Below are 57,671 nucleotides of genomic sequence, written 5' to 3'. Positions count from 1 at the left end.
CTGCGACGAGGTGCTGGGCGAGCTGGGGATCGGCGACGACCCGCAACTGCAGATCGCCAAGCGCCTGGAGCAGATCGCCCTGGAAGACGAATACTTCATCGAGCGCAAGCTCTACCCCAACGTAGACTTCTATTCCGGCATCATTCTCAAGGCCATCGGCATTCCGACCAACATGTTCACCGTTATCTTCGCGATGGCACGAACCGTCGGCTGGATCTCTCACTGGAACGAGATGATCACCAACGGCTATCGTATCAGCCGGCCTCGCCAGCTCTATACCGGCTATGACAAGCGCGATTACCCCAAGAAATAACGCCTGACCCGATCCAGTGCCGGAACGCAAGCCGCCGACTTCTGTCGGCGGCTTTTTTGTGCCTGCCCAGCGGCACAAAAGATTTCCACACTTCCTGTGGATAACCCTGTTCAAAACCCTTCGATAATGTCACGAAACCGCCTTCAGAAGCGCCCTGGCAGCAGATTGACTAAATTTTAATCAAATATAACTTACTGATTTTAATGAGAAAAATCTACATCCACGTATTTTCAGCAAGTTAGCATTGGCGCCAGCAAGCGAGGAACGAACAGTGGAAAAGCTTGCCGATGTCAAGCACTTCGACAGCAAAATTGGAGAGGTTATCAACAGCTGCAGATACCTGGAAAATCCGGTATCGAAGAAGAAATGGAAGGAAGGAAGGAAATAGAGTGGCGTCCCATAGGGGGTTCGAACCCCTGTTACCGCCGTGAAAGGGCGGTGTCCTGGACCACTAGACGAATGGGACGCGGAAAACAGCCTGTCGGCCGGTTCCTTGGTGGAGCCTAGCGGGATCGAACCGCTGACCTCAACACTGCCAGTGTTGCGCTCTCCCAGCTGAGCTAAGGCCCCGTCTCAAGAACGGGGCGAAATATACGGTCATCCCACTGATAAGTCAACGCTTTATTGCCAGAAAAACTCAACGGTTCGATCCGTGCCGGCGTCCTGGCCCGCTATAGCTCCCGATACTGCTTTTCCAGACGCTTGGCCTGCTTCTTGGAAACGCCACCCAGCACCTCGATAGCATGCCGGAGACGGGCCCGTGTCATGTCCGAGCCGAGAATCGCCATCGCATCGAGTACCGATGTCGAATGGGCACTGCCCGTTACCGCGATGAACACGGGGGCCAGAAAGGCTTTCATCTTCAACTCGAAGTGCTCGGCCAGAAGCTTGACCTGGGCCAGCAGCTCCTCCTTTTCCCAGCGCGTCACGGTTTCCAGTCGCCAGACCAGGAACTGCAACAGCGCCACCAAGGTATCGCGCTCGAGGTCGAGATCGGCAAAGCTGTCTTCGCGAACGTCGGGCAGCCCCGCGAAGAAATGTCCGGCCAGCGGCATGGCATCCGACAGCGTCGAGATACGCGGACGGATCTGCGGCAGGATCTGGCCGATATACGCCTCGTTGAACGCCCAGTCGCGCAACGCTTTCAACAGCGCCGCGTCATCGAGGTCTTCTCGAATGTAGACACCATTGAGCCAGGTCAGCTTGTCGAGATCGAATACCGGCCCCCCCAGCGAGACCCGCTGTATGTCGAAATGGGCCATCATGTCGTCGAGGCTGAATTTCTCGCGCTCGTCCGGCATCGACCACCCCATCCGGCCCAGATAGTTGGTCACGGCCTGCGGCAGGAATCCCATGCGCCGATAGTAGTTGATCGAGGTAGGGTTCTTGCGCTTGGACAGCTTCGACTTGTCGGGATTGCGAAGCAGCGGCATATGACACAGCTGCGGCATGGACCAGCCGAAATATTCGTAAAGCAGCTTGTGCTTGGGCGCCGAATTGATCCACTCCTCGCCTCTGAGGACGTGAGTGATTCCCATCAGGTGATCGTCGACCACATTGGCGAGATGGTAGGTCGGCATACCGTCCGATTTCATCAGAATCTGGGCATCTACCTGAGCCCAATCGACCTCGATCCGCCCGCGCAGCATGTCGTCGACTTCGCACACGCCTTCGGAAGGCACGTTCATGCGTATGACATAGGGATAGCCCTCGGCCTCCCGCCGCCGCTGTTCCTCCGGATCCAGCGCGAGATCCTGCGGCTTCAGCGCCAGATGGAGCCCCGCTGCCTTGCGTTCATCGCGCAAGGCATCGAGTTCTTCGCTGGTGCGATAGCATTTGAAGGCGTGTCCGCGCTCCAGCAGCTGTTGGGCATGCTCGGCGTAGATATCACCGCGCTCGCTTTGCCGATAGGGGCCGTGAGGGCCACCGACATCCGGCCCTTCGTCCCAGTCCAGCCCCAGCCAGCGCAGAGAATCGAGAATCATCTGTTCCGACTCAGGCGTAGAACGCTGGCGGTCGGTATCCTCGATGCGCAGAACGAACTGCCCACCATGCTGGCGAGCGAAGCAGAGATTGAAGAGAGCGATGTAAGCCGTGCCGACGTGCGGATCGCCGGTGGGCGAAGGCGCAATACGCGTGCGTACCGTCATGAAATCCATTCCGTTGATGAACGAGCCGCCACATTATACGCCCCCAAGGCGATGGGCTGCAGCGCTCGACTCGTCGTCTTCGGCGCTTTTCGATGGTGGCAATGCCGACGAGGGACTACTATCGGACTGATCGACTGCAATTCCAAGGTGCCGGCTTTCCGTCCTCCCGGCACGCGCAGACGACCGCAAACATGAATCACGATAAGAATTTCCAGAAGGTTTCGGGCGACAAGTTCGTAACCCGAAACATACTTCGGCGGTGAGTGGATATCCTCACTGCATCAATAACGCAGGCGAGATTCATGGATGGACGGGTTAGGACCACGAATCAAACAGCTACGCCTTCAGGCCGGCATGAGCAAGGCCGCGCTCGCAAGACGGGTAGGCGTCTCCGACGTCACGATCTCCTACTGGGAATCAGGCACGATCAAGCAGATCGGCCATGAGCGCCTGGTCGCGCTGACCTCGGCGCTGTGCTGCTCGATCAAACAGCTGCTGGATGATGACTCGTTAAACGCAATGGCGGCCGCCTCTCGTACGTCAGGCGGGACCGTGCTCAGCCTGCAGGCGAACCTTGCTGCACCCTGGGAGCAGCGGGAGGACGAACCGGGAGAGATGTCCACGCTGCAGATGCTGACCCAGGACTGTCACCTGGTAACGCCCGCGGAGAACGAGTCTTTCGATTTTCTGTTCGAAGGAGACCTCGCCGCCATCGCGCCTTGCGACAAGTTCCAGCAGGACGGACTGTATCTGCTGGAGCGCGAGGGTCTGTTGCAGATCCAGTATCTGGAACATCTCGCTTCCGGCAGAATGCGGGTCAGCGGTGAACAGCTTCAAGGCGCGACCGTGGAAAGCGTCCGCCACCCCCCCTTTCGCATCGTAGGCTATATCAGAGCCCGCTGGTGTCGTCAGTAGCAGCCTGGATAGCCGTACCCTGGAATTCAGGCCTGAAATTCCTTGACTGAAATTCGGAGTTTGAAATCTGTAGTCTGGAATTCGCAATGTAGACAAGTGCCGATCCGGCCACGCGGCGATCGCTGAATCACCGCGTGGCCCGGCCCTCTTCAGACAATCCTGTTCAATTGCCTTCGTTCAGCCGTGGCGCTGTTGCTGGCGATAGGCAAAGAAGAACACGACCAGCCCGCCCGCCGCAGTAGCCGCGCCGACATAGCCGGTCACGGTCCATCCGAAACCAGCACCAATGGCCACCCCGCCCAGCCATGGCCCCAGGGCATTCGCGACATTGAAGGCCGCATGGTTGGACGCAGCCGCCAGCGTTTGCGCGTCTGCCGCCACATCCATCAGGCGTGTCTGCAGTGCCGGCGACAGTGAGACCATGGTGCCGATGGCTATGCAAATCAGCAGTATCGACCAGAGCGACTGCGCCGCCAGCGGAAACAGAAGCAGGATGGCAATGCACCAGACCAGCAGCCAGCCGACGCCCTTGAGCTGCATCCGGTCATAGAGCTTCCCGCCGACGATATTGCCGATGATGGCGCCCGCACCGAATGCCGCCTGAGCGACCGGTATCCAGTAGGGCGACACCTGAGTCACGTTGATCAGCACCGGTGCCAGATAGCTGAATACGCAGAACATGCCGGCGAAGCCGATCGCCCCGACACCCAGCGTCAGCCAGACTTGGGAGCGCTTGAGCGCCGTCAGTTCCTGAGCAGGGCTGTTGCGCTTCTCCTGGCGATTCAACGGCAGATAGATGAACACCAGCACCACCGTGAGAATGGCGATGCCGCCGACCATCGCGAAGGCAAGGCGCCAACTCATCATCTGGCTCAACCAGGTGGCGAAGGGATTGCCTACCAGCATGGCGATCGTCAGGCCCGACATGACCCGGCTGACCGCCTGCGCACGCTTGTGCGTCGGAACCAGCGAGGCCGCGACCAGAGACGCCACGCCGAAATAGGCGCCGTGCGGCAATCCCGAGATGAAGCGGAAGATCATCAGGGTGTGATAATTGGGCGCCAGAGCACTGGCGATGTTGCCCAGCGCAAAAAACGCCATCAGCATCAGCAGGAGATGGCGCCGATAGAAATGCGAGCCCATGACGGCGATCAAGGGCGCGCCAACGACCACCCCCAGCGCATAGGCGCTGATGACGTTGCCGACCTGCGGCTCCGAAATGTGCAACGCCTCGGCCACGTTGGGCATCAGCCCCATGATGGTAAATTCGCCGACCCCGATGGCAAAGCCACCTACGGCCAGCGCTAGCTCTATCAACAGAGCAAACCGCCGCGACGGCTTCGCAGCGCCGGTCTCGAATGTGTCAGCCACAAACCACCCCTACTTTGGTCTAAGACGAAAAGGTCTCGATTATTCACGCCTCGCCACGGATTTGAAACCGCTGACGCGTTATCTTTCGATGTTTCCTGCTGACTGAACGACAAGGCGCGACATCATGAAACCCTCTTCAGAGCGGGTGAATCTACAAGATAGCTACCGGGCGCGGGAGTCGCTCGGTCGAACGGGAGCCGGACATACAGGGTTCGTTGCAAAAGCCAAAAGCGTGCCCTGGAAAGCCGCCATCATGAACTCGCCTCTGTTTTCAACCTGAATTTCTGCCACCGAGGAACTTTTCCGTCAGTGGGTGCTCTCACTAGGCAAGAGATTCGACAGCAGTTGCTATGCGGTTTCTCGAGCTTACTGTAACGATCGTTATCGCCGCGCCATGCGCGGCGATTTTTTGTCGGTACGATCGCACCCCGCTCGCTTTTTTCTCCCGTCTTTTACCGTCTCGCCGTTCGCCGCCAGCCAGCTCCCGCCAAAGGGCAATAGCGAATGCCTGCCCAATCCGTTACTGTCTCGCGGTCGCTCCACAACCCCACAACAAGCGCGACCTGAATAACGATATTGATATTTCGCTGAAGACACCGTACGGACTCATACTCATGCGCTCCCCCACCCCCTCTGCTTCCAGAATCACGGCTTCTCCAACCAATTTCTTCAAGCTTGCGTGCCGAACGCTGCCCCTGCTGGCGGTGATGCTCGCTGCTCCCGTTCACGCCGCTCCGCAAGGCAAGGTCGACTGTATCGCGCCTGCCCAGCCGGGCGGGGGATGGGACTTCACCTGTCGCTCGGTAGCCAGAGCGCTCCAAGAGCTCTCGCTAATCCCGGCGGCCATGCAGACGCTCAACGTTCCCGGCGCGAGCGGCGGCGTGGCTTTTAGCCATGTACAGGCGAAACGTTCCAGCGATGACGATCTGATCGTGGCGGCGTCGACCGCTACGACCACGCAACTGGCGCTGGGCAATTACCCTAACGGCAACGCCGATCAGGTTCGCTGGGTGGCGACGCTTGGCGCCGACTACGGCGTGATCGCCGTGGCGGCCGACTCGCCCTACCACTCGCTTCCCGAGCTTCTCGACGATCTCAAGGCAGATGCCGGCAGCGTGACGTTCTCCGGCGGTGACGTTGCCGGTGGTTTCGATCACATCAAGGTACTGATGGCAGCCCGCAAGGCCGGTATCAAGTCCATTCGCGACATCAAGTATCTGGCCTTCGATTCCGGCTCGGTGGCAATCAGCCAGTTGCTCGGCGGACACATCGACGCCTTCACCGGCGACCTCAGTGAAGCCAAGAGTTTCGTCGACAGCGGCGATCTTCGCATTCTGGCGGTCTTCGCCGAGGACCGCTTGCCCGGCGAGCTGGGCGATATGCCTACGGCAAGAGAGCAAGGCATCGATGTGGTCGCCCCCAACTGGCGCGGATTCTATACCCCCGCAGGTGCATCCGAAGCGAGCTACACGTGGTGGAAGCAGACGCTGAACGATCTTTACGCCTCTCCCCAATGGAAGCAGATCATGACCCAGAATGGCCTGCTGCCGTTCCACAAGTCGGGCGACGAGCTGAACCGCTTCGTCGATCAACAGATTACCGACATCCGGGAGATCGGCGGCGAGCTGGGCATGATCCGCTAACGGTCGTGTCTGCGTTCGTTTGGAGGCTGCGGCAACCAGCGTGGTAAACTGCGCCGGTTGTCGCGCACCGGGAGCGTCTCCATGTCACTCTTTCTCGTGGTTTTCGCCGTCTGTCTGCTGGTCAGTGTGGCCACCGTGACGGCGCTGATGCTGTCTCGCACGCCCCGCTACCGCACCCAGGCGCAGGATATGCTCGATCTCTTCGATGCAGTGCTGGATAACCGCGCCAGCGAAGCACGCTGGCATACCCTGATCGGCTATCCGATCCGCCACGATGCCTATCTGGAAAACCTGCGCCGGCGAAGCCAGCATCTGATGGAAACCCACGGGCGCCCCTGGCAAGCTGCCCAGGGCGGGTCGCTGTTTTCCCGCAGCGGACGTGAAGAGCTGGTGGCGCTGCGCGATCATCTGGCCGCCCACCAGGCGCTTCAGGGAGGCGAGTATCGTGCCTGATCCGGCTCTCTTGCGGCAGACATCATGACCGATACGATTCGCCTGGCACCGCTCGACAACGCCATTCAGCATCATCATCACGACTATCACCAGATCGTGATCGGGCTGTCCGGCTACGCGGAATTCGAGATTGCCGGCCAGGGCGGTGTCGTGGCGCCGCTTTCCGGTTGCCTGGTGCCGGCCAATATCGAGCATTATTACGAAGGAATTGGCGACAACCGTCAGTTGATCATCGATCTGCCGGACGACGCCACTTCCCTGACCGGCATGCACCGCCAGTTGAGAAGCCTGTTCGACCGTCCGGGCTACTTCTCGCTGGACGAGTCGCTGCAGCATTATCTCCAGTTCCTGATTCAGGAGATGACCCATGCCAGCCATGCGCCGGCGGATCTGCTGGTCACGACGCTACTGAGTTCGCTGCATGCCCGTCTCGGCGCAGCGCTCTGCTCTCCGCCGCTGACCAGGCGAGCCAGCCGGTCGCTGGACATTCAACGACTCGAGCAGTTCGTGCTGGAACGGCTGGACCAGCGCCTGAGCGTATCCGATCTGGCCAATCTCGCCTGCCTCAGCGAGGCGCACTTCTCCGAACGCTTTCGCGAACAGACAGGCATTACACCGTATCAGTTCGTGATGCGGTTGCGGCTGACCCGGGTTCGCGAGCTGACGACATTGACCGATATGCCACTGGCCGACATCGCGGAACGCACCGGATTCGCCAGCCAGAGCGCTCTGAGCCATGCCTTTCGCCGTCGCTACGGCCACTCCCCCATGCAACTGCGTCGCCCCTCTGCCAATGGATAACCCGGGCTTTTTCGCAAATCTCCCCGGATAATTGGCAAGAACCCTTCCCCCGTTTCACGCTAGAGTCAGCCACCACGCCTTTCCATTATTACCGGCCACCGCCTGCTTGCCGGGAGTGATCGCCGAGGCTAACGCCGATTCCTGTGGTCCATACTGCCGTGGTCCATACTGCTATAGGGGGCTTCAACAATGCTAAAAGCCGATCAAATGCTGGACACTGCCACCTGGCAGACTTCGCTCGACGAGCTGTTTGCCAGAATCAGCGACCATTACATCGTCGACGAAGACGCCTATCTGACCGAGCTGTGTACGCTGCTGGGGGCGGGTGAAGCCGATTTCGCACGTATCGGCGACAAGACGGCACAACTGGTACGTGATGTCCGGGCCATGGATACCGCCGTCGACTCCATCGATGAGCTGCTTCAGCAGTACAGCCTCGACACGCAGGAAGGCGTATTGCTGATGTGCCTGGCCGAAGCGTTGCTGCGCATTCCCGACAAGGCCACCGCCGACGCGCTGATCGAGGACAAACTGGGGGTCGCCGACTGGAAGCGTTATCTGGGCCAGAGTGAATCCTGGTTCGTCAATGCCTCGACCTGGGGCCTGCTGATGACCGGCAACGTGATCCAGATGGACAAGCCGCGAGAAGGCAAGCCGGCCAACTTCATCAACAAGATGGTCAATCGCATGGGCGAGCCGGTCATTCGCAGTGCGATGTATCAGGCGATGAAGATCATGGGGCAGCAGTTCGTGCTGGGCCGCACGATCGACGAAGCGCTCAAGCGCTCCCGGCCGCTCTTCAACAAGGGCTACACCTACTCCTACGACATGCTGGGCGAAGCCGCCCGTACCCGTCAGGATGCCAAGCGCTATTTCGACGATTACGCCGCGGCGATTCTCGAGGTGGGCAAGACCAGCCTCAAGCTGGACGCCAGGACACCGGCGCCGTCCGTCTCGATCAAGCTGTCGGCGCTGCATCCGCGCTATGAGTTCGGCCGCCGCACCCAGGTACTCGAAGAGCTCGTCGGTACGGTCAAGCAGCTCGTCGAACTGGCTCGCGAGCGTCACGTCGCGCTGACCATCGATGCCGAGGAAGTGGATCGCCTCGAACTGTCGCTCGAGGTCTTCCGCGCTGTCTTCGAAAGCGATGTCTGCCGTGGCTGGGGTCATTTCGGTTTGGTGGTTCAGGCCTACTCCAAGCGTGCATTGCCGGTCCTTCACTACATTAATCGCCTGGCCGATCGACAGGGCGACGAGATCCCGCTGCGTCTGGTCAAGGGCGCATACTGGGACACTGAGATCAAGGAATCGCAGAAGCTCGGCGTCGATGGTTATCCCGTCTATACCCGCAAGGCGTGTACCGATGTCGCCTATCTCGCCTGCGCCCAGTTCCTGCTATCCGAGAACACTCGCGGCCGCCTTTTCCCCCAGTTTGCGACCCATAACGCGCACACCATCACCAACATTCTCGAACGGGCCAACCATGCCGATCGCGCATTCGAATTCCAGCGCCTGCACGGCATGGGTGAAGCCCTCTACGATGCCGCGCTGACCCGGGCGCCCGAAGGCACCTACTGCCGCATCTACGCCCCGGTGGGAGCGCACAAGGATCTACTGCCCTACCTGGTCCGGCGCCTGCTGGAAAATGGCGCCAACTCGTCGTTCGTCCACCAGTTGGTCGACCCCCGCGTTCCAGTGGAATCGCTCTGCGTTCACCCGATCGCCACGCTCAAGCAGTACCCGACCTTCGCCAATACCAAGATTCCGTTGCCGCGCCAGATCTATGGTCCTGCACGCAAAAATTCCAGGGGCGTCAACTTGAACATCAATAGCGAATATCAGCCGCTCATCGATCGCATGGCGAAGTTCATGGAGCGTGAGCATCACGTCAAGCCGCTGCTCGGAATCGATGTCGCCGACGACGAAACCCAACGCCAGCGGGTCACCAGCCCCTATGACCGCCGTCAGTCCGTAGGCAGTGTGCAGTGGGCGACGCGCGAGCAGGCCGAAAAGGCCGTCGGTATCGCCTGGCAGGCCTTCCCCCGCTGGAGCGAAACGCCAGTCGAGGAGCGTGCGGCCATCCTCGAACGTCATGCCGACCTGATGGAGACGCATCTCGCGGAACTGATGACGCTCTGCTCCCGCGAGGGCGGCAAACTGCTCACCGATGGTGTCGACGAGATTCGCGAAGCGGTGGATTTCTGTCGCTACTACGCGGCGCGCGCACGCGAACTGTTCGCCGAGCCGACCGTATTGCCAGGGCCGACCGGCGAATCCAACGAGCTGGTGATGCAGGGCAAAGGGGTCTTCGCCGCGATCAGCCCCTGGAACTTCCCCGTCGCCATCTTTACCGGCCAACTGGTCGCCGCCGCGGTGGCCGGCAACACCGTACTGGCCAAGCCTGCAGAGCAGACCTCGCTGGTCGCCAACCGCGTGATCGAATTGCTGTACGAGGCCGGCATGCCCCGTGACGTGGTGCAGTTGCTGCCCGGCGACGGCCCCACCGTGGGTAGCGTCCTGAGTAGCGATCCGCGCATCACCGGCGTGGTCTTCACCGGGTCGACCGATACCGCGCAGATCATCAACCGGGCCCTGGCCGCCAGGGAAAATGCCGCGCTTCCCACGCTGATCGCCGAGACCGGTGGCATGAACGCAATGATCGTCGATTCGACCGCCCTGCCCGAGCAGGTCGTGGCCGATGTCGTCCACTCCGCATTCCAGAGTGCCGGGCAGCGCTGTTCCGCGCTACGCGTTCTTTATCTCCAGGAAGATATCGCCGACCGTGTGATCGAGATCCTGCGCGGGGCCATGGATGAATTGCGCATCGGTGACCCGCGTGACCTGGGCACCGATGTCGGCCCGGTCATCGATGAAGACGCCCGCCAGGGTCTGCTCAAGCATGTCGAGACCATGAAGGCCGAAGGCCGCTTGATCGCCGAAGCGAAGCTCGATCCGGCCCAGACCGGCAACGGCACCTTCGTTGCGCCGATGGCATTCAATATCGACGGCATCGAGTCGATGGAAACCGAACAGTTCGGCCCCCTGCTGCACATCGCCCGCTACCGCGCCGATCAACTGGAAGCGGTCATCGACTCCATCAATGCCAAGGGCTATGGGCTGACGTTCGGCGTTCATAGTCGCAACGAGAACTTCACCAACCATGTCGCCAGCCGCATCCGCGTCGGCAACGTCTATGTCAACCGCGATATCATCGGCGCGGTCGTCGGCGTACAGCCGTTCGGCGGGCAAGGATTCTCCGGTACCGGACCCAAGGCGGGCGGCCCCCATTATCTGTTACGCTTCGTCACCGAAAAGACGCGCACCATCAATACGGCCGCGCTGGGTGGGAACGCTTCACTGCTTGCCATGGGAGACGAGTGATCGCCACGTCCGGCCTAACAATTAAGAAACAGGAGACGTTTTTATGGCTATTGGTGTCTGGATAAGCCTTTTTGCCTACTTTGCGCTCATGATCGCCATCGGCCTCTACGCCATGCGCACATCCACTTCCACGTCCGAAGACTACATGCTGGGCGGCCGGACGCTCAGCCCGCAGGTGGCGGCGCTGTCGGCCGGCGCCTCGGACATGAGCGGCTGGCTGCTGCTGGGGTTGCCCGGGGCGATGTTCGTCTCCGGCCTGGGCTCGGCCTGGATCGGTATCGGCCTGTTCGTGGGGGCATTCTTCAACTGGCTCCTGGTCGCACCGCGCCTTCGTGAACAGACGGTTCACTATGGCAACGCAATCACCATCCCGGCCTTCCTGGCAAACCGGTTTCCCACCCGGGCGATGTCGCTGCGAACAGTATCCGCTATCGTCATCGTCGTCTTCTTCGCGGTCTACACGGCGTCCGGCCTGGTGGCAGGTGGCAAGCTGTTCGAAAGCGCCTTTGCCGACGTCATCAACATCGGTAGCCTGAGCGACTATGCGGCGGGTGTGATCATCACGCTGGGCGTGGTACTGGCGTATACGGTCGTCGGCGGCTTCCTGGCCGTGAGCATGACCGACTTCGTGCAGGGCTGCATCATGATGCTGGCGCTGGTGATCATGCCGGCGGTGGTCATCTTCGGTGACGGTGGCGGCGGTTTTTCCCAGGCCTCGCAGACCTTGAATGAAGTCGATCCCACGCTGCTATCGTGGACGGATGGCCTGACCTTCATTGGTTGGCTGTCTGCGGTGACCTGGGGGCTGGGTTATTTCGGGCAGCCGCACATCATCGTGCGTTTCATGGCCATCCGATCGCTGAAGGATGTACCCGTCGCCCGCAATATCGGCATGAGCTGGATGCTCATCTCTCTCGTCGGGGCGATCTCTCTGGGTATATTCGGCCGTGCCTATGCGATCCGCAACGGTCTGGAGATCCAGGATCCGGAAACGATCTTCATCATCCTGGCGAATCTGCTGTTCCATCCGCTGATCACCGGTTTCCTCTACGCGGCACTGCTTGCGGCGATCATGAGCACGATCTCCAGCCAGCTGCTGGTGGCCTCTTCGTCACTGACCGAGGACTTCTACCGTCTGTTCCTGCGCAAGGAAGCAACGGAAAAGGAAACCGTGGCCGTCGGCCGAATTAGTGTCGTGCTGGTTGGTCTGGTGGCCGCCGTCATTGCCTCCGACCCGGACTCTCAGGTGCTGGGGCTGGTGAGCAACGCCTGGGCCGGCTTTGGTGCGGCATTCGGCCCGCTGATCCTCCTCTCGCTGATGTGGTCTCGCACCAACGGCGCCGGCGCCATCGCGGGCATGGTGGTGGGTGCCGCCACCGTCATGATCTGGATTTCGCTAGGCTGGAACGGCGAGTTCATGGGCGGTCCCGGCGTCTACGAGATCATTCCCGGCTTCATCGCCTCCTTCATTGCCATCCTGGTGGTGAGCAGCGTGACCAGCGATGCCGGGGAGTACAAGCAGATCTCGCGTTAGCAACGCGCGCATGACGCACTCGGGGCCTCCAAGGGCTCCTACGGAAGAGGGCTCCTACGGGAGCCCTTTTTCATGCTCCGCCGATGCACGACCAGCATGCTCGCCTACGTCCCGCATACTCAGCGACTTTCCATCCGAGCCCTAGACATGGTGTTCGCGGAACGCCCACAGCCGCGAACCGACGTAGGTGATCAACGGCACAGTCAACGTAGCAATGACGATGGCCCAGAATCCCGCGATCCTGGTGGACGCCAGCAGCGCCGCCAGCACCCCGTTATTGAGTACGAATCCCAGCACCGCCAGGGTAAAAAATCGTTTTGCCCGTCCGCGGCGCCGGAACGTCAGCCGCCGATGGCCGACGAGGGAGATCTGGAAGGCAACCAGAAACCCGCACAGGTTGACGATAAATTCCGACAGCGTCGGCCATAGCGCGCTCAGGACAGCCGCAACCGACAGATGGGCCGCCGTCGCCACCGTGCCTACCAGGCCGAAACGTGCGGCGGTCTTGGCTTCGCGCTTGAGTCGACGTTTCATGAGGTGCGGGAGGCCTCATCGACCAGACCCGCTTTGGCCTCCAGGCTATCTTTGGCCTCCAGGCTAATCTTACCCTCCAGGCTATCTTCGGCGATCAGGTAGAGCGGCCGCTGCTTGGCCTCGATGAACAGGCGTCCCACGTATTCGCCCAGAATCCCGACGGACAGCAGCTGCATGCCACCGAAGAACAGGATCGCCGTCATCAAGGACGCATAGCCGGGGACATCGCTACCCACCACGATCACACGCCCCACGAGAAGCAGAATGTAGAGAAACGCGAGCCCCGCGATGACCGCACCGAAATACATCCAGATGCGCAGCGGCCAGGTCGAGAAGCTGACGAAGCCGTCGATGGCGAAGTTCCAGAGTTTCCAGAAGTTGAACTTGCTCTCTCCGCTCTCTCTCGCCGGCCGGTTGTAATAGACGCCGGTGCAGCGGTATCCGGGCCAGTTGAACAGTCCTTTCATGAACCGGTTACGCTCCGGCAATCGCTTGATCGCCTCGACGACACGGCGATCCATCAGCCGGAAATCCCCCGCGTTACTGGGGATGGGCGTCTCCGCCAGCCGGTTGAAGAAGCGATAGAAAAGCCCGGCGGAGGTCCGTTTCGCCTGGGTATCTTCATCCCGCGATCCCCGAATGCCGTAGACCATGTCGTAGCCATGCTCCCGCCACAGACGAATGAATTCCAGAATCACCTCCGGCGGGTCCTGCAGATCGACATCCATCGGCACCACGGCATCACCGCGCGCATGGTCGAGACCGGCGGTCATGGCAGCTTCCTTGCCGAAATTGCGCGTCAGCGATATCACCCGAGTGCGAGGATCCAGCGCTGCCCGCTCTCGCAACGTGACAAGCGTCGCATCGGTGGAGCCGTCGTCGACGAACAGAATTTCCAGTCGCGGCACCGCATCGCCCAGCGTGCGATCCACGGCTTCCAGGAAACGCGCGATGGCCGCTTCCTCGTTCATTACCGGCACCACGATCGACAACATCCAGTCTCTCTGACGACGCTCCACGAGCACTCCTTGCGCGATGTGCTGCCACCTCATCTCGTATTGGCAGCTTGAGTCATTCGCTACTACGGTAATCCTAGCCGGTAGCAGCGGATGGCGCACAAACAGGCGTAACGCCTACTGAGCCGTAAAAAAACGCTGTTTCAAAATTTTACTGGACATAAAAAACACTGTTTCCTATCATGGCGACGTTGTCTCATAGAATGTGAAGGCCGGTAACACGGCTTCATGATGAAAGGAAGGGAGTACTTATCATGACCAAGACCAAACTGTTTTCTGCAATGGTGGTTGCCGGCGCTTGCGCATTCGGAACCCAAGCCGCTTTCGCTTATGGCGCCGGCGACTTCTATGGCCGTCTGGGCGTTGCCAAGACCGACGTTGACACCGGTTATACCGATGACAACGACAAGGGCGCCTACCTGGGCCTGGGTTACATGGTTCACGACAAGATCGGTGTCGAGCTGAGCTCCATGACCGAAACCAAGGTTCACGCTGAAGGCGGCAACTTCAAGCAGGTTCCGATCAACCTGATGGCTCAGTACTACCCGCTCGGCGGCATGGACTCTGCTGTCCAGCCCTATGCTGGTGTCGGCGTCAACTACACCACGTTCTCCGACGAAAGCGGTGTCGGTAGCGTTGACGACTCCTGGGGCGCAGCCGGCCAGTTGGGCGTCGACCTGAACGTCACCGAAAACTTCGGCTTCAACGCTTTCGCGCAGTACACCGATGTCAGCGCCGACATCAGTGGCGGCCGCGATATCGATCTCGATCCGGTCACCGTCGGTGCCGGTGTCACCGCTCGCTTCTAAGCGATCGGCGATCGATAGCAAAACCGGGCCTCAGGCCCGGTTTTTTGTGTCCGCGATTCAGAAAGCGAACGACCACACTCGCTGTGACCGCTCACGCCTGGGTGACGATGCGGTCGACGACGGCGAGTTCACGGATCACCGGCTCTCTCCTCGAGGCCGGTTCGTCCTTGAGCCACACCTCCATTGCCGGCGCGACCGCACAGCTCTCCGGCAATGTCGCACGGGCGTCGATCAGTGCCTGCAGGCGGGCGATAAAGACGTACCGCAGCCACTGCGGCAGCGACATGGTATCGACACAGAATGGCTGCCGGCTTTCGAACGCCGAAGCGTCCGGCCGGGATTCCTCCCAGAAGCCGGCTTCCATCAGGGCCGTTTCCAATTCACGCAAGGCACTGGCCAATTCATCGTGTGGACTCATTCTCTCTCCTGTTGCTGTCTGGAGCTGTCTGGATATGGCGCCTTCAGGGTTGCTCACAGAAACCCTGAAAGAGCCTGTGGATAAACTTGGGACACCTTGATCGGAGCGCCGCAAGGCATGAGCTGGCGGAAACTGTTCAATTTTTGGCCACCCCCTATCCAGCGCCGTCACCGCAAGTTACAGTGCGCGCCTCGATGAACATGACGACCGTCTACCATGCAAACGCTGAGCGATTTTTTCGCCCATAGCGGCGCGGAGCTTGCGCTGTCGACCCTGGGTCGACGTGTGGCGCCAATGCGTCAGGACACTTTCGCTGCCTTCGAACAGGAGCGCGAACCATGGCCGCTACCCTGGAACGGTCATGCGCAGGTCGCCTGCGCCCTGCGCTGGCCGGCGACCTATCAGGATCCGGCGATCTGGTTTCTGTCGTTGCCGCTGGATGAACAGGGCATGCTGGTTCCTGCCGCGCGCGACGAATTTCTCGATCGCCTGCTTCAGACTCTGGGCACCCAGCCTGCCGATCCGACGCAGAACGGGCTCGCACAAGGCAAGCTGGAGCCGACCAATCTGATGCAGGACAACCCCCTGGCATTCGAGCCGGAGCTGCACCAGCGCGCGCTGCTGCATGCTCGCCTGTCTCGCCATTTCGGGCAACCGTCGTCATCGCATTCGGACATGGTGCGTCGCTACCTCATCGGTGACGACGCTCTCAACTGGCAAATGCTCGGCCTCCAGGGCCTGGCCGATCAGGTGGTCGACAGTGATCCTGCCGTCATCGAGGCATTGACGCTGCGCCTGAACGCGCTGCCCCGCGAGGTGATTCTGCCGCTGTGCTACCTGATGGAGCATGGCGATACGCCGGCCGAGCTGCTGCCCACTCTCTGGCACGCACTCGCCACCACCCGCGAAGCGCAGGATATAGAAACGTTCTGCGCCCTGCTGAGAGCGCTGCTGGGCAGCGACGACCCCCGGGTCGGAGAATGGCTCGATCGTATTCTCGACGACGACGACCTCATGGCCGCCGATTGTCTTGCCGCCATTGCCGCCCGCGGCTGGCAGCACCTCGAACATGAAACCCGGCTCATGCGGTTTCTGGAACGTCTGGCAAGCTGCAGGAATGCCAACTTTCGCCGCGTCGTCCGTGATTTGGCATTGATCCCCCGCCTGCGGCTGCCCATATTGATGATGCTGCGTCAGGCGCCGGCGCACTCTCCCGTGGGCCGGCTCGTCAGAGAATGGAATGCTTGAACCCATGAAAGCACTACCCTACCAGGCCAAGGCGGTCATCGGCCGGCGTGAAATGGTCACGCTACCGGATCTGCACATGACACTCTGCTGCAAGGCGGACACCGGCGCGAGAACATCGGCCCTGCATGCGGAGCGGATCGAACCCTACGAGGAGAACGGCCATCCGTGGGTTCGATTCATCACTCGCTCGAGTGGTCAGCAGAGCACGCACCATGAATGTCAGCTGCCACTGCACGATCGCCGCCGGGTGAGGAGTTCCAACGGCCAGCAGGAATGGCGCTACGTCATTCGTACGCGTCTTCTGCTCGGCGGCCTGGATTTTCCCATCGAGCTGACCCTGACCGATCGCAGCAACATGCGCCACCCCATGCTACTGGGAAGGCGCGCCATGCGGCGGCTTCTGGTTGCCCCTGGTGCCGCGTTCCTGCACGGCGAACCCTGACGGCCCGCTTCACCTCATCTGTCCTTCCATTCACGCATCGGAGTCCCAAGCGCATGCATATCGGCATTCTGTCACGCAATCGTAATCTCTACTCGACGCGGCGCCTGGTCGAGGCCGCCGAGCAGCGTGGCCATACCGTCAGAGTCGTCGATACGCTGCGCTGTTACATGAGCATCGCCTCGCATCGCCCTTCGATCCATTACAAGGGCGCAGAGCTCGAGCCCTTCGATGCGATCGTCCCGCGCATCGGCGCGTCGGTCACGTTCTATGGCTGCGCCGTGCTGAGGCAGTTCGAGATGATGAACACCTACGTGCTCAACGACTCGGTCGCGATCACCCGCTCGCGCGATAAACTGCGCTCGCTGCAACTGCTTTCTCGCAAGGGATTGGGACTACCGGTCACCGGCTTTGCCCATTCGCCCGACGACATCCCCGACCTGATCACCATGGCCAAGGGCGCCCCGCTGGTGATCAAGCTGCTGGAAGGCACCCAAGGTATCGGCGTGGTCCTGGCGGAAACCAACCAGGCCGCCGAGTCGGTCATCCAGGCTTTCATGGGCATGAAGGCAAACATCATGGTTCAGGAGTACATCAAGGAAGCCAAGGGCGCCGATATTCGCTGCCTCGTGATCGGCGACAAGGTCGTGGCATCGATGAAGCGCCAGGCTGCCGAGGGTGAATTCCGTTCCAACCTCCACCGCGGCGGCACCGCCAGCGTCATCCGCATCACGCCGGAAGAGCGCTCCACCGCGATTCGCGCAGCCAAGGCCATGGGGCTCGGCGTGGCGGGCGTCGACCTGCTGCGCTCCAACCACGGCCCGGTGATCATGGAGGTCAACTCCTCCCCCGGCCTGCAAGGCATCGAAACCGCGACCGGCAAGGACATCGCGGGTCTAATCGTCGAGCATCTGGAGAAAAATGCCAGTACGCCGCGGAAAGCGCCGCCGAAACCCAAGGGCTGATGGGAGAGCGATCGAACAAATAGCCGAAAATCCTAAATTTTTCTGCGCCCGGGGGTGGCAAAACAGTGTTTCCGGCCGCACAATTTGTGTCACCTCAGGAGGTGGCCGCACATGTTTCTCGACAATCGCCAAGTGGCGATGGACAGCGTACTCGAAGCGCTGGCCGACAGTCTCGACTATTTTCAGGACAATCTCGATCGCCTGCGACCGGCGCTGCGTAATGCCCTGAAACCCCATTACGAGGAACGTGGGGCCGCCATGCGCGAACTGCAGCAGCTGGTTCGCGAACATCTCGATATCCTGCCCCGCGATGCCGATGTCGAACGCGACGATTACCTCTGGCTCTGGAGCCGTATCAAGAGCTTCGTCGGCAACGACAGTGCCGTGCTGCTCGGAGAGCTGCTCGAGCAGGAGCGCGTCTTGATGCAGGCGCTGGGCACGGCGTTCACGCATCCTCTGCCGGAAGCCCTGGAGCCCGCGCTGGAACGCTGCTGGAAGAACTGCCGTGCATTGATCCGGGAGATCAACAAGCTGCAGCAACGCCAACGCTGAGAAGCGGTTCCTGGGGGCACGCTACCTTGCTGGCAACGCCTCAGGCTTGGAAGCGTGTCATGGCGACTACAGCTGAATCGGCTCCAAAGGCCCCAGGAAGTAAGGCTTTCGCCCCCAGATGTAAAGATCGCCAAAGGTGGCGGCACGGGCAAGCCATTCGCGTAGACGCAGCCGCCATTCTCCCTCGACGCCATCATCGGGCACCGCACAGCCGGTAGCCTCGATCCCCAGCGCATCGGCAATGAACAGGGCCCGCGGCAAGTGCCAGCCCTGTGAAATCAGCATCAGTCGATCCGCGCCAAACACCTCCTTGGCGCGAACCACGCTATCGAACGTACTGAAGCCGGCATAATCGAGCGTCATGTGCCTATCGCTGATATTGCGATGCCGCAAGGAGCGCCACATGCTGATCGGCTCGTTGTAGTATCGCGTACGGTTGTCGCCGGAAAGCAGCAGATGCTGGACACGATGAAGCCTCAGCAGTTCTGCCGAGGTCTCCATTCTGGCCTGATAGTAGGGATTCGCGCCCCCTTCCCGCAGCCACTGTGCGGTACCGAAGACCAGCCCGACCGGCTGCATGGCGCATAGAGGCACCTCGTGTTCGACTCGGGCGTGGGTCTTCTGGAGTATCCAGAGATTAATCACCACGACACCGATCACCAGCATCAACAGGCCGGCAAGCAGCGCCTTGAGCAATCCCTTCAGCAGCTCGAGCATAAGTGAACGACACAGAAACGGTGAGGGAAAAACGATCGTCGGGCACCCCGGCCGGGAGTCGAATGGCGATGAGAAATGTCGATCAACATGTCGCGTTCATTGTCCTGCCAGAAACCGGCTCGCGCAGCCCGAGGAGCGTGGCTTCATGCAGCGTGCCCAGGATCCGTCGACGCTAGAACATTCCCAGCTCCAGGCGCGCCTCTTCGCTCATCATCTCACGGCTCCAGGGCGGATCGAAAACGATTTCCACATGAACCTTGGAGAACTGCGGCGCCCCGAGAATCTTGCGCCGCGCGTCCTCGGCGATCACATCGCCCATGCCGCAACCGGGCGCCGTCAGCGTCATGCGAATGGTCACCATGCGTTCGCCGGTGAGCAGGCGCTCGATACGACAGCCGTAAACCAGCCCGAGATCGACGATGTTGACCGGTATCTCCGGGTCGAAGCATGTCCGCAGTTGCTCCCAGACGAAAGCTTCCATTTCGGCTTCCGTCGCATCGGGATTCAGCGTCGGCCGCTCGAGTGCCTTCAGCCCCAGCGCGTCGAGATCATGACCTTCGATCAGATAGAGACGACCTTCGTAGCTGACGCTGATCGAGTTGCCTTTGGCCTGCATCACCACTACGGTGCTGTCCTCGGCCAGCGTGATGGTCTTGCCGAACGGAATCGAAATGACATCGACATCCCGCTGCAGCGGCATTTCCTGACCCTTGTAGACCTCGTTTAACGGATCCATCATTGCTCCTGACAGAATTGCCGGCCCGGACACGCCGGACGCCGGAACCGGCTCAGCGCAGCATGCCCAGCACGCGCTGCAAGGCCTCGACGAACGCATCGACCTCTTCCGGCGTGTTGTAGACCGCCAGCGAGGCACGACAGGTCGCCTCGACACCGAAATGACTCAATACCGGCTGGGCGCAGTGATGCCCGGTGCGAATCGCCACACCCAACTGATCGATCAACAGACCGATATCCTGGGCATGCGCACCGTCGACGAGAAACGAAATCACGCCCGCCTTCTGCGGTGCCGTGCCGATGATTCTCAGCCCGTCGATCTGTTCGAGCTTCTGGGTTGCATGATCCAGCAGCCACTGCTCCCAGGCCGACAGCCGCTCGATGCCAAGCGCGTTGACCCAGTCCAGTCCCGCTCCCATGGCGATGACATCGGCCACCGAAGGCGTTCCCGCCTCGAACCGGTGCGGAACGGCCGCGAATTCGGTACCACGATCGAAGGAGACTCGCGAGATCATCTCCCCGCCGCCCTGCCACGGCGGCATGGAATCGAGGAGGGAAGCCTTGGCATACAGCGCCCCGGCCCCCATCGGCCCATAGACCTTGTGACCCGAGAACACATAGAAGTCGGCATCCAGCGCCTGCACGTCCACTGCCTGATGCGGCACAGCCTGGGCGCCATCGACCAGAATGAGCGCACCGCAGGCATGGGCATCGCGCGCCATCTCGGCAATGGGATTGATCGTGCCCAGCGCATTGGAGACATGGTTGACGCAGACCAGCCTGGTCCGCTCGCCCAGCATCTCGCGATAGGTCTCCTGATCGAGTACGCCTCGAGCATCGACGGGGATGACCTTGATCACGATCCCCAGTTCACGCTCGAGCAACTGCCAGGGCACGATGTTGGAGTGATGCTCCATCAACGAGATCACCACCTCGTCGCCCGCCTTCAGGTTGGCCCGGCCCCAGCTGTTGGCGACCAGATTGATCGCCTCGGTGGCCCCCCGCGTGAACACGATCTCGCGCGGCTCGAACGCATTGAGGTGGCGCTGAACCGTAGTGCGCACGCCTTCGAAGGCCGCCGTCGCCTCGTCGGCCAGCGTATGCAGCCCGCGATGGATATTGGCGTTGTAACGACGGTAGTAGTCGCTGAGGCTGTCGATGACCGCCACCGGCGTCTGACTGGTGGCGGCGTTGTCGAGGTAGATCAGCGGTCGACCGTGAACCTCACGATCGAGAATCGGAAAATCCCGACGTACGGCCGCCAGGTCCAGCGTCAGATCGGTAATCGCGGTCATCTCAAGCCTCCTGAATCGCCTCGGCGGTTTCCACCAGGTCGGCCAGGTTGAAGCGCTCCGGCAGACGACCCGCGACGGCTCTTTCGACGCGCTCGGCGATGACGTTGAGACGCACCTTGTCCATGACTTCGCCGACGAAGGCCAATGTCAGCAGCGCCCGAGCCATCGGCTCATCGATGCCGCGGCTACGCAGCGCATAGACGGCTTCCTCGTCCAGCTGGCCTGTGGTAGCGCCGTGGGAACATTTGACGTCGTCGGCGTAGATCACCAGCTCCGGCTTGGTGTCGATCTCGGCACGGTCGGACAGCAGCAGGTTGGCGTTGTTCTGGTACGCCTCGATCTGCTGCGCGTCCTTCTTGACGAAGACCTTGCCGTTGAACACGCCGCGAGAACGGTCATCTAGCACACCCTTGTAGTTCTCGTTGGAGAACGTGCGCGGCGCGTTGTGATTGACCAGCGTGTGGTTGTCGACGTGCTGACGCCCCTGGACGAAGAACAACCCGTTATAGGCCGCTTCGGCGCCTTCGGCATTGAGATCCGTCACCAGATCGGTACGTACCAGCGCCCCGCCAAGGTTCAGGTTGTACGAGTTGAAGCGGCTGTCGCGCCCCTGATCGACGTGGATGCTGGCCACGTGCAGATCCGTCAGCGCCGCTTCCTGCAACTTGTAGTGATCGACGATGGCACCGCGATCGAGCAGCACTTCGGTCACCACGTTGGTGAAATTGGCGGCGTCGGGCTCGCCCGAATAATGCTCGACGATCGTCGCCTCGGCGCGCGCGCCCGCTTCGATCAGTACCCGCGGATGGCTCATCACCGGCCGTTCGTTGGCCCGCGACAGCAGCAGCACGTAGATCGGCTTGTCGACCACCGTACCGGGTGCCAGACGCACGATGACGCCCTCTTCGGCGAAGGCGGTATTGAGCGCCGTGAACGGCGAGAAATCGACACCCGCCAGACGGCCGAGCGAACCGCCTACTGCCTCGTGGTTGGCAGCCATCGCCCTGGATAGCGGTTCGAGGGAAACGCCGGCCGGCAGGCCGTCGAGCCGGGACAGCTCGGCACTGAACACGCCGTCGACCAGCACCAGCCGATAGGCGTCGATATCCAGGCGCTGCTCGTCGAAGCGGGCAGTGTCGAACGCGGCGTCCGTCGCCAGAGCGAAATCGCCCTCGGCAATACGGCGCACGTCGGTATATTTCCACTCTTCGTCACGTCGCGTGGGAAAACCCAAGGCCTCGAAGCGCGCCGCGCCGGCCTGGCGCCGTGCCGCGACCCAGCTGGGGTCTTCGGCGCGGCGTGCGGTCAGACGCTCGAGAAAGCGTTCCGGTGCACTCATGCGGCAGATCCCTCCAGCACCCAATCGTAACCGCGGGCTTCGAGTTCCAGCGCCAGGTCCTTGTCGCCGCTCTTGACGATACGACCATCGACCAGCACATGAACATGATCCGGCTCGATGTGATTGAGCAGGCGCTGATAGTGCGTCACCAGCAGAATGGCGCGATTGGCGTCACGCAGCGAGTTGACGCCGTCGGCGACGACCTTCATGGCGTCGATATCGAGACCGGAGTCGATCTCGTCGAGCATCGCCAGCTTCGGCTGCAGCACCAGCATCTGCAGGATCTCGTTGCGCTTCTTCTCGCCGCCGGAGAATCCTTCGTTGACCGCTCGCTGCAGGAAGCTCGGGTCCATCTTCATCTCGGCGCTCTTTTCGCGCACCAGCTTCATGAACTCCGGCGCCGGGATCTCCCCTTCACCGCGCGCGGCGCGCTGGGCATTGAGCGCCGCCTTGAGCAGGTAGATATTCTTGACCCCGGGAATCTCGACCGGGTACTGGAATCCCAGCAACAGACCGGCGCGAGCACGCTCTTCGATTTCCATTTCGAGCACGTCCTGACCTTCGAACAGGATCGTGCCCTGCGTCACCTCGTAACCGTCCTTGCCGGCGATCACCGCCGACAGCGTCGACTTGCCCGCGCCATTCGGCCCCATGATGGCATGGACCTCACCGGCGTTGATGGTCAGATTGAGGCCCTTGAGGATCGCTTTGTCCTCGACCGTAACGTGAAGATCTTTGACTTCGAGCATGTGAAACCCTTGAAACGAGAGAGACCGCCGACGCAGCCTCCCGAATTGGCATATGAATTCGACAGTGGCGGCGAATCAGCCCACCGAACCTTCCAGCGTGACGTTGAGCAGCGCCTCGGCCTCGACCGCAAACTCCATCGGCAGCTCCTGGAAGACATCCTTGCAGAAGCCGTTGACGATCATACTTACCGCGTCCTCTTCGTCGATCCCGCGCGCGCGGCAGTAGAACAGCTGATCGTCGGCAATCTTGGACGTAGTGGCCTCGTGCTCGACGGTGGCGGTGCTGTTGCCGATCTCCTGATAGGGGAACGTGTGGGCGCCGCACTGGTCGCCGATCAGCAGCGAATCACACTGGGTATAGTTGCGTGCGCCCTTGGCCCGCGGCCCTATCTTGACCAGACCGCGGTAGGCCTGGTCGCTGCGACCGGCGGCGATCCCCTTGGCGACGATCGTCGAGCGGGTATTCTCGCCGATATGGATCATCTTGGTGCCGGTGTCGGCCTGCTGGCGACCGTTGGTCACCGCGACCGAATAGAACTCGCCGATGCTCTCCTTGCCACGCAGCATGCAGGAGGGGTACTTCCAGGTGATGGCGGAGCCGGTCTCGACCTGCGTCCAGCTGATGCGGGAGCGATCGCCACGACAGTCGCCACGCTTGGTGACGAAGTTGTAGATACCGCCCTTGCCTTCCTCGTCGCCCGGATACCAGTTCTGCACCGTGGAGTACTTGATGTAGGCGTCTTCCAGCGCGACCAGCTCGACCACCGCCGCGTGGAGCTGGTTCTCGTCACGCATCGGCGCGGTACAGCCTTCGAGGTAGGAAACCTGCGCCTGCTTGTCGCAGATGATCAGCGTACGCTCGAACTGGCCGGTATTGGCGGCGTTGATCCGGAAGTAGGTCGACAGCTCCATCGGGCACTTGACGCCTTCCGGTACGTAGACGAACGAGCCATCGGTGAAGACCGCGGAGTTGAGCGCGGCGAAATAGTTGTCGGCCTGCGGCACTACCGTCCCCAGATACTGGCGCACCAGTTCCGGGTACTCGCGAATCGCCTCGGAGATGGAGCAGAAGATGACCCCGGCCTCGTGGAGCTTCTCCTTGAACGTCGTGGTCACCGATACCGAATCGAACACGGCATCGACGGCCACCCCCGCCAGCGCCGCCCGCTCGTGCAGCGGAATACCCAGCTTTTCGTAAGTTTCCAGCAGCTTGGGGTCGACCTCGTCCAGGCTCTGAGGGCGGTCTTCCGGCTTCTTCGGCGCACTGAAATAGGAGATTGCCTGATAGTCGATGGGGGGATATTCGAGATGCGCCCAGGACGGCGGCGTCATCTTGAGCCACTGGTGATAGGCTTCGAGACGCCACTCGAGCATCCATTGCGGCTCTTCTTTCTTCTGGGAAATGAAGGCGATCGTGCTTTCATCCAGGCCCGGCGGCACGGTATCGCTTTCGATGTCGGTCACGAATCCCTGCTTGTATTCGCGACGGACCAACTGCTCCATCTCTTCGCTAGCCATGGTCTTCTCTCCTCTCCACCGAGAGTCTTATGACGAAGACGCAGTCCCGAACAGACACGAGAAGCGGCAAGACCCTCACCGCGACTGCACCTGCCATTGCCACGTCTTCTTAATGTTCGCGCACTGCCCCGGTCGTCGAGGGCAACGTCACGCTTTGGATCGGTAACTGTACCGGCAACTTGAGCGGGCCGGACTGAGCGAGATGCGCCAACGTGACACAGTCGAGCAGTGTCCGTATCGCCTGTGACACCCGCTGCCAATTGTCGGCGACGCCGCAGGTATCCATCAGCTCGCAGTCTCCGTCGGCATGGCTGCACTCGGTCATGCCGATCGGCCCCTCGATGGCGGCAATGATGTCGCTGGCGGTGATCTCCGCCGGCGACCGGGAAAGCACATAACCCCCATGCGAACCGCGACGCGACTCGAGCAACCCGCTCTTGGAAAGCATCTTTAGCGTCTTTCCTACCGTGGGATGAGGCAGGCTCACGCGTACCGCCAGTTCGGCTGCCGTATGCGCCTGCTCGGGATCCCGTGCGATCTGCGCCATGATCACTGCCGCATAATCCGTCAATTTCGATAGTTTCAGCATGCCTTGATGCCCTCTCGATCCTGACAGCCGCTATATAGGACCATTTTAGTCCTCTTTAACCACGCTGTGAACCCTTGGTCTCGCCAGCGAATCGCGGCCCCACCTGCCTGGCAAGCGCCCCGGCGCCGATCGGAACGGGGAACCCGTTCACAGGCAAGCGATGTCGTTGAATTACGCAACATCAAAAGAACACAAAAAGAAAAACTCGGAAAACTAAGATTCTCAATCACACCTTTAGTAACTAGAAGTTACCAAAACCGCTTCAGGACGCCTTTTTGGCGTCTCCAACTCGAGACAAGGGATGTCGTCATAAAGTCACACGCTGTGCAATAGAACGACACTAAAGCCGCATTCTCGTTTACATGAGCTTTTTCTTAATTGGAACGAAAGGCACTTTGACACTAACGTTGTCCCTGTATTTCGGAAACACTGTTTGTCATTAGCTGTAAAGAGGCGAGGTCCTAAAGGCCTGTAGAATCAATCACTTGACATCCTAATAAAAACTAGCCTCGCGATATGGCCGGCTTTTGTAATTCCTGTCGCCGCCATTACGCGATGCTTTGCAGAACGTAAGTCTTTACAGCAAATGACAGTTTGCCGTGTTCAACACCAATGAATGAATGCCAGTGATTGGCAGATCGAGTGGCCGACGCCACGGGACAGCTCGTGAATGTCGGACACATAACGATACGAATCAGCAAGGAGAGCCATCATGCGGATTACCATTTTTGGAACGGGTTATGTAGGTCTCGTTACCGGAACCTGTCTCGCCGATGCCGGCCATGAAGTCATGTGCATGGATGTCGACAGCGACAAGATCGCCGGTCTCGAGAACGGCATCGTCCCTATCTATGAGCCCGGTCTGGAAGCATTGATCAAACAGAACGTGGCCGAAGAACGCCTGCTGTTCACCACCGACCCTGCGGTGGCGGCCAATTTCGGCACCCTGCAGTTCATCGCCGTGGGTACGCCGCCGGACGAAGATGGCAGCGCCGACCTGAAATACGTCCTCAGCGTGGCAGATACCATTGCTACCCACATGCAGGAGTACAAGCTGGTCATCGACAAGTCCACCGTGCCCGTAGGGACGGCAGACCGTGTCACTGACGCCATTTCCCGCCGGCTGCAGCAGCGCGACGTGGACATCCCCTTCGACGTCTGTTCGAACCCCGAGTTCCTCAAGGAAGGTTCTGCCGTCGAAGATTTCTCGCAGGGCGCACGCATCATCATCGGCTGCGACTCTCCTCGCGTCGAACCGCTGATGCGCGAGTGCTACGCCCCCTACAACCGGCGCCAGGAAAAGCTGATGTTCATGGACATCCGCAGCGCCGAACTGACCAAGTACGCCGCCAACGCCATGCTGGCGACCAAGATCAGCTTCATGAACGAAGTGTCGAATCTGGCCGAGCGGCTCGGCGCCGATGTCGAAAACGTGCGCCGGGGTATCGGCAGCGACCCGCGCATCGGCTACAGCTTCATCTATCCCGGCTGCGGCTATGGCGGCTCCTGCTTTCCGAAGGACGTCCAGGCGCTCGCTCGCACCGCCAGCGGCGTCGGCTACGAGGCGGAACTGCTCAACGCGGTCGAGGCGGTCAACTACCGTCAGAAGGCGAGTCTTTTCACCAAGCTGTCCCAAGCGCTCGACGGTGACCTGCAAGGCAAGACCATCGCCGTCTGGGGGCTGGCGTTCAAACCCAACACCGACGACATGCGCGAGGCCCCGAGTCGCGAGCTGATGGAAGCGGTATGGGCAGCCGGCGGCAAGGTTCGTGCCTACGATCCGGAAGCCATGAAGGAGTGTCAGCGAATTTACGGCGAGCGGGACGACCTGGTGCTGACGAAACGTCGTGACGACACCCTCGAAGGCGCCGATGCGCTGGTCATCTGCACCGAGTGGAAAGCCTTCCGCACCGTCGACTTCCGCCGCCTGCGCGAGCAACTGACCACGCCAGCGATCATCGATGGCCGCAACCTGTTCAACCCGGAAAGCGTGCGTGCCGCCGGCCTGCTCTACTTCGCGGTCGGTCGCGCCGACTCGCTTCGCATCTCCCAGCCCACCGAGGCCCCCGCGCCGTTGGCGTCACAGACCGAGCGCAGCGGCCCGGGCATCGCCTACACGCTATAACGCGCGATGCCGTCGGCGGCGGCAATGACCGCCGCCGCCCCGATTTCCGTCACGGTCCAGGCCAGTGCCATTGCACGGGCCTACAGGAAATCAAGCGCTGTCTGAAAAATCGACGAGCGATAGCCAGACAAGGCGCAACGACCGTAGGGAGCAACAGCCGAAGGCTGGCCCGAAGGGTAAGCGTAGCGAATCAAGATCGGCGAAAAAGGACCGGGCTGGCGTCCCAGTTTACGCGGAGTAAATGAGCATTTTGAGCCGATTTTTAACGCCGTATGGGTGAACGCTGACATTTTTCAGACAAAGCGTAGCGTCTGCTCGGCGGGTTCGGCAGACCCGCAAGGGACGACGTCAAAGAACGACTCCAAGGACACCCCGATGAGCCATATCAACTACACCCGAGCCAGGCCCAGCAAAGCCTCAGTGGCGACCGAAGCAACGGTCATCCTGCTGCTGGCGGCGCTGACCCTGCTGCTGGTGACCCATCTGCCGGGCGAAGTCTTTCACCCCGGCTCGAAGAGCTTCATCTTCGCCGTGGGCCTGATAGGGGCCTGGCGTTACTCGTGGTGGTTCGTGCAGGCGGTACGCTCCGTCTGGTACAACCGCCGCATGTTTCCTCGGCTGCGGGCCGAGGCTGATGCCGTCGGCGCCAGAGAGACGCCGGACGCGCTCTATATCCTGTGCACCTCGTTTCGGATCGACACCGAGGTCACCTTTGCCGTCTACGACGCGCTGATTCGCGATGCCGCGGACTACGGCGTGCCGACGACGCTGTTCGCCGCCATCGCCGACCGCAGCGATGTCGACATCATCGACCAGGTGATGGAAGAACATGGCTGGCCCGACAACGTCAGTGTCCGCTATATGTTCCAGAAAGGTGACGGCAAACGCTCGGCCATGGCCGAGGTACTGCGCGCCATCTCCCGCTGCATGCCGACACACCGCTCGCTGCTGGTCAGCATGGACGGTGACATCCGCATCGAACCCGGCACGCTGGAACGTTCGCTATCGTTCTTTCTGGCCAAGGATGACCTGGGGGCGATCACCACCAACAACAACGCGGTGGTCATCGGCAACGATGTGACCAAGGAGTGGTACGACCTGCGCTACGCCCAGCGCCATCTGGTCATGAGCTCGACCTCGGTATCCGAGCGACTGCTCGTCCTGACCGGCCGCTACAGCGCGTTTCGTGCCGATCTCGCCACGGAGCCCGAATTCATCGAGCTGGTCGAGAACGACCACGTCGAGCACTGGCGTTTCGGCAACTTCAAGTTCCTCTCCGGCGATGACAAGTCGACCTGGTTCTGGCTGCTCAAGCATCGCTGGAAGATGCTTTATCTCCCGGATGTCTACGTCACCGGCTTCGAGGAGCTGCCCGAGCGTCGCCGATTCTTCAAGTCGACGCTGGATCTGATGCGCCGCTGGTTCGGCAACATGCTGCGTACCAATGGCCGTGCCATCGCGCTGGGGCCAAGCCGCATGGGCTGGTTCACCTGGTGGAGCCTCGTCGACCAGCGGCTTTCCATGTGGACCACGCTGATCGGCCCGACCATCGCTATCATGCTGACGCTGTTCGTGCGCCCGTCGTTCATCTTCGCCTACCTGCTGTGGATCCTGATGACCCGCGGCCTGACCAGCCTGGTACTGGCCTGGCAGCGCGGACGCTGGAGCGCACTGTGGGTGCCGATGCTCTACTACAACCAGCTCAGCGGCGCGATCCTGAAGACCTACGTCAGCTTTCGCTTCAACCGTCAGAAATGGTCACGTCAGGGCATTTCCGCCGGCGAGCCCGACGATCCTCGCGCAGCCCGTCGTCAGCGACTGGGTGGCCATTTCATCCACGCCCTCTACCTGGGCGGGCTGATATTCGTGCTGGCCGTCTTCGGCGGCATCATGGCCCCGGCCGACCGCCTGTCGATCGCGGCGATGACCGGCGCCCAGCCGGAGACGCTCGAGGAAGACGCCGCCGACAATCGCTGGCTCGCATTGACGCTGGCCGACGCCCCGGAGGGCGGCAGCGTTCATCTGCCCGCCGGCCACTACCGGATCGATGCCCGATTCAACGACCAGGTCGCCTCGCTGGACAGGATTCGCGGCACCAGCCTTCACGGCTATGGCGACCCGGACGATCCGACCACGCTGGAAGTCGGCACCGGACTCGCCTCGCAGATCCGCTCCGGCGACACCACGCTCGCCAGCGCTGGCAAGTTCGACTGTGACGCCCAGCAGCCCTGTCAGATTCAGCTTGCCGGTCACGCTATCCAGCTGACGGCGCTATCGCTGTCGCTCGAAGGCAGCCACATGGAAGACAACGCGCTGGCACAGAACCGCCAGTAGCCAGGGAATTTCAAGGAGACTTCACCATGTCAGATCACGATCGCCAGTCAGGCCATGACAACGAGACACGCCGGGATCCGGATCAGCTGCGCCATGAACGCCGCGACGAGCGCCGCCATGTCCGCGTCGAAATGCCCTTCAACGTTCGTCTGGGGGATGATCGGGTCGTCAAGGGCCACGATCTCTCGATGGGAGGCTTTTCCGCCGAGACCTCGATGCATTTGGAGCGCCACCGCGAGATCCCCGTTGCGCTAATGCTGACCGCCAGCGGTGTCGAGCTGGCCCTGCCCGCGATGGCGCGCCCACTGCGCGAGATCGGCGACGCGCGCCAACAGCGCGTCGCGTTCGAGTTCACCCAGATGGAACCCCGCCAGCGCGATATTCTGCGCCGGGTGATTCGCGCCCAGATGAGCGGACGCCACGTCAGTCTCGATGGCCTGGTCGACCCGCAGGATGCCCAGACACCCCGCAAGCGCCGTGGCAACGTCGCGACACCGGCCACCAAGCCCAAGCGTCGCGTTCCCATGTTCCGCTACCTGGCACTGCTCGTCGCCGCGGGCGTCTTGACGGCGGCAGTGGCCGCGACCGTCTATCGCAACGTCTTTCTGATCGAGCCGAGCTTCGCCGCGGTAACGGCGCCGCGGACGGATATCCTGGCGCCCGGCGCCGGCCAGTTGAAAGACCTGGAACTCAACGCCGGCGACAAGGTCAAGCGCGACCAGCCGCTGATCCGGGTCAATAACGCCGAACTCCAGAACGATCTGCTGCTGTCCCAGGCCTCGTTCGACTACAACAAGCGCCTGATCGACAACCTCCAGGACAGCCTCGACGATGCTGGAAACCACAAGGTCAGCGTGGCGACATCCTCCAACCCCGCAGACGGCGAGCTGGGTTACGAGACCCTGTCGCCGGAAATCGCGAGGACACGGGTAGAGCAGTTCGAGACGGCCCGCGACTACGAAAGTTCGCGTATCGATGCCTACAAGGCACGGGTATCGGCCAATACCATCTACAGCCCGTGTGACTGCGAAGTGGCCTGGGCACTCAGCGCTGCCGGCGGCACCTACGTCAACGAAGGGGACCGTGTCATGACGCTGGTCAGCACCCACAACAACGACGTCATGGTCGAGGCGCTGGTGCACATGGACGATATCGGCGATATCGAGAACCACCAGCAGGCCTATATCGCCCTGCCCAATGCCTCGGAGCCGATTCCCGCGCGTGTGCGTAGCGTCGCACTCGATGTCGAACGCCAGCCGCGTGCCGGCTTCCCGGACTGGGTGCGCCAGCAGCAGAACGTGGCGAGCGTGCTGCTGGTACCGGAAGAGACATTGCCGGCCAGCGCCGTGGGTACGCCGGTCGATGTCCGCTTCACCGAAGCGCCGATGCTCGACACGGCCGCCGAGTGGACCTACCAGGCGGGCCGCGCCATGTATCAAGGCGTTCAATCGTTGTGGACGAGTGCCGCCGACGGAATGAAAAGCGCCATGAACTGAGCCTTCGACTGGCCGTCGCGTGAAGCGACCGTGAAGCGCTACCGAAACCCATCGCAAACGAACTTGCCGAGGAAATGACCATGACGCGATCCCAGCTCGACAATGCCAACCGCCGCTCATTGCGCCTTTCGGGCACGGCGGCACTGCTCGCCGGCGCGTTGACTGTCGTCTCCCTGCCCGCGCAGGCCGCCAGTGACGGTGATCTCACCCGGCCCCAGGTGTCGGCCTGCTCGACACGCTACGCCCCGGTACACGCCCCGGGCATGAACATCCCGGCCAATGCGGATCCCAAGGCCTGGGTCAAGAGCGGGCTCGATGCCGAGCGACGCTGGGGCGAACAGAACCTGCAGGTGCTGAGCAACGAGGAGAGCGGACTCGACGCGCCCGCCCTGCGTGTCAGCTACCCGCAAGGCAGCTCGTCGCCCAGCGATGCCAAAGAAGGCGGCGCCGGTTTCGTGATGCCGGTGCCGGCGCTGCGTCAGGCCGATCGCGCCTGCCTGCGTTACCAGGTGCGTTTCCAGCCCGGCTTCGACTTCGTCAAGGGTGGCAAGTTGCCCGGCCTCTACGGCGGCGACGGCCCCACCGGCGGCGACGAGGTCACCGGCAAGAACGGCTTCTCGATGCGTTTCATGTGGCGCAAGCAGGGTCAGGGCGAGCTCTACGAGTACGTCGCCAATAAAGACGCCGACTACGGCGAATCGGTCGGCCGTGGCCGATGGCGCTTCACCCCGGGACAGTGGGTCAGCGTGGAGCAGGAGATCGTGCTCAACGATCCCGACCGCGACAACGGCATTGCGCGAGTCTGGATCGACGGCCAGCCGATTCTCGAGCAGCAGGGCATCGTCTATCGCACCACTGAAGACGTGCATATCGACGGCCTGATGTTCTCGACCTTCTTTGGCGGTCACGGCAGCGACTGGCGCACGCCGCGTCACCAGGTCGTCGATTTCGCCGACTTCACCCTGATGACCCCCAGGGCGTGATCCATCCTTTCGACAGGGAGTCGATTTTCATGAAACGGACGTCACTCGCAGGCCGTGTGGGCCTGCGTCTCACTCTCACGATGCTATTGGGCGTAACCGCCTTGGGGCTGACGCTTTCGGCCCAGGCGATGAGCTACGAACAGCGCCAGAAACTGGATCTGTCGGAATATACGGTCACCGATCCCGATGCCTCCTATTTCGACGTCAAGGCACGCATGGCCTTGCTGCAGCAGACGGACAACGATCTGCTGCAGTACAACAGTGATCAGCTCGAGCCCGGTCCCAGCTGTCAACAGGAGCTGTCCAAGCCGGCGCTGGACAGTGTCATCCGGATTCCCGGCTACTATCCGCAGCCCCAGGCCTGGAAGCTGGCTTCCGAGCCACTATTCGATTTCGAGGACACCGTCTCCAATCTGGCTGGCGCCTACGTCGCCTCCGGGGATGACTACTACGCCGACTGCCTGGTGCGGTTTCTCGACAAATGGGCGACTCAAGACGCCTTGAGCCAGTTCTATTACGACCGTCTCGAACCCCAGGGCTGGTACTCGACCGAGTCGATGATGTTTGCCGCCGCCATGGCCTACTCCATCGTGCGTCCGGTCGTGGCGGACAAGCGTCCCGAGGCGATCGAACGCATCAATCACTGGCTCAACACGCTGGCCCACCAGCACTCGTCCATTCGTGGCGGAGACCCGAGCTGCTGCAACAACCACTTCTACCGTCGAGCGCTCTACGCCAGCATGATCGGCGTACTGACGGACGACGACGAGCTTTTCCAGTTCGGTGTCAGCGCCGTCTACTCGGCGCTCAGCGACATGACCCCGCGCGGGGCCTTGCCCCACGAAATGGCTCGTGGACGACGCGCCAGCCACTACCAGAACTATGCCCTGCTGTACCTCGTCAACATCATGCAGGTGGCCTACCGCCAAGGCTACGACCTGTTCGACTTCGAGTACGACGGCCATACCGTCGACGATGCGGTCCAGTTTGCGCTGGACACCTTCGACGACCCGGCAGCGCTGGGTGACCTGGCGACCCACTCCCAGTACTACGGCTTTCTGGACGACGAGCAGTACCTGGCCTGGATGGAGGTCTATCTCCAGCACCGAGAGGATCCGAGAATCTCCCACTACGTCAGCCAGAAGCGACCCATCGACAACCGCAGTGCCGGGGGCTACGTCACCCTCTACTTCATGGATCCGAAAGCCCAGCCTCGCGCGCTGCCGGAACCCGAAGAGCAGCAACTCGCCACGTTCGAACCCGATACCTGATTTCGCGCCCGACGCCTGATTTCGCCCCGAGGCTCGAGTTCGAGCCCTGCCACGGCCTCGGGATCCGACGATTCACTGTTCAGGACCGTTCCAGGGACGGAACGGCTCCGACCCAAAGGAGACTCGCATGACGATATCCACTCGCACTGACCTGCTGCCCCTGTCACGCCGGCCCACTAGCCGATTCATACCGGGCCTGGCTTCGGCCCTGGTTTCGGCCATCATGCTGACCGCCTGCGCCGGCCAGGGTACCCAGGACATGCAAACCGTCGCCGCCCAGGATCGGGCGCTGTTTGCCCATCGCTACGTCGAGTCGATGCCTTCGACCGACTGGAACCGCATGGAATACATCCGCAATCTGCAGGCCGAGGGCCAGAGCCTGAAGGCCATCGAACTGCTCAAGCCCATGGCACGGACGCACCCCGAAGCCCTTTACGAGCTGGCGCGAATCTACGATGACGGCGCCGGCGTCCCCCGCAATCCCGAACTGGCCGTTCACTACTATCGCCAGGCCGTTCCCTATGAATTCAGCGGGCTCGACAACGCCTCGCTGAAATTGGGACGACTCTATCTCGCCGGGGACGGCGTCAAGCGGGACCCCGCCCTGGCCTGGAATCTGTTCCAGCAGGCCATCGACCACGACGGCAACCCCAGCGCTCGCATCGAGGTCGCCGAGATGCAGCTGGCAGGCGAAGGCGTGCCGCGTGATGTCGATGCCGCCCGCGAACAGCTGGAAAAGGCAGCGGCCCAGAACGAGCCGCGCGCCCTCGAGAAACTGGCCGAAAACTATGCCGCCGGCGGTGCTTTCGGCAACGACCCGAGCCGGGCACGGGCCTATGCCGAGCGTTATGCGCAGGCAATGACCTCGCGCGCCGAGAGCGGCGATGTCGATGCCATGCTCGCGCTGTCGCGACTCTACGCCGAAGATGGCCTGCTGCCCCAACCCGAGCGTCAGCAGCAGTGGTTGAACCGGGCAGCCGAAAGCGGCGACCCGCAAGCGCTGGCCGCCGCCGGCCATCTGCTGCTCGACCGGCAGGATCCCTCCGAAGGCCTGAGCATGCTCGAACGCGCAGCGCAAACCGGCAACGTGGATGCCGCCTACTGGCTGGGTCAGGCTTATCTGGGCGAAGGCCAGGTCGAAGCCGATCCGGCGCTCGCCGAAAAGTGGCTGACCAAAGCCTCGGAGCAGGGCCAGCTCGACGCCACGCGCAGCCTGGGGCAAGCCCATTTCGACGGCGTGGTGTTATCCGAAGATCCCCAGCGAGGCATTCAACTGCTGGAGCAAGCCGCACAGCACAACGATGCCTACGCCCTCGCCCTGCTGGGCAACATCTATCTCGATAGCGACAAGGTCCAGGCACAGCCGCAGCGTGGCGTCGAATATCTCAAGCGCGCCAATCGGCTCGGCCACCCTTACGCCACCGCTCGCCTGGGCGAGGCTTATCTCAAGGGAGAAGGCATGCCCGCCGATCCGGTTCAGGGCGTTGCGTTGCTCACGGATGCGGCCAACCAGAAACAGAGCGGCGCCGCGCGTACTCTGGGTATCGCATATATGGATGGCACCGGCCTGCAGCGCGATCCGGCCAAGGCGCAACGGTGGCTGAACCTGGCCGTCGAACAGGATCCCACCGACACCACGTCGAAGACACGGCTCGGCCAGGGTTACCTGGAGGGCAAGCTTCCCGGCGCCAGCCACCAGGGCGTGAAACTGCTCGAAGAAGCCGCTGACCAAGGTGACGCCTACGCCATGGTGGTGCTCGGTCGCGCCTACCGCGAGGGGGTCGGTGTATCGCCGAACCTGAACCGCTCGGAACTGTGGCTCCAGCGGGCTGAGCGTGCGGGCCACCCATCGGCACGACAGGCGCTGGCTCGTACCTACCGCGCCAGCGGCGAGCAAGGCAATATCGACGACCTGATCCGCGCGGCCAATATGGGCGAAGTCCCGGCCATGGCGGATCTGGGCCGGGCCTATCTGCGCGGCCAGGGCGTCCGCGCCAGCTACGCCAGCGCACGCAAATGGCTGTCGAAAGCCGCCGATGCGGGTCACCCCGGCGCGACGGCCTCGCTCGGTCAGATGTATGCGGAAGGATTGGGTGTCGGCGTCAACAAGAGACGCGCCGCAGGCTATTTCGAACGAGCGATCGCCGCCGGCCATGTCGGAGCCCAGGCCGATCTCGGTCAAATGCTGCTGACCGGCGACGGCATCCCCGCCGACCCGCAACGTGGCGTCAGATTGCTGACCCGCGCGGCCAACGCCGGGCATGGTTCCGCGGGCGTAACGCTCGGCGAAGCCTATCTCAACGGCACCGGCGTCGCCGCTGACCCGGAGCGTGGCGTGCGCTATCTCTCCCAGGCAGCGGAACGCGGTGACGACAACGCCCAGCGCGTACTGGGGCTGGCCTACCTCGAAGGCAACGGCGTCGACGCGGACGCCGACGAAGCCGTGAGCTGGCTTTCCCGTTCGGCGAGCAATGGCAATGCCTCCGCGCAAGCGGCGCTGGGCTCGGCCTATCTCGAAGGCCAGGGTGGCGTCACCCAGGACATCGACAAGGGCAAGCAGTTGCTGACCGCCGCCGCCGAGACTGGCCATGCCGGCGCCGAGGCCGCACTCGGACGCGCCTATCTCAGCGGAGAAGTTCTGCCGCGGGACCCCCACAAGGGCGCGGAACTGCTGGTCGATGCCGCACGTCAGGGGCACCGCTCCGCTCGCATCTCGCTGGCTCAGGCCTTTCTGCAAACGCGTGGCGTCGAGTTCGTCAATCAGCAACAGGCGATGATCTGGCTCGACGGTGTCATGGAAGGCGACAGCGAAACCGCGATCGATACCCTCCAGGATCTGCTGGAGAATCCCGAGGCGGCTACCGCTGCCGGGGATGCATCCTCCACATGATTCGATATCGCCAAAGACAAGCGCTGGCACTGGTACTCGCCGCGCTGGCGCTCCCGACCCTGGCGCCGGTGGCAACAGCCGGAACCACGATCCCCGAGGCCGCGACGGACATCGCGGCTTCGGCCGTGATCGACCGGGCCGAGAGCGAACGCCGGAAACCGCTCTACAGCGTGGTGAACAAAACCCGGCTGCCGGCCAGCGAAGACGCCCACGACTACTTCAGCTTTGCACCCTACTGGTGGCCGGACCCGGACAGTGACGATGGCCTGCCCTACGTGCGGCGTGATGGTGAATACAATGAAGCGACGCTCGGCGATGCAACCGACAAGCAGCGCCTGATCGATTTCATCGACACCGTCAACGTGCTCTCCTGGAGTTACCGCCTCACCGGTGACGAGCGCTATGCCCAACGCGCCGTCGCGCAACTTCGCCACTGGTTCGTCACGCCCGAGACACGGATGGCCCCCAACCTGCGCTACGCCCAGGCCATACCGGGACGGGTCGAAGGGCGCGGCATCGGCATCATCGAAAGTCGGCTGCTGATCGGCCTATCCGAATCGATCCGGCAACTGGCGCCCTCCCCCGCGCTGACCGACGAAACGCTCGGCCCGCTGAAGCAGTGGTACGGCGACTATCTGGACTGGATGCTGACGAGCGAGAACGGCCGGAAGGAGCATTCCAAGCGCAACAATCACGGCACCTGGTATGACGCGCAGGTCGTGGCCTTTGCCCGCTTCGTCGGTCGCCCGGCCCTGGCCAAGCGCCAGTTGCATGAAGCGCTTGACCGACTGGAAGCGCAGTTCGAGCCCGACGGGCGTCAACCGCTGGAGCTGAAACGAACCCGGCCATGGCACTATGCCAATTTCAATCTGGCAGCCTGGTCGGTGATGCTCCGCGAAGCTTCGGCGCTGGGGCTGACCTGGCCGGAAGAGGAAGCGGATCGGACGCGTCTGGCGGCCGCCTATCGCTGGGTCGCCGATCATGCGGCCAACCCCGATGACTGGTCGTATCAGGAACTTCACGGTTTCGATCCCGCCATTGCGCTCCCCAATCTGGTGACAGCGGCGCGTCATCGTCTGCTGCGAGACGACAGCCTGCTGCAAGACAGTGGCCGTATCGGACCGCTCTTCCAGCGCTGGGTACAGGACCCTGATCGTGACTCGGCCATGGCGGCAACGGCGTTGCTATCCTTGGCGAAGGCGCCCACTGCCCTCCCTTGAACGAAGATGGCCCGCTGCCAGGGCAGCGGGCCATCTTCTGTCATCTATCGACTTCTCTATCGATAGACTGCTTTATCGATCGATTGCTTCACCGTCCGATTGCTTCACCGTCCGATTGCTTCGCCGAGTGACTCGGCGCGAGCGATCAATCAAACGGATTGCGCAGCACGATCGTCTCGTTACGGTCGGGGCCGGTAGAGATGATATCGATCGGCGTACCGACTTCTTCTTCCAGGAAGGCGATATACGCGCGCGCGTTCGCCGGCAAATCCTCGACGCTACGCACCCCGATGGTGGATTCGTTCCAGCCCGGCAGATCGTGATAGAGCGGCTCGATCACTTCGTACCCTTCGGAATCGACCGGATTGTCGATGGTTTCGCCATCCTTGCTGCGATAGCCGACGCAGACGCGGATGTTCTCGAGCCCGTCGAGCACATCGAGCTTGGTCAGGCAGATGCCGGAGACCGAGTTGATCTGCACCGCGTGACGCAGCGCCACGGCGTCGAACCAGCCACAGCGGCGCGCACGACCGGTGGTTGCCCCGAACTCATGCCCTTTCTCGGCCAGGTGCCGGCCGAATTCGTCGAACAGCTCGGTGGGAAACGGGCCGGAGCCGACGCGCGTGGTGTAGGCCTTGGTGATGCCCAGCACGTAGTCGAGGTAAAGCGGGCCGACCCCGGAGCCGGTCGCCGTGCCGCCAGCGGTCGTGTTGGAGCTGGTGACGTAGGGATAGGTGCCGTGGTCGATATCCAGCAACGAGCCCTGAGCGCCCTCGAACAGGATGTTTTCGCCGGACTTGCGGATATCGTGGACCAGGGAGACCGTGTCGCAGACCATGGGGCGCAGTTCTTCGGCAAAGCCCATCGCCTGATCCAGCACTTCCTGGAAATCGACGGCCGGTTCACCGTGATAACGGGTCAACACGAAGTTGTGGTAATCGAGCACCTCGCCCAGCTTGGAGGCGAAACGCTCGCGATGCAGGATGTCACCCAGGCGCAGGCCGCGACGCGCGACCTTGTCTTCGTAGGCCGGTCCGATACCGCGTCCGGTCGTACCGATCTTGGCAATGCCGCGAGCCTTTTCACGCGCCTGGTCGAGGCGCACATGGTAAGGCAGGATCAGCGGACAGGCCGGCGACAGACGCAGGCGCTCGCGCACCGGCACGCCCTTGGCCTCCAGCTCCTTGATCTCCTCCATCAACGCTTCCGGCGACAGCACGACACCATTGCCGATCACGCAGATCTTGTCGTCGCGCAACACGCCGGAAGGAATCAGATGCAGAACCGTCTTCTGGCCGTCGATCACCAGCGTATGGCCGGCATTGTGCCCGCCCTGGAATCGCACCACGGCACTGGCGGACTCGGTCAACAGGTCGACGACCTTGCCCTTGCCCTCATCGCCCCACTGAGTACCCAATACGACTACGTTCTTGCCCATTGCTCTCGTCTCTTGATCAACCCGTCGCGATCCGGTCGTTCGTCGCGATCCATTTGCTGTATCCACGCTGGCGTCTGTGAACAGGTTCTGACAGCGTTGGCTCAATTCAGCGGCTCGATACGCCACTCGCCATCCTGAAGCACCAGATGACGATTGCAGCGGTGTGACTCGGGACCGGTCCGCTGGTCGGGCAGCGCCTGGATCACGCGCTCCCCCTGCGCCCGTAGCCGATTGATGGTCTCATTGAGCGCGGCGTCCGTCTGGTTCGGTGCCCAGATGCCATTGGTTGGCGGCTCTCGTTCGGCCAAGGTCGCCAGCTGCTTGAGATCCATGGAAAATCCGGTGGCCGGGCGGGCACGGCCAAAGGCCTGGCCGGTATCGTCGTAGCGTCCGCCCTTGCTCAGGGCCTGGCCGTATCCCGGCACGTAGGCGGCGAATACCATTCCGGTGTGGTACTGGTAGCCGCGCAGCTCGGCCAGGTCGAAGTAGAACGACACATCGGGATGCTCGGCGACGACGCCGCGATGCAGCCGCATCAACTGATCGAGCGCGTCCAGAACGGCGCTCGGGGCCTCGGCCAATACCTGCTGGGCATGCTCCAGAATCTCCGCCCCGCCATGCAGCCGCGGAAGTTCGCTGAGCATCCGCGCGAGCCCGGAATCCCGAACATTGGCGGCCACCAGTTCGTCGATGACGATATAAGCCTTGCGTTCGATGGCATCGAACAGCGCCCGTTCGACGTCGTCGCTCCAGTCGACGGCACGCACCAGTTCGCGGTAGATCGCGGTGTGGCTCAGTGCCAGGTGAATCTCCTTGGCGCCGGCCGCCTCGAGGCTGGACAGCGCCAGCCTCAATACTTCGATATCGGCATCCAGCCCGGCGTGACCGAAGAGCTCGACGCCAACCTGCATGGGGCTGCGGCCGCCCTGATGCTTGTCGGCCTTGGCCCGCAGTACCGTCGTGCAATAGCACAGGCGCACGGGACCCTGACGCTTCAGCGAATGGGCGTCCATGCGCGCGACCTGAGGCGTCACGTCGGCACTGGCACCCATCATCCTGCCGGTCAACTGATCGGTCAGCTTGAACGTCTGCAGATCCAGATCGGTGCCGGTGCCGGTCAGCAGCGAGTCGAGAAATTCGACCGGCGGCGGCATGACCAGGTCGTAGCCCCAGCGGTCGTACAGGTCGAGCAGCGTCCGACGCAACTCCTCCATCCGGGTTGCCTGCGGCGGCAATACTTCATCCATGCCGTCGGGTAGCAACCAGCGGTCAGCGATCGTCATGAGCTTTTCCTGCCCAGCGGTAAGTCGGTAAAGATCGGAGGCAAAGGCCAGCTTCGCCATCCCGTGACAGTTGCAGCCGGAGCGCTGCGAGGCGGGTGCATTGCGCAAAGACTTGATCGTATGAAGACGTGAATGCGCAAAAACAGGCCGCACAAAAAAGCCGGGCTAAACCCGGCTAGGCAATAGTACCACGAAACGCCCGCGGGGAAATCCCGCGGGCGTTCGTTTTCCTAGATGATGCCGTTCGTCCGCCCGCCCCTCATGGCGCCGAAGCCTCGGCAGGCGTCGGGTCTTTGAGATAGCGGAAGAAGTCGCTGTCGTCCGGACTCAATACCAGCAGATCCTTGCCCTTGCCGTTGAAGCTGTCGCGATAGGCTTGCAGCGAACGATAGAACGAGAAGAAATCCGGTGCCTGCTGATAGGCGCTGGCATAGATCTGCGCCGCCTGGGCATCACCCTCGCCACGTGTGGTCTCCGCCTCCTGGCGACCGTTGGCGAGAATTTCCTGACGCTGACGATCGGCGTCGGCACGAATCGCCTCGGCCTGCTGGGAACCTTCCGCGCGATAGGTTCTCGCCGCCTGCTCCCGCTCCGAATTCATGCGTTCGTAAACCGCCTGAGTCACCTCGGGTGGCAGCTCGATTCGCTTGACGCGAATATCGAGGATATGGACACCCAGCTCGTCGCGCATCGCCTGGTCAAGCTGCTGTACCGGCTCGACCATCAGCTCTTCCCGCGCCCCTTCGACGGTGTCGGCGCCCTTGTCTTCACCCACCAGTTCCTGATTGTCGCTCTCTGCTGCGATTCTCTCCTGGATGATCGAGGACATCTCGGTCTGGCCGAACTTGTTGCGCAATGCTTCGTCGGTCCGTGGCGCGATCAGGTTCTCGGCGACCTGGATGTTGCCACGCGTAGCCTCGTAGAACTGCTGTGGGTCGGCAATCTTCCACTTCACGAAGGAGTCGACGATCACCGCCTTGGAGTCCGCCGTCAGGTACCGCGTCGCGCTGGAGTCGACCGTCTGCACGCGTACGTCGAAGATTCGCACGGTGTTGAATATCGGCAGCTTGAAGTGCAGACCGGGGCCAATGTTGTTTTCGATCACCTCGCCGAAACGCAGCTTGATGGCCCGTTCTGTCTCGTTGACGACGTAGAAACTGGCACTGGCAAACCAGGCCAGCAACGCCAGGATGATGACGCCAAACAGGGCGCGATTATTAAACATTAGCGACCCTCCCGCAGGCTGGAACTACGTGTCGGCTGCTGCGAGCCACTGTTCATCTGATCGATCACCTGCCGTGAAATCTGTTCGAGCTGTTGCATGCTCATCGGCGACGAGTCGCTCTGGCTGCTGTTACCGCCAGCCTGCATCTGATTGAGCGGCAGCACGGTCACGGCATTGCCGTCACCCAGATCGACGAGCGCCTTGGGCGTCTTGCTCAGCACATCGCTCATGGTCTCGAGATAGAGACGCTGACGCGTCACGTCCGGCGCCTGCCGATATTCGCTCAGCAGCGAATTGAATCGGTTGGTCTGACCGATGGCATCGGATACCGAAGCAGCCTTGTAGCCATTGGCTTCCTCGATGAGACGCTGCTTCTGACCCTTGGCCTCGAGAACGACGGCCTGGCTATAGGCATTGGCCTGGTTGATCGAGCGCTGACGCTCCTCCCGGGCACGGATGACGTCGTCGAAGGCGTCCTGGACCTGATCCGGCGGCGCGGTCGATTCGACGTTGACCGTCTGCAGACGCAGCCCGGTACCGTAAGCTTCCATATAGGCCGTCAACCGCTCGAAAACCCGCTGCCCCAGCCGATCACGACCGGTGGTCAGGATTTCCTGCAGGTGCATGTTGCCCACTTCCTGGCGCAAGGCCGAGTCCATGGCGTTCTGCAGCGTCATCTCAGGCTCGTTGACGTTGACCAGAAACGCATGCGAATCGCTCACCACATACTGCGCCGAGACGCTGACGCGAACGATGTTCTCGTCGCTGGTCAGCATCGAATCCGTCTGCGTCGCAGAGCGGATGCTGGTCACGTTGACGCTGTCCACGCGATCGATGATCGGCGGATTCCAGTGCAGACCGGGATTCAAGGTTTCGGTGTACTTGCCGAGTCGGAACACCACGCCGCGCTCGGACTGATCGATCAGATGGAAACCGGATCCGGCCCAGATCACGGCCGCCACGATCAGCACCAGGATCGGCAGCAAAAACGGGTTGCGCTTGCCACCGCCACCATTGCTGCCGCCGGAACCATCGCCGCCAGGACCGGAACGCTTGCCGCGGCCGCCCAGCAGACGGTTGATCTTGTCTTGAAACTTTTTCAGCGCTTCATCGAGATCCGGTGGCCCCTGATTGCCACCGCCGTTGTTGCCACCATTACCACTCGGGCGTCGGCCCCCTCCGCCGCCCCAGGGGTCCTGCTGGTTGTTGCCACCACCAGGCTCATTCCAAGCCATACCTAGTCTCCAATGATGCAGTCAAAGCGTTGCGTCAGGCCAAAGCATTACGCATGGCATCGGGAGCATGAGCCGCCGTGGCGTTGCACTGACGTGCAAAGGGCTGGTTCGGCCGGATGCCGAATCCCCTGTCACCCTGCATCGCTCGGATCTGCTCGCCAGACCACGAAGCTCCCTGCGTCGTTTTTCTCACCTCAAACCCGTTCCCAATCGGCAACCGGCGTTTTTTCCGAGGTGGGCAAATAATCGTCGGCGCGTTCGCCCAAGCGAGCCATCATCTGCATAAACTCCCGCCGGGGCAAGCGAATCTCCAGATTCGAGCGACCGCGCTCGTCGAACGTTTCGTTCTGCACGGCCTGCAACTCGTGCAGCGCCGCTCGTAGTCGACCCTGCTCGGGCGTCAGCGTCAAGCGGATATCGAGGATATCCTCGGCCAGCCATTCCCCGAGCGCTTCGCGCAACAGTTCCAGGCCTTCGCCGTCGCGTGCCGACAGCCACACGACCTGCGGGAAGCCCTGTTCGTCACGTTCGATCCGCGGCGACGTTCCCAGCAGGTCGATCTTGTTCATCACCAGCAGCCGGGGCACGTCGTCGGCATCGATCTCGGCCAGCACACTATCGACCTGAGCCACGTTGAGTTCGCGGTCCGGATCGGCAGCGTCGATCACATGGACGATCAGGCTGGCCTCGGTCGCTTCCTGCAGCGTGGCCCGGAAGGCCTCGACCAGCTTGTGCGGCAGATGCCGGATGAAGCCGACCGTATCCGCCAGCACGATCTCGCCGACATCCGGCACGTCGAGGCGACGCAAGGTCGGATCGAGCGTGGCGAAGAGCTGATCGGCGGCGTACACCTCGGACGAGGTGATCGCATTGAACAGGGTCGATTTGCCGGCGTTGGTGTAGCCCACCAGCGAGACGCTCGGAATTTCCGCCCGCGCTCTGGCGCGCCGATTCTGGTCGCGCTGCTTGCGGACCTTCTCGAGACGCTTGTGAATCGACTTGATGCGCTCACGCAGCAGACGCCGGTCGGTCTCGAGCTGGGTTTCCCCCGGGCCACGCAGACCGATACCGCCTTTCTGGCGCTCGAGGTGGGTCCAGCCGCGCACCAGTCGGGTAGACATGTACTCGAGCTGAGCCAGTTCGACCTGGAGTTTGCCTTCGTGAGTCCGCGCGCGTTGCGCGAAGATATCGAGAATCAGCCCCGTTCGATCGAGCACACGGCACTTGAGCGCACGTTCGAGGTTGCGTTCCTGGGAAGGAGACAGGGCATGATTGAAAATGACGAGTTCGGCGCCGTGGGTCTCGAGTGCGGCCTTGACCTCCTCGAGCTTGCCACTGCCGATGAAAGAACGAGGGTCGGGGCGACGCCGACTACCCTGAATCAGGGTAGCCGACTCCGCCCCGGCAGAGCGCACCAGCTCCAGGAGTTCACCCGGATCTTCGCGCTCCTGCTCGTCCTGAAAGTCCACATGGACCAGAATCGCCGTTTCGCCGGCGTCGGGACGTTCGAAAAACAATCACTACCTCTCGATTAGCTATCGAGTCCGGATGCAGCGGTAGGATCCTGCGGCGGCAACCGGACGTTACGGGACGGAACGACCGTCGAAATGGCATGCTTGTAGACCATCTGACTGACGGTGTTGCGCAACAGGATGACGAACTGATCGAACGACTCGATCTGTCCCTGCAGCTTGATGCCGTTGACCAGAAAAATGGAAACCGGGATGCGCTCCTTGCGCAGAATGTTCAGGTACGGATCCTGAAGGGACTGTCCTTTGGACATGTTGCTCTCCCTAATACTGTTATGAATGGTGCTGTTTTAGTTGGGCGGCGATTCGTTCTGACTCGGCATCACACCGGCGGCATCGCAACGCCGCAAGTATAGGTCTGGACGAAGCCCGCCATTTTACGCTAACTGCCGTGGTCACGCACGATTTTCGCAATCCGCTCGCCCACATCCGGCGCGCAGCTATCGACCCAATGAAGATCGGGCCAGCGCCGCAGCCAGGTCAACTGGCGCTTGGCCAACTGGCGCGTGGCGGCAATACCGCGTTCACGCAGTTCACCGCGATCGCAGGCCCCATCGAGGTACTCCCATGCCTGCCGATAACCGACGCTCTTCATCGACGGCAGATCCGCATGAAGGTCACCGCGCTGTTTCAATGTAGCCACTTCTGACACGAATCCTCCAGCGAGCATGGCATCGAAGCGCCGGGCGATACGCGCATGCAGGACATGACGCTCGGCAGGCGCGAGAGCTATGGACAACAATCGCCACGGAAAGTTTTCACGCTGCTGGTGCTGCCAGTGCTCGGAGAGGGGTACACCGCTCAGCCGATAGACTTCTAGCGCACGGATCAGGCGCTGACGATTGCGCGGATGGATGGCAGCGGCGGCCTGCGGATCGACCTCGACGAGCTCCGCATGCAGCGCCTCGAAGCCCTCGCGCTCGCCGCGCTGACGGAGCTGTTCGCGCATGACCGGGTCCGCCCCGGGCATGGTCGCGACGCCTTCGACCAGGCGCTTGGCGTACATCATCGTGCCACCCACCAGCAGCGGCGTTTTGCCGCAGGCCGTGATCGCCTTCATTTCACGCAGCGCATCGAGACGAAAGTCCGCGGCGGTATAGACCTCGGCCGGATCGCGAATGTCGATCAGACGATGCGGCGCCGCTGCCAGTTCTTCCCGGGACGGCTTGGCCGTGCCGATATCCATGCCGCGATAGACCATCGCCGAGTCGACACTGATCATTTCCGCGTCGAAGCGCCGATGCAGCGCAATCGCGCTGTCGGTCTTGCCGGCGGCCGTCGGTCCGAGCAGCAGGATCGCCAGCGGACGATCATCCCGCCTCGCGCCACCGTGCTCTCTCGGACCAAAAGATTCGTCGTGCATGCGACCATCGTTTTCGTTCACAGACATCCTCGTTCACTGGCCGCGAAGGAACAGCTTGTCGAGCTGCGCCATCGACATTTCGGTCCAGGTGGGGCGCCCGTGATTGCACTGCCCGCTACGCTCGGTACGTTCCATGTCGCGCAGCAGCGCATTCATCTCGGGCAGCGTCAGCAGGCGATTGGCGCGCACGCTGCCGTGGCAGGCCATGGTGCTGAGCAGCTCGTTGATCCGGGTCTCGAGACGGTCCGAACGCCCGAAGCGCTCGAGATCGCCGAGCATGTCCCGTATCAGCGGCTCGATATCCGCATCCGCCAGCAGTGCCGGTACCTGGCGGATCAGCAGCGTCTCGGGGCCGGCGGCGTCGAGCACCACACCCAGCCGGGCGAAGGCCTCCCGCTCCTGATCGGCGATCTCGGCTTCGCCGGCGCTGACCGCCATGGAGACCGGCACCAGCAGCGGCTGCGCATCGAGCGCGCCGGCATGAATCTGCTGCTTCATGCGTTCATAGACGATCCGTTCGTGAGCGGCATGCATGTCGACGATGACCATCCCGCTCTCGGTCTGGGCCAGAATGTAGACGCCGTGCAGCTGCGCCACGGCATAGCCCAACGGTGGCGCCTGGGTATCGTCCTGGGTTTTGATATCAGTGGTGAGCGGCATCGCCGGACGCTCCCGAAGCGCCACATCGGCCGCCTCGCCCCCCGGGGCATCAGCGCGACCATCACGCGGCGTCAGCAGCGACGACTCGTGTTCCGGATGCAGCGCATGATAGCCCGCCATGAACTCACGAATCCGCTGGGCCGCGGGACGACTCTGTGCCGACGACTCTCCGCCTGACGCATGCTGCCCGGCCAGCGGCATGCGCTGCTGCTGCCAGCCGGGCGCATCGTAGGCCGTGGAGGGACGAGCCTGCCCTTCGGGCGATTGCCGAGCTGGCGCGCCGGTCTCCTCGTCGACTGCATCGCCCGACAGTTCCGCGTTCTTTCCTGCCGTCACTGCCCCGTTGGGTTTCACCGATGCCAGTGCGCGATGCAGGCTCGAGAACAGAAAATCGTGGACCAGGCGGCCGTCGCGAAAGCGCACTTCATGCTTGGTCGGATGCACGTTGACGTCCACCACCCGCGGATCGAGCTCGAGATAGAGCACGAACACCGGATGCCGGCCATGGAACATCACGTCGCGATAGGCCTGGCGAATGGCATGGGCGACCAGACGATCCCTGACGATGCGGCCATTGACGAAGAAATACTGCTGATCGGCCTGCGCACGAGAGTAGGTCGGCTCGCCGACCCAGCCCCACAAGCGGAGCCCCGTGGCCTCCAGATCGACGTGCAGAGCCTCGTTCAGGAAGCGCTTGCCCAGCATCGCGCCAATGCGCCGCTCCCGACCGGCCTGCTCCGCAGCCACGCCGGGCAACTGATGCACGGCCTTCTGGTTGTGACGCAACAGCCAGGTGATATCGAAACGGGACAACGCCAGGCGCCGAAAGGCCTCCTCGACGTGGCCGAATTCGGTCTTTTCGGTGCGCAGGAACTTGCGCCGCGCTGGCGTGTTGAAGAACAGATCGCGAACCAGCACCGAAGTGCCACGAGGATGCGGCGCTGGCGTGACCCGCGGCTCCATCTGGCGCCCTTCGGCAACCACTCGCCAGCCGCCGGCGGGATCTTCGTTGGCGTTGGAGATCAGCTCGAGGCGCGACACCGAGCTGATCGACGCCAGCGCCTCGCCGCGGAAGCCCAAGCTGGAGACGTCCTCGAGATCGTCGAGCGAGGCGATCTTGCTGGTGGCGTGCCGGGATAGCGCCAACGGAAGGTCGTCTTCGCCGATGCCGATGCCATCGTCACGCACACGGATCAATCGCGCCCCCCCCGCCTCGAGCTCGACCTCGATACGCTGGCTGCCGGCGTCGATGGCGTTCTCGACGATCTCCTTGACCACCGAGGCCGGCCGCTCGACCACCTCCCCTGCGGCGATCTGGTTGGCCAGACGGGGATCGAGTATGCGGATGCGTGACGGTTCACTCATCGCAGGATCTCCTCAACGTTCAACGCAGTCGTCCGAAACTCATCCGCTCTGTCTGAAAAATCGACGAGCGACGGTCAGACAAGGCAAAAATCGGCGAAAAAGCGGAGCTTACGAGGTTGTAAATGAGCATTTTAAGCCGATTTTTAACGCCGTATGGCCGAGCGCAGACATTTTTCAGGCAAAGCGTCGTCATGGAATGGTCAACACCTGCCCTACCCGCAAGATGTCACTGTCCAGCCCATTGGCCTGCTTCAGCGCCTTCATGCTGATGTTATGGCTGGCCGCTACCTGGGACAACGAATCGCCTCTCTGGACGCGATACTCGTTGCCGGCGCTGCCGCGTCCCTGATCACGCTGCCAGGCCAGCAGGCTCGAGGGCGGCGGATGCTGGCGGAAATGGGCCACGATGCCGTCGTAGATCGCCTGGGCCAGCTTGGCCTGGTGTGCCGACGACTTTAGCTGCGCCTCTTCGCGCGGGTTGGAGATGAAGCCGGTCTCGACCAGCAGCGACGGGATGTCCGGTGATTTCAGCACCACGAAGCCCGCCTGCTCGACGCTCGACTTGTGCAGCTTGTTGATCCGCCCCAGTCGATCGAGCACCTGCCCGCCAGTCGCCAGCGAATCGTTCATCGTCGCGGTCATCGTCAGATCGAGCAGCACGCCGCGCAGCACTTCATCCTTGTCGTCGAGGCTCAAGTTGCCGTCGACGCCCCCGATCAGGTCGGACTGGTTCTCGCTCGCCGCCAGCCAGCGTGCGGTTTCCGACGTCGCCCCGCCCTGGGATAGCGCGTAGACCGAACTACCATAGGGCTGGCTACTGCGAACCGCATCGGCATGGACCGAGACGAAGAAGTCCGCCTTCTGCTGTCGGGCGATCAGGGTGCGCTGACGCAAGCCGACGTAATAGTCGCCATCGCGGGTCAGGAACGCCTTGAACCCCGGCGTCTGGTCGAAACGCTGCTTCACCTTGCGCGCGATCTGGAGCACGACATCCTTTTCTTGAGTATTGTGAGGACCGGTTGCTCCCGGATCTTCACCACCGTGACCGGCATCGACGGCGATGATGATGTCCCGCTTGGGATGCGGCTGCGCCTCGACGGCGGAAGCCACCGTTTCGGCTTCCTGCGGCTTGCCTTCGGCGACGGCTTCGGTTTGTGCTCGTTGCGCAGCGATCTCCTGATCGCGAATCATTGCCTCGATAGGATCGATGGGATCCTTGACCGCACTGGCGCCGGGATAGTCGAGATCCACCACCAGACGGTCGCTGTACTGTTCATTGGGCGGCAGCGTGAAGCTCTTGGGCACGACAGAGCGATTGACGTCGAGCACGACGCGCAATCCGCCGCTTTCCCGCACCCCGGTACGCACTTTGGAAATGGCGCTGTCGTCCAGATCGAGCTTGTCGATATCGAAATCCAGCTCGGTACTGTCGAGGTCGATCACGACGCGATCAGGGCCTTCCAGAGTGAAGATGTTGGCGTTGACCGGCCCCGACATGTCGAACACCAGCCTGACGTGATCCGGTGCCGACCACAGCCGCATGTTGTCCACTTCGACGGCTTGTGCCTGCGCGGCAGCCCCAAGGCAGAAAAGGGAGATCAAACCGGCCAACCAACGATGCTTGGCCCCCTTGCGCTTGGCCGGCCAGGCGCGCACGCCTCTCCCCAACAGCAAGAACGCGGCATGACTCAGGATGACGACGAGATTCCATAACGACTCAAGACCGGATTGGACATCATGACGCGTCTCTTGCACTTCTTTCAGCATTCATCTTCCTTGTGACTCACTGGTTCCTCACCGCTCATCGAATCGCGCAGCCCCGTCGGCAACTTTTCCATGACGGCACGTCCCTGTTCGCTGTGTGCGATGCCCCAGGCGATCCGCCCCGCGGAATGAACCCGAAGATGGATCTCGAGATCGGGCGTGGGTAGCCAGCCGACGCCGCGGCTCGGCCATTCGATCAGGCAGAGCGCGTCGTCGCCAAGCATGTCACGGGCGCCGATGAACTCGAGCTCCTCGGGATCGCCCAGGCGGTAGAGGTCGAAATGAAAAATCCGGGCCGCGGTGGTCTCGTAGGGCTCGACCAGCGTGTAGGTCGGGCTCTTGACGGCGCCAACATGGCCATAGGCGCGCAGGATGCCCCGGGCCAGCGTGGTCTTGCCGGCGCCAAGATCGCCGATCAGGTGGACCTGACCGCGTCCGGCCAGCGCTCGGCCCAGGGATTCGCCAAAGGCCACCTGGGCGGCTTCATCGCTAAGTGTGATCGGCATGACTCGAGACAGGTTGAGGGTTGGCCAAAGTTCGCGCATAGGATGCCAGATCAGTCGCCAGCAAACCACGCTCGCCGGCATCCAGCGCTGCAGCATCCGCTGCCAGGGCGTGGAGCAGCACGCCGATTCTCGCTGCCTCGCCGAGCGACTCGAGCTGTCCGGCGAGCCCCGCGATGATGCCGGTCAACGCATCGCCCATGCCGCCGCTGGCCATGCCCGGATTGCCGAACGGGCAGAGTGTGAGCCGCTCGCCGTCGTAGACCAGCGTGCCCGCCCCCTTGAGCACGATGGTACCGCCCCAGCGCCGATGCAGGGCGATGACGACGTCGCGTCGGTCCCGCTGGACGTCGGCGGTGGAAATGCCCAGCAGGCGCCCCGCTTCGCCGGGGTGCGGCGTCAGTATCCAGTCGTCCCGACGGCGCGCCCGTTCGTCGCGCGCCAGCAGGTTGAGGCCATCGGCATCGATGATGCAGGGCTTGCCGGCATCGAGCGCGCGCTGCAACGCGGCCTGCCCCCAGGCACCGGTGCCGATCCCCGGCCCCACGGCCACGACATCGGCCGCCTCGACCATCGGCTCGAGATCCGGCGCACCACGCACGCCTCGCGCCATGATCTCGGGAAAACGGGTCAGGCTGGCCGAGACATGAGCGGCATCGGTGGCAAGGCTCACCTTGCCGGCGCCAACGCGCGCCACCATCTCGCTGGTCATCAGCGCCGCCCCGCCCATGCCCGGCGCGCCGGCGACCACCAGCACGTGGCCATGGGCACCCTTGTGGCTGTTGGGCGTTCGCGGCGGCAGCGCCATCGCCAGATCCTCGCGCGCCTGGCGCCAGGCCACCGGCACGATATCGCCATGCCGTAACGGATCGACGCCGAGCGAGGCATAGACGATATCCCCCACCACATCGAGCGCCGCTCCGGTATGCAGACCGAACTTGTCGCCGATGAAGGTGACCGTCAGCATGGCCTTGATCGCCTCGGCCTCGACATGGCCGGTATCGACATCGACCCCGGAGGGCACGTCGACGGCCATGACCGGACGGCCGCTGGCATTGACCTCGGCGATGGCAGCGGCATAAGGCGCACGAGGCGCGCCCTTGGCGCCGGTACCCAGCATCGCATCGACCATCAGCTCGCCATCCAGGGTCAGTTCATCGTTCCAGTCGACCGCTTCGACACCTGCCTCAGCCGCCATTGCCGCCGCCCGGCGCGCGTCACCCTCGAGTTCGGTGACCGGCTTGAGCGCGACCAGGTCCACCACCAGGCCCTCGGCGGCAGCCAGCGCCGCGATGACGTAACCGTCGCCACCATTGTTGCCGCCACCGCACAGCACGCAGAGACGACGCACCTGTGGCCAGCGGGCACGCAGCGTGTCATAGGCCGACTCGCCGGCACGCCACATCAACGCGAAGCTGTCGCCCTCGGCCTCGATGGTTCGGCGATCCAGCTCTCGCACCTGTTCGGCCAGATAGAGCGGCCGCTGAAAAGAAGAGGCGGTCATCGTGACTCCTGTCATCTTCCGATAGAGGATTTGCCGATGAGTGGCGCCAGATGGCGTCCCATCTACCATTCGACTGACGCTCGGCTCATTAGTGGTGTAGGGTAGCGCACCCGACACTTCTATCTCCGTTGGCTTCTCTGCGGTATGTCACAGCCATCCAGCATCGACTTCGACGAACTCGCCTCGTGCATCAAGCAGTGGGGACGAGAACTCGGCTTCCAGGCGATCGGTATCACGGATACCGATCTGCAGACCCATGAGCGCTATCTGCAGCGCTGGCTGGACGCCGGACATCATGGCGAAATGCACTACATGGCCAAGCATGGGAGCAAACGCACCCGGCCGCAGGAACTCGTCCCCGGAACACTGCGGGTGATCAGCGCGCGCATGGACTACCTGCCGCCCGAGGTCGAGACCACCAGGATACTGGGACAACCGCAGAAGGCGTACGTTTCACGCTACGCGCTGGGCCGCGACTATCACAAACTGATTCGCAAGCGCCTCGATCAGTTGGCCCGCCGGATCGAGGACGAAGTCGGCCCGATCGGCTATCGCGCCTTCGTCGACTCCGCACCGGTGATGGAGCGCGCCCTGGCCCAGAAAGCCGGACTGGGCTGGTTCGGCAAGAACGCCATGCTGCTCAACCCGCAGGCCGGCTCGCTGTTTTTCCTCGGCGAACTCTATACCGACCTGCCACTGCCGGTGGACCCGCCCTTCGAGCGCGAGCACTGCGGCTCCTGCTCCAGCTGTCAGACCGCCTGCCCGACGGACGCCATCATCGACGACAAGGTGATCGACGCGCGGCGCTGCATCTCGTACCTGACCATCGAACTCCACGGCAGCATTCCCCTCGAGTTCCGCCGGGCCATGGGCAATCGCGTCTACGGCTGCGACGACTGCCAGCTGTTCTGCCCTTTCACCCGCTTCACTCGCGCCAGTGCAGAGCCGGATTTCGCGCCGCGTCACGATCTCGACCGCGCCGAGCTGATCGACCTGTTCGCCTGGAGCGAGACCGAATTCCTCAAGCGCACCGAAGGCAGTCCGATTCGGCGCATCGGCTACGAGCGCTGGCTGCGCAATCTCGCCATTGGGCTGGGCAACGCGCCCTGGAGCGAGCGGGTCGAAAGCGCTCTGCGCGCCCGTCTGGCCTACCCTTCAGATCTGGTTCGAGAACATGTGCGCTGGGCGCTGGAAGAACAACGGCGCAAGCGCGAGGCGCGCATCGCCAGCGCCTAGCCCATGACGAACGGGTCGCGCGCCCGTCACGATCCGCCCTTCAGGAAGACAGCTTCAGGAATGTCTCGCGGTAATGCTTGAGCTCCGCCAGCGATTCACGGATGTCGTCCAGCGCCTGGTGCGTGTTGCGCTTGGTGAAACCGCTCGCGGCTGCCGGATTCCAGCGCTTGGCCAACTCCTTCAGCGTCGAGACATCCAGGTTGCGATAGTGGAAGAAGTTGTTGAGCGCCGGCATCTCGCGCTCCATGAAACGACGATCCTGATGGACGCTGTTGCCGCAGACCGGCGAGGTGCCAGGCGAGACATAAGTGGCGAGAAACGCGAGCGTGCGGCGTTCCGCTTCCGCCGTATCGATGGCGCTCTCGCGGACCCGCTGGATCAGCCCGGATTCGCCATGGGTTTTCTGGTTCCACTCGTCCATGCCATCGAGCAGGGCGTCCGGCTGATGCACGGCCAGCACCGGGCCTTCGGCGATCAGGTTCAGCTCGGCATCGGTGATCAGCGTTGCCACCTCGATGATGCGCTCCCGGTCGGGATCGAGACCGGTCATTTCCAGATCGATCCAGACCAGAAGATCGCTACGTGTGCCGGCAGCGGATGGGGCAGAGGCGGATGAGTCAGTGGTGGATGAGTTAGTGGTGGATGAGTTAGTGGCGGATGGTTCAGACATGAACAACTCCAGAGTCGGTGTCCTCGACCTCGCGGACGCGGGCGGACACGGCAAGTCGGTAAAGGCTACAATGCCCGCCATTCTACCCCCGGGGCACGACGGATGGGCAAACACCAACAGCCAGAACTGAAAACCATGAGTCACCGCAAACCATGAGCCGCCGCAAACTGAGCCGCCAACAGCGCTGGCGCGTCGAGAAGATCCAGGCCGAACGCACCGAAAGAGCGTTGAAAAAGGACGACCGCGATAGCGAACGTCTCGATGCCGGCGAATACGGGGCCGAGCAGCCAGGCCGCGTCGCCGCCCACTTCGGCCGCTCGCTGGAGGTAGAATCCGTCGAGGATGACCAGATCCGGCTGCACCGTTGCCATCTGCGCGCCAATCTCGAAGGGCTGGTGACCGGCGACCAGGTGGTCTGGCGCCAGGCCAACGACGGCAGCGGCGTGGTGGTCGCCCGCGGCGAGCGTCGCAGCGTGCTCGAACGCCCGGATGCCCACGGGCAACTGCGCCCCGTCGCCGCCAATATCGACCAGATCCTGATCGTGGTCGCGGTCGAGCCGGAGCCGCACCCCAACCTGATCGACCGTTACCTGGTCGCCGCGGAACATACCGGGATCCCGCCCGTACTGGTGCTCAACAAGAGTGACCTGCTGCCACCCGAGGGCGGCGCGCTGCGTGAATTGCTGGCGCGCTATGATGGGCTCGGCTACCCGTTGGTCGAAGCGTCCGCGCGTGGAGAGCATGGCCTCGATGCGCTGCAGGCTCGCCTGGCGGCGCGCACCTCCGTCTTCGTCGGCCAGAGCGGAGTCGGCAAATCCTCGCTGATCGACAAGCTGTTACCCGACGAAACCTTGCGAATCGGCGCACTGTCGACGGATACCCGCAAAGGCAAGCACACCACCACCACGGCGCGCCTCTACCCGCTACCACTGAAGGCGGCGGCCGACGGAGCACGACGAGGCGACTTGATCGACTCGCCCGGCATCCGGGAATTCGGCCTCTGGCATCTCGACGAGCGCGAGCTGGCGGAAGGCTTCATCGAGTTTCGCCCTTTTCTCGGCCACTGCCGATTCCGCGACTGCCGCCATCGTCAGGAACCCGGCTGCGCCCTGATCGACGCCGTCGAACGTGGCGACATTCATCCCCAGCGCTTCGCCAGCTTTCAGCGCATCAGAGACGACATCGCCGCGTCCTGAGAGTCACCAAGGTTTATCGAAGCGCCGCCCCAGGCGCCTTTCAAGACGACGCTGAACGGCGCCCGCTGAGCCGGGTCTTGTGGCATGGATGCCACAAGAGGCGCGCCTGGACAGGGATGTCCTTGTGCGCCGACCCAGGCGCAAGCGGAAAGTCGTTCAGGGTTTCGTCGTCTTGTGGCGCAAAAAGAGGGGGAGCGACGAGGGGGCGAGCGTTAAGCCCCCTCGTCACGGTGAGCCATAGGCTGGATTGGACTCGGCAGTCGTAGTTCCACTGCAATCTCTCGTCATCCATGACGCGAGACCCGGTTCGACGCTCTGCGTTCAGCGCCGTTCCGAAAGGCGTCTCGGGTGCAAGCCTTCGAGAAAGCCAACCTGGCTCAGCAATGCGACACCGCGCCAGAAGATGACAATCAGGGGCCGCTTTTGAACAAAGACTGATCGAGCGCAGGCCGTCTGGTTCAGCCTTCGAACAACATCAAAATGGACAGGAAGAACAGCGCCCACATCGCCGGGCGCACTTCCTTCGACTTGCCAACCCCCACCTTGACCGCGACGAAGGTCAGGAAGCCGAACACCACGCCATGGGTGATCGAGTAGGTCAGCGGGATCAGCATCATCGCCACGAAGGCCGGGATCGCGTCGTCGTACTGCTGCCAGTCGATGGTGCGGATCGGCGAGAGCATGAACACGCCCACCATGATCAGCGCCGGCGCGGTGGCAATGGCCGGCACCAGTGCCAGCAGCGGCGACAGGAACAGAAACGGCAGGAACAGCAGCCCCGCGACCACGGCGACCAGTCCGGAACGTCCGCCCTGACTGATGCCGGCCGCGGATTCGACATAGGCGTTGGCCGGGCTGGTGCCCAGCGGCGCGGAAATCAACGCCGAGAACGCGTCCACCATCATCGAACGACGAATGTTGCGCGGCTCGCCATCCTCGTCGAGCAGGTTGCCCGCCTGGCATACGCCGATGAACGTCGACATCGCATCGAAGAACGTCGTGAACAGAATCACGAAGATGAATGGCCAGTAGGCCACCGACAGCGCGCCGACGAAATCGACCTGCCACAGCGCACCGAAATCGGGCCAGGCGAAGATACCCTGGAAGTTGACCAGCGTCGGCGTACCGGTCGGCGACATGGCGCTGGCATCGCCCCACAGCCGGCCGATGGGAATGGCGAGTACCGTTGTGATGACGATACCCAGGATCAGCGCGCCCTGAATACGGCGCGCCACCAGCACGGCGGTGATTCCCAGCCCGATCAGGAATGTGACCAGCGTCGGCGTCATTTCGCCCAGGCCCACCACCGTGGCCGGGTTGGAAACCAGCATGCCGGCGTTGACTAGGCCGATCACGGTAATGAACAGGCCGATGCCGCAGGCAATGGCGTGACGCAGCGTTGCCGGGATCGCATCGACCACGTAGCGACGCACGTTGAACAGCGCCAGCAGCCCGAACAGCACGCCGGACCAGAACACGCAGCCCAGCGCGGTCTGCCATTCGATGCCCGCACCCAGCACCATGGTGTAGGTGAACAGCGCATTGATCCCCATGCCCGGCGCCACCAGGATCGGGTTGCGCGCATAGAGGCCCATCATCACGCTGCCGAAGAAGCTGATCAGCACGGTGGCCGTCAGGGCGCCGGCGAACGGGACACCGGCGCTGGAAAGAATCGAAGGATTGACCACGATGATGTACATCGCCGCCAGGAAGGTCGCGATGCCCGCCAGCACTTCGGTTTTGACCGTCGTCCCCAGCGAGCGCAGAGAGAACATTTTTTCAAGCACGCAGCAATCTCCTGGCAATCATGATTGTTATTGGTGACGCGAACCGCTCGCGTCCGTGAATTTTGTATACGAGGATGGTCCCCATGAAAAGAGCCGAGAGGTCATCGGGCCGAAAAACCCCGTCCGAATTCGACCTTGCGAACAGGTAGACGCCACTCTCGAGCGGCGCGCAGTATAGCGGATCCGCTCCGCGACGCCATCCGCTACCCTAGCGAGAGGCACGTGTGCCATCATCATGGCCATTGCCGCATCAAGATCACGACAGAAACGATCACGACTGGAGTCACCGCTCATGAGCTCGGAAACCCCTCAGTTGCCACTGATTCTGGACCCGGCCACGCTAGCGCAGCACCTCGAAGATCCGCACCTGCTGATCATCGACGTGCCGCTCAAGGCCGAAAGTTACCAATCGGGTCACGTGCCGGGCGCGATCTTCCTCGAATCCCGTCGCCTGCTGGCCGGCACGGGCGAGGTGCCCAACGATGTGCCTTCCGAAGCCGCCCTGAGCACGCTGTTTTCCGAACTCGGGCTGACCCCGGAGACTCACGTCGTCGCCTACGACGATGAAGGTGGCGGTTGGGCCGGGCGTCTACTCTGGACGCTGGAACTGATCGGCCACCGCCGTTACTCGTACCTCAACGGCGGAATCCACGCCTGGCGTGCCGACGGTCAGCCGGTTTCCACCACGCCCGCCTCGCCCAAGCCCAGCCAGTACGAAGCGGCCTACCTCAATTCGCAGGTTCTGATCCGGCGCGAGGAACTGATGGAGCGACTCGGCGATCCTGCGCTCGCGATCTGGGATGCCCGCTCCGACGAGGAATATCGAGGCACCAAGGGCGACAATCGCAAGCGGGGCCATATTCCCGGGGCGGTCAACCTCGACTGGCTGGACGTGATGGACAAAGACCACGACCTGCGCCTGCGCGACTACGCCGAACTCGTTACCGAACTGGAAGCCCGCGGCCTGACCCAGGACAAGGAGATCGTCACCCACTGCCAGACCCACCACCGTAGCGGACTCACCTGGCTCGCCGCCAAGGCGCTCGGTTACGACAACGTTCGCGCCTATCCCGGCTCATGGAAGGAATGGGGCAATCGCGACGATACGCC

The 57,671-nt window shown here is 62.4% G+C and carries 47 protein-coding genes and 2 tRNA genes (1 of these 49 running past the window's edge); 22 read left to right on the top strand and 27 right to left on the bottom strand.

Going from position 1 to position 57,671, the window contains the following annotated elements; genetic code table 11:
- Positions 1–313, top strand: the 3' end of a protein-coding gene (gltA, locus tag DOM32_RS11820) for a citrate synthase (RefSeq protein WP_110634719.1). It extends 974 nt beyond the left edge of the window; only the last 313 of its 1,287 coding nucleotides appear in the window; the start codon falls outside the window, past its left edge; it ends in the stop codon at positions 311–313.
- Positions 314–703: 390 nt separating this feature from the next.
- On the opposite strand, the gene DOM32_RS11815 is transcribed toward gltA, so the two are convergent.
- The 3 genes from DOM32_RS11815 to gltX all read right to left on the bottom strand — a co-directional run bounded on the left by DOM32_RS11815 (position 704) and on the right by gltX (position 2,463).
- Positions 704–779 (bottom strand) — tRNA-Glu (locus DOM32_RS11815).
- A 28-nt stretch (positions 780–807) separates the two neighbouring features.
- Positions 808–883 (bottom strand) — tRNA-Ala (locus DOM32_RS11810).
- A 101-nt stretch (positions 884–984) separates the two neighbouring features.
- Positions 985–2,463, bottom strand: coding sequence for a glutamate--tRNA ligase (gltX, locus tag DOM32_RS11805; RefSeq protein ID WP_110634716.1), 1,479 nt, complete (start codon positions 2,461–2,463; stop codon positions 985–987).
- 306 nt (positions 2,464–2,769) lie between these two features.
- Here gltX and DOM32_RS11800 point away from each other — a divergent pair, with 306 nt between their 5' ends.
- A complete protein-coding gene (locus tag DOM32_RS11800; protein ID WP_083387503.1) occupies positions 2,770–3,378 on the top strand; it encodes a helix-turn-helix domain-containing protein in 609 nt (202 codons plus the stop codon).
- A gap of 177 nt (positions 3,379–3,555) precedes the next feature.
- On the opposite strand, the gene DOM32_RS11795 is transcribed toward DOM32_RS11800, so the two are convergent.
- Complete coding sequence (locus DOM32_RS11795) at positions 3,556–4,749, bottom strand: MFS transporter (RefSeq protein ID WP_071233225.1); 1,194 nt, start codon at positions 4,747–4,749, stop codon at positions 3,556–3,558.
- A gap of 614 nt (positions 4,750–5,363) precedes the next feature.
- On the opposite strand from DOM32_RS11795, the gene DOM32_RS11790 reads away from it, so the two are divergent.
- From DOM32_RS11790 to putP, 5 genes are all read left to right on the top strand, one after another.
- On the top strand, positions 5,364–6,392 hold the full coding sequence (locus DOM32_RS11790) for a Bug family tripartite tricarboxylate transporter substrate binding protein (RefSeq protein WP_083387504.1): 1,029 nt from the start codon (positions 5,364–5,366) through the stop codon (positions 6,390–6,392).
- A gap of 81 nt (positions 6,393–6,473) precedes the next feature.
- Positions 6,474–6,845 (top strand): hypothetical protein, encoded by a 372-nt coding sequence (locus DOM32_RS11785; protein ID WP_071233226.1) that lies wholly within the window; start codon positions 6,474–6,476, stop codon positions 6,843–6,845.
- Positions 6,846–6,869: 24 nt separating this feature from the next.
- Positions 6,870–7,646, top strand: coding sequence for an AraC family transcriptional regulator (locus DOM32_RS11780; protein WP_110634713.1), 777 nt, complete (start codon positions 6,870–6,872; stop codon positions 7,644–7,646).
- Positions 7,647–7,835: 189 nt separating this feature from the next.
- On the top strand, positions 7,836–11,027 hold the full coding sequence (gene putA, locus DOM32_RS11775; RefSeq protein ID WP_110634710.1) for a bifunctional proline dehydrogenase/L-glutamate gamma-semialdehyde dehydrogenase PutA: 3,192 nt from the start codon (positions 7,836–7,838) through the stop codon (positions 11,025–11,027).
- 43 nt (positions 11,028–11,070) lie between these two features.
- A complete protein-coding gene (gene putP, locus DOM32_RS11770; protein ID WP_071233229.1) occupies positions 11,071–12,561 on the top strand; it encodes a sodium/proline symporter PutP in 1,491 nt (496 codons plus the stop codon).
- Positions 12,562–12,702: 141 nt separating this feature from the next.
- Here the strand turns inward: putP and DOM32_RS11765 are convergent, their stop codons facing one another.
- Together DOM32_RS11765 and DOM32_RS11760 are read right to left on the bottom strand one after the other, a co-directional pair.
- Positions 12,703–13,095, bottom strand: coding sequence for a GtrA family protein (locus tag DOM32_RS11765; protein WP_110634707.1), 393 nt, complete (start codon positions 13,093–13,095; stop codon positions 12,703–12,705).
- Positions 13,092–14,114, bottom strand: coding sequence for a glycosyltransferase family 2 protein (locus tag DOM32_RS11760; RefSeq protein ID WP_244179903.1), 1,023 nt, complete (start codon positions 14,112–14,114; stop codon positions 13,092–13,094). The genes DOM32_RS11765 and DOM32_RS11760 overlap by 4 nt, the downstream gene beginning before the upstream one ends.
- Before the next feature lie 251 nt (positions 14,115–14,365).
- Between DOM32_RS11760 and DOM32_RS11755 the strand changes: the two genes are divergently transcribed.
- Complete coding sequence (locus DOM32_RS11755) at positions 14,366–14,920, top strand: OmpW/AlkL family protein (protein ID WP_071233232.1); 555 nt, start codon at positions 14,366–14,368, stop codon at positions 14,918–14,920.
- 91 nt (positions 14,921–15,011) lie between these two features.
- Here the strand turns inward: DOM32_RS11755 and DOM32_RS11750 are convergent, their stop codons facing one another.
- A complete protein-coding gene (locus tag DOM32_RS11750) occupies positions 15,012–15,338 on the bottom strand; it encodes a YqcC family protein (RefSeq protein ID WP_071233233.1) in 327 nt (108 codons plus the stop codon).
- A 216-nt stretch (positions 15,339–15,554) separates the two neighbouring features.
- On the opposite strand from DOM32_RS11750, the gene DOM32_RS11745 reads away from it, so the two are divergent.
- The 4 genes from DOM32_RS11745 (at position 15,555) to DOM32_RS11730 (ending at position 18,542) form a co-directional block, all read left to right on the top strand.
- Positions 15,555–16,586, top strand: a complete 1,032-nt coding sequence (locus DOM32_RS11745; RefSeq protein WP_110634701.1) for a DUF3549 family protein — start codon at positions 15,555–15,557, stop codon at positions 16,584–16,586.
- Between the two features lie 4 nt (positions 16,587–16,590).
- Positions 16,591–17,028, top strand: coding sequence for an ATP-dependent zinc protease family protein (locus tag DOM32_RS11740; RefSeq protein ID WP_071233235.1), 438 nt, complete (start codon positions 16,591–16,593; stop codon positions 17,026–17,028).
- Positions 17,029–17,081: 53 nt separating this feature from the next.
- Entirely contained in the window at positions 17,082–17,990 is a 909-nt protein-coding gene (rimK, locus tag DOM32_RS11735; RefSeq protein WP_071233236.1) for a 30S ribosomal protein S6--L-glutamate ligase, read from the top strand.
- Between the two features lie 111 nt (positions 17,991–18,101).
- Positions 18,102–18,542: a ferritin family protein gene (locus tag DOM32_RS11730; protein ID WP_071233237.1), complete on the top strand. Its 441-nt coding sequence runs from the start codon at positions 18,102–18,104 to the stop codon at positions 18,540–18,542.
- A gap of 66 nt (positions 18,543–18,608) precedes the next feature.
- Here the strand turns inward: DOM32_RS11730 and DOM32_RS11725 are convergent, their stop codons facing one another.
- From DOM32_RS11725 to DOM32_RS11695, 7 genes are all read right to left on the bottom strand, one after another.
- Positions 18,609–19,259 (bottom strand): SanA/YdcF family protein, encoded by a 651-nt coding sequence (locus tag DOM32_RS11725; RefSeq protein WP_071233238.1) that lies wholly within the window; start codon positions 19,257–19,259, stop codon positions 18,609–18,611.
- A gap of 172 nt (positions 19,260–19,431) precedes the next feature.
- Positions 19,432–19,995, bottom strand: coding sequence for a putative Fe-S cluster assembly protein SufT (gene sufT / locus DOM32_RS11720; RefSeq protein WP_071233239.1), 564 nt, complete (start codon positions 19,993–19,995; stop codon positions 19,432–19,434).
- A 52-nt stretch (positions 19,996–20,047) separates the two neighbouring features.
- On the bottom strand, positions 20,048–21,289 hold the full coding sequence (locus DOM32_RS11715; RefSeq protein WP_071233240.1) for a cysteine desulfurase: 1,242 nt from the start codon (positions 21,287–21,289) through the stop codon (positions 20,048–20,050).
- Between the two features lies 1 nt (position 21,290).
- Positions 21,291–22,628 carry a Fe-S cluster assembly protein SufD gene (sufD, locus tag DOM32_RS11710; RefSeq protein WP_110634698.1) on the bottom strand — a complete coding sequence of 446 codons (1,338 nt, stop codon included), beginning with the start codon at positions 22,626–22,628 and terminating at the stop codon, positions 21,291–21,293.
- Positions 22,625–23,377 (bottom strand): Fe-S cluster assembly ATPase SufC, encoded by a 753-nt coding sequence (sufC, locus tag DOM32_RS11705; protein ID WP_071233242.1) that lies wholly within the window; start codon positions 23,375–23,377, stop codon positions 22,625–22,627. Before sufC ends, sufD begins: the two co-directional genes overlap by 4 nt.
- A 75-nt stretch (positions 23,378–23,452) precedes the next feature.
- Positions 23,453–24,895, bottom strand: a complete 1,443-nt coding sequence (sufB, locus tag DOM32_RS11700; protein WP_071233243.1) for a Fe-S cluster assembly protein SufB — start codon at positions 24,893–24,895, stop codon at positions 23,453–23,455.
- A gap of 109 nt (positions 24,896–25,004) precedes the next feature.
- Entirely contained in the window at positions 25,005–25,484 is a 480-nt protein-coding gene (locus DOM32_RS11695) for an SUF system Fe-S cluster assembly regulator (protein WP_071233244.1), read from the bottom strand.
- A 712-nt stretch (positions 25,485–26,196) separates the two neighbouring features.
- Between DOM32_RS11695 and DOM32_RS11690 the strand changes: the two genes are divergently transcribed.
- The 7 genes from DOM32_RS11690 (at position 26,197) to DOM32_RS11660 (ending at position 37,803) form a co-directional block, all read left to right on the top strand.
- Positions 26,197–27,609: a UDP-glucose dehydrogenase family protein gene (locus DOM32_RS11690; RefSeq protein ID WP_083387505.1), complete on the top strand. Its 1,413-nt coding sequence runs from the start codon at positions 26,197–26,199 to the stop codon at positions 27,607–27,609.
- Between the two features lie 375 nt (positions 27,610–27,984).
- The gene (locus tag DOM32_RS11685; RefSeq protein ID WP_110634696.1) at positions 27,985–29,943 is read left to right on the top strand and encodes a glycosyltransferase; all 1,959 of its coding nucleotides are present in this window, start codon (positions 27,985–27,987) and stop codon (positions 29,941–29,943) included.
- A 26-nt stretch (positions 29,944–29,969) separates the two neighbouring features.
- Positions 29,970–31,439, top strand: coding sequence for a PilZ domain-containing protein (locus DOM32_RS11680; protein WP_110634693.1), 1,470 nt, complete (start codon positions 29,970–29,972; stop codon positions 31,437–31,439).
- 80 nt (positions 31,440–31,519) lie between these two features.
- The gene (locus DOM32_RS11675; protein ID WP_157957074.1) at positions 31,520–32,422 is read left to right on the top strand and encodes a polysaccharide lyase; all 903 of its coding nucleotides are present in this window, start codon (positions 31,520–31,522) and stop codon (positions 32,420–32,422) included.
- A 29-nt stretch (positions 32,423–32,451) separates the two neighbouring features.
- The gene (locus DOM32_RS11670; protein WP_071233247.1) at positions 32,452–33,693 is read left to right on the top strand and encodes an alginate lyase family protein; all 1,242 of its coding nucleotides are present in this window, start codon (positions 32,452–32,454) and stop codon (positions 33,691–33,693) included.
- A 127-nt stretch (positions 33,694–33,820) separates the two neighbouring features.
- On the top strand, positions 33,821–36,583 hold the full coding sequence (locus DOM32_RS11665; protein WP_110634686.1) for a tetratricopeptide repeat protein: 2,763 nt from the start codon (positions 33,821–33,823) through the stop codon (positions 36,581–36,583).
- On the top strand, positions 36,580–37,803 hold the full coding sequence (locus tag DOM32_RS11660; protein WP_110634683.1) for an alginate lyase family protein: 1,224 nt from the start codon (positions 36,580–36,582) through the stop codon (positions 37,801–37,803). The genes DOM32_RS11665 and DOM32_RS11660 overlap by 4 nt, the downstream gene beginning before the upstream one ends.
- Before the next feature lie 145 nt (positions 37,804–37,948).
- On the opposite strand, the gene DOM32_RS11655 is transcribed toward DOM32_RS11660, so the two are convergent.
- The 11 genes from DOM32_RS11655 to DOM32_RS11605 all read right to left on the bottom strand — a co-directional run bounded on the left by DOM32_RS11655 (position 37,949) and on the right by DOM32_RS11605 (position 51,672).
- Positions 37,949–39,241, bottom strand: a complete 1,293-nt coding sequence (locus DOM32_RS11655) for an adenylosuccinate synthase (protein ID WP_071233250.1) — start codon at positions 39,239–39,241, stop codon at positions 37,949–37,951.
- A 101-nt stretch (positions 39,242–39,342) separates the two neighbouring features.
- Entirely contained in the window at positions 39,343–40,524 is a 1,182-nt protein-coding gene (locus tag DOM32_RS11650; protein ID WP_110634681.1) for an ATP phosphoribosyltransferase regulatory subunit, read from the bottom strand.
- A gap of 259 nt (positions 40,525–40,783) precedes the next feature.
- Positions 40,784–41,749 (bottom strand): protease modulator HflC, encoded by a 966-nt coding sequence (gene hflC / locus DOM32_RS11645; protein WP_071233252.1) that lies wholly within the window; start codon positions 41,747–41,749, stop codon positions 40,784–40,786.
- Positions 41,749–42,984: an FtsH protease activity modulator HflK gene (gene hflK / locus DOM32_RS11640; protein ID WP_071233253.1), complete on the bottom strand. Its 1,236-nt coding sequence runs from the start codon at positions 42,982–42,984 to the stop codon at positions 41,749–41,751. Before hflK ends, hflC begins: the two co-directional genes overlap by 1 nt.
- Positions 42,985–43,178: 194 nt before the next feature.
- Positions 43,179–44,501, bottom strand: a complete 1,323-nt coding sequence (gene hflX, locus DOM32_RS11635; protein WP_071233254.1) for a ribosome rescue GTPase HflX — start codon at positions 44,499–44,501, stop codon at positions 43,179–43,181.
- Between the two features lie 14 nt (positions 44,502–44,515).
- Positions 44,516–44,767: an RNA chaperone Hfq gene (gene hfq, locus DOM32_RS11630; protein ID WP_071233255.1), complete on the bottom strand. Its 252-nt coding sequence runs from the start codon at positions 44,765–44,767 to the stop codon at positions 44,516–44,518.
- A 128-nt stretch (positions 44,768–44,895) separates the two neighbouring features.
- Positions 44,896–45,876, bottom strand: coding sequence for a tRNA (adenosine(37)-N6)-dimethylallyltransferase MiaA (gene miaA / locus DOM32_RS11625; RefSeq protein ID WP_110634841.1), 981 nt, complete (start codon positions 45,874–45,876; stop codon positions 44,896–44,898).
- A gap of 33 nt (positions 45,877–45,909) precedes the next feature.
- Positions 45,910–47,901 (bottom strand): DNA mismatch repair endonuclease MutL, encoded by a 1,992-nt coding sequence (gene mutL, locus DOM32_RS11620; RefSeq protein WP_110634678.1) that lies wholly within the window; start codon positions 47,899–47,901, stop codon positions 45,910–45,912.
- 189 nt (positions 47,902–48,090) lie between these two features.
- On the bottom strand, positions 48,091–49,668 hold the full coding sequence (locus DOM32_RS11615; protein WP_208625378.1) for an N-acetylmuramoyl-L-alanine amidase: 1,578 nt from the start codon (positions 49,666–49,668) through the stop codon (positions 48,091–48,093).
- Entirely contained in the window at positions 49,662–50,171 is a 510-nt protein-coding gene (gene tsaE / locus DOM32_RS11610; protein ID WP_110634676.1) for a tRNA (adenosine(37)-N6)-threonylcarbamoyltransferase complex ATPase subunit type 1 TsaE, read from the bottom strand. The genes DOM32_RS11615 and tsaE overlap by 7 nt, the downstream gene beginning before the upstream one ends.
- Complete coding sequence (locus tag DOM32_RS11605; protein WP_110634673.1) at positions 50,155–51,672, bottom strand: NAD(P)H-hydrate dehydratase; 1,518 nt, start codon at positions 51,670–51,672, stop codon at positions 50,155–50,157. The genes tsaE and DOM32_RS11605 overlap by 17 nt, the downstream gene beginning before the upstream one ends.
- 144 nt (positions 51,673–51,816) lie before the next feature.
- Here DOM32_RS11605 and queG point away from each other — a divergent pair, with 144 nt between their 5' ends.
- Entirely contained in the window at positions 51,817–52,908 is a 1,092-nt protein-coding gene (queG, locus tag DOM32_RS11600) for a tRNA epoxyqueuosine(34) reductase QueG (protein ID WP_110634671.1), read from the top strand.
- Positions 52,909–52,948: 40 nt separating this feature from the next.
- On the opposite strand, the gene orn is transcribed toward queG, so the two are convergent.
- Positions 52,949–53,578 carry an oligoribonuclease gene (gene orn / locus DOM32_RS11595; RefSeq protein WP_110634668.1) on the bottom strand — a complete coding sequence of 210 codons (630 nt, stop codon included), beginning with the start codon at positions 53,576–53,578 and terminating at the stop codon, positions 52,949–52,951.
- Positions 53,579–53,730: 152 nt separating this feature from the next.
- On the opposite strand from orn, the gene rsgA reads away from it, so the two are divergent.
- Complete coding sequence (gene rsgA, locus DOM32_RS11590) at positions 53,731–54,774, top strand: small ribosomal subunit biogenesis GTPase RsgA (RefSeq protein WP_071233260.1); 1,044 nt, start codon at positions 53,731–53,733, stop codon at positions 54,772–54,774.
- A gap of 458 nt (positions 54,775–55,232) precedes the next feature.
- Here rsgA and DOM32_RS11585 read toward each other — a convergent pair whose 3' ends face one another.
- Positions 55,233–56,549 carry an NCS2 family permease gene (locus DOM32_RS11585; RefSeq protein WP_110634665.1) on the bottom strand — a complete coding sequence of 439 codons (1,317 nt, stop codon included), beginning with the start codon at positions 56,547–56,549 and terminating at the stop codon, positions 55,233–55,235.
- Between the two features lie 304 nt (positions 56,550–56,853).
- Here DOM32_RS11585 and DOM32_RS11580 point away from each other — a divergent pair.
- Positions 56,854–57,671, top strand: an 818-nt coding sequence (locus DOM32_RS11580) for a sulfurtransferase (RefSeq protein ID WP_110634663.1), incomplete at its 3' end; no start/stop codon positions are given.

The organism is Salinicola salarius, from assembly GCF_003206135.1.
Lineage (GTDB): Bacteria > Pseudomonadota > Gammaproteobacteria > Pseudomonadales > Halomonadaceae > Salinicola > Salinicola salarius.
This window is presented reverse-complemented; position numbering and strand designations above follow the sequence as displayed.

Coding starts and splice junctions, on each gene's coding strand:
- gltX (WP_110634716.1), bottom strand. CDS start 2,463: ATGACGGTACGCACGCGTATTGCGCCTTCGCCCACCGGCGATCCGCAC.
- DOM32_RS11800 (WP_083387503.1), top strand. CDS start 2,770: ATGGACGGGTTAGGACCACGAATCAAACAGCTACGCCTTCAGGCCGGC.
- DOM32_RS11790 (WP_083387504.1), top strand. CDS start 5,364: ATGCGCTCCCCCACCCCCTCTGCTTCCAGAATCACGGCTTCTCCAACC.
- DOM32_RS11785 (WP_071233226.1), top strand. CDS start 6,474: ATGTCACTCTTTCTCGTGGTTTTCGCCGTCTGTCTGCTGGTCAGTGTG.
- DOM32_RS11780 (WP_110634713.1), top strand. CDS start 6,870: ATGACCGATACGATTCGCCTGGCACCGCTCGACAACGCCATTCAGCAT.
- putA (WP_110634710.1), top strand. CDS start 7,836: ATGCTAAAAGCCGATCAAATGCTGGACACTGCCACCTGGCAGACTTCG.
- putP (WP_071233229.1), top strand. CDS start 11,071: ATGGCTATTGGTGTCTGGATAAGCCTTTTTGCCTACTTTGCGCTCATG.
- DOM32_RS11765 (WP_110634707.1), bottom strand. CDS start 13,095: ATGAAACGTCGACTCAAGCGCGAAGCCAAGACCGCCGCACGTTTCGGC.
- DOM32_RS11755 (WP_071233232.1), top strand. CDS start 14,366: ATGACCAAGACCAAACTGTTTTCTGCAATGGTGGTTGCCGGCGCTTGC.
- DOM32_RS11750 (WP_071233233.1), bottom strand. CDS start 15,338: ATGAGTCCACACGATGAATTGGCCAGTGCCTTGCGTGAATTGGAAACG.
- DOM32_RS11745 (WP_110634701.1), top strand. CDS start 15,555: ATGCAAACGCTGAGCGATTTTTTCGCCCATAGCGGCGCGGAGCTTGCG.
- DOM32_RS11740 (WP_071233235.1), top strand. CDS start 16,591: ATGAAAGCACTACCCTACCAGGCCAAGGCGGTCATCGGCCGGCGTGAA.
- rimK (WP_071233236.1), top strand. CDS start 17,082: ATGCATATCGGCATTCTGTCACGCAATCGTAATCTCTACTCGACGCGG.
- DOM32_RS11730 (WP_071233237.1), top strand. CDS start 18,102: ATGTTTCTCGACAATCGCCAAGTGGCGATGGACAGCGTACTCGAAGCG.
- DOM32_RS11725 (WP_071233238.1), bottom strand. CDS start 19,259: ATGCTCGAGCTGCTGAAGGGATTGCTCAAGGCGCTGCTTGCCGGCCTG.
- sufT (WP_071233239.1), bottom strand. CDS start 19,995: ATGGATCCGTTAAACGAGGTCTACAAGGGTCAGGAAATGCCGCTGCAG.
- DOM32_RS11715 (WP_071233240.1), bottom strand. CDS start 21,289: ATGACCGCGATTACCGATCTGACGCTGGACCTGGCGGCCGTACGTCGG.
- sufD (WP_110634698.1), bottom strand. CDS start 22,628: ATGAGTGCACCGGAACGCTTTCTCGAGCGTCTGACCGCACGCCGCGCC.
- sufC (WP_071233242.1), bottom strand. CDS start 23,377: ATGCTCGAAGTCAAAGATCTTCACGTTACGGTCGAGGACAAAGCGATC.
- sufB (WP_071233243.1), bottom strand. CDS start 24,895: ATGGCTAGCGAAGAGATGGAGCAGTTGGTCCGTCGCGAATACAAGCAG.
- DOM32_RS11695 (WP_071233244.1), bottom strand. CDS start 25,484: ATGCTGAAACTATCGAAATTGACGGATTATGCGGCAGTGATCATGGCG.
- DOM32_RS11690 (WP_083387505.1), top strand. CDS start 26,197: ATGCGGATTACCATTTTTGGAACGGGTTATGTAGGTCTCGTTACCGGA.
- DOM32_RS11685 (WP_110634696.1), top strand. CDS start 27,985: ATGAGCCATATCAACTACACCCGAGCCAGGCCCAGCAAAGCCTCAGTG.
- DOM32_RS11680 (WP_110634693.1), top strand. CDS start 29,970: ATGTCAGATCACGATCGCCAGTCAGGCCATGACAACGAGACACGCCGG.
- DOM32_RS11675 (WP_157957074.1), top strand. CDS start 31,520: ATGACGCGATCCCAGCTCGACAATGCCAACCGCCGCTCATTGCGCCTT.
- DOM32_RS11670 (WP_071233247.1), top strand. CDS start 32,452: ATGAAACGGACGTCACTCGCAGGCCGTGTGGGCCTGCGTCTCACTCTC.
- DOM32_RS11665 (WP_110634686.1), top strand. CDS start 33,821: ATGACGATATCCACTCGCACTGACCTGCTGCCCCTGTCACGCCGGCCC.
- DOM32_RS11660 (WP_110634683.1), top strand. CDS start 36,580: ATGATTCGATATCGCCAAAGACAAGCGCTGGCACTGGTACTCGCCGCG.
- DOM32_RS11655 (WP_071233250.1), bottom strand. CDS start 39,241: ATGGGCAAGAACGTAGTCGTATTGGGTACTCAGTGGGGCGATGAGGGC.
- DOM32_RS11650 (WP_110634681.1), bottom strand. CDS start 40,524: ATGACGATCGCTGACCGCTGGTTGCTACCCGACGGCATGGATGAAGTA.
- hflC (WP_071233252.1), bottom strand. CDS start 41,749: ATGTTTAATAATCGCGCCCTGTTTGGCGTCATCATCCTGGCGTTGCTG.
- hflK (WP_071233253.1), bottom strand. CDS start 42,984: ATGGCTTGGAATGAGCCTGGTGGTGGCAACAACCAGCAGGACCCCTGG.
- hfq (WP_071233255.1), bottom strand. CDS start 44,767: ATGTCCAAAGGACAGTCCCTTCAGGATCCGTACCTGAACATTCTGCGC.
- miaA (WP_110634841.1), bottom strand. CDS start 45,876: ATGCACGACGAATCTTTTGGTCCGAGAGAGCACGGTGGCGCGAGGCGG.
- mutL (WP_110634678.1), bottom strand. CDS start 47,901: ATGAGTGAACCGTCACGCATCCGCATACTCGATCCCCGTCTGGCCAAC.
- DOM32_RS11615 (WP_208625378.1), bottom strand. CDS start 49,668: ATGCTGAAAGAAGTGCAAGAGACGCGTCATGATGTCCAATCCGGTCTT.
- tsaE (WP_110634676.1), bottom strand. CDS start 50,171: ATGCCGATCACACTTAGCGATGAAGCCGCCCAGGTGGCCTTTGGCGAA.
- DOM32_RS11605 (WP_110634673.1), bottom strand. CDS start 51,672: ATGACCGCCTCTTCTTTTCAGCGGCCGCTCTATCTGGCCGAACAGGTG.
- queG (WP_110634671.1), top strand. CDS start 51,817: ATGTCACAGCCATCCAGCATCGACTTCGACGAACTCGCCTCGTGCATC.
- orn (WP_110634668.1), bottom strand. CDS start 53,578: ATGTCTGAACCATCCGCCACTAACTCATCCACCACTAACTCATCCACC.
- rsgA (WP_071233260.1), top strand. CDS start 53,731: ATGAGCCGCCGCAAACTGAGCCGCCAACAGCGCTGGCGCGTCGAGAAG.
- DOM32_RS11585 (WP_110634665.1), bottom strand. CDS start 56,549: ATGTTCTCTCTGCGCTCGCTGGGGACGACGGTCAAAACCGAAGTGCTG.